The organism is Marinococcus sp. LNHM3E3-2.2 (genome assembly GCF_056034385.1).
In genome coordinates this window covers 170,529-227,255 of sequence record NZ_JBQLIC010000003.1, presented here as the reverse complement: position 1 = coordinate 227,255, position 56,727 = coordinate 170,529, and the positions used below count along the sequence as shown (strand labels likewise).

59 protein-coding genes and 1 riboswitch (2 of these 60 running past the window's edge) are annotated in these 56,727 nt (G+C 48.3%); of the genes, 13 read left to right on the top strand and 46 right to left on the bottom strand.

What is annotated here, in order from left to right; genetic code table 11:
* Nucleotides 1-441: the 5' portion of an N-acetyltransferase family protein gene (locus ACTRXF_RS06095; protein WP_474261052.1), read on the bottom strand. The gene continues 87 nt to the left of window position 1, outside the view; only the first 441 of its 528 coding nucleotides appear in the window; its start codon is at nt 439-441; its stop codon lies beyond the left edge, outside the window.
* Nucleotides 442-446: 5 nt separating this feature from the next.
* Nucleotides 447-1,220: an NAD-dependent epimerase/dehydratase family protein gene (locus ACTRXF_RS06090; protein ID WP_474261051.1), complete on the bottom strand. Its 774-nt coding sequence runs from the start codon at nt 1,218-1,220 to the stop codon at nt 447-449.
* Nucleotides 1,221-1,360: 140 nt separating this feature from the next.
* Between ACTRXF_RS06090 and ACTRXF_RS06085 the strand changes: the two genes are divergently transcribed.
* A complete protein-coding gene (locus ACTRXF_RS06085) occupies nt 1,361-1,822 on the top strand; it encodes an OsmC family protein (protein WP_474261050.1) in 462 nt (153 codons plus the stop codon).
* 28 nt (nt 1,823-1,850) lie between these two features.
* On the opposite strand, the gene ACTRXF_RS06080 is transcribed toward ACTRXF_RS06085, so the two are convergent.
* From ACTRXF_RS06080 to ACTRXF_RS05980, 21 genes are all read right to left on the bottom strand, one after another.
* On the bottom strand, nt 1,851-2,423 hold the full coding sequence (locus ACTRXF_RS06080) for a thioredoxin family protein (protein WP_474261049.1): 573 nt from the start codon (nt 2,421-2,423) through the stop codon (nt 1,851-1,853).
* Nucleotides 2,424-2,468: 45 nt separating this feature from the next.
* Nucleotides 2,469-3,218: a sugar phosphate isomerase/epimerase family protein gene (locus ACTRXF_RS06075; RefSeq protein WP_474261048.1), complete on the bottom strand. Its 750-nt coding sequence runs from the start codon at nt 3,216-3,218 to the stop codon at nt 2,469-2,471.
* A 98-nt stretch (nt 3,219-3,316) separates the two neighbouring features.
* Entirely contained in the window at nt 3,317-4,807 is a 1,491-nt protein-coding gene (locus tag ACTRXF_RS06070; RefSeq protein ID WP_474261047.1) for a rhamnulokinase, read from the bottom strand.
* On the bottom strand, nt 4,804-6,024 hold the full coding sequence (rhaI, locus tag ACTRXF_RS06065) for an L-rhamnose isomerase (protein ID WP_474261046.1): 1,221 nt from the start codon (nt 6,022-6,024) through the stop codon (nt 4,804-4,806). Before rhaI ends, ACTRXF_RS06070 begins: the two co-directional genes overlap by 4 nt.
* 119 nt (nt 6,025-6,143) lie before the next feature.
* Nucleotides 6,144-8,231 carry a bifunctional aldolase/short-chain dehydrogenase gene (locus ACTRXF_RS06060; RefSeq protein WP_474261045.1) on the bottom strand — a complete coding sequence of 696 codons (2,088 nt, stop codon included), beginning with the start codon at nt 8,229-8,231 and terminating at the stop codon, nt 6,144-6,146.
* Between the two features lie 192 nt (nt 8,232-8,423).
* Nucleotides 8,424-9,731: a TRAP transporter large permease gene (locus ACTRXF_RS06055; protein WP_474261044.1), complete on the bottom strand. Its 1,308-nt coding sequence runs from the start codon at nt 9,729-9,731 to the stop codon at nt 8,424-8,426.
* Entirely contained in the window at nt 9,722-10,228 is a 507-nt protein-coding gene (locus tag ACTRXF_RS06050) for a TRAP transporter small permease (protein WP_474261043.1), read from the bottom strand. The genes ACTRXF_RS06055 and ACTRXF_RS06050 overlap by 10 nt, the downstream gene beginning before the upstream one ends.
* Before the next feature lie 24 nt (nt 10,229-10,252).
* Nucleotides 10,253-11,293, bottom strand: a complete 1,041-nt coding sequence (locus ACTRXF_RS06045; protein WP_474261042.1) for a TRAP transporter substrate-binding protein — start codon at nt 11,291-11,293, stop codon at nt 10,253-10,255.
* A gap of 190 nt (nt 11,294-11,483) precedes the next feature.
* Nucleotides 11,484-12,512, bottom strand: coding sequence for an aldose epimerase family protein (locus tag ACTRXF_RS06040; RefSeq protein ID WP_474261041.1), 1,029 nt, complete (start codon nt 12,510-12,512; stop codon nt 11,484-11,486).
* Between the two features lie 28 nt (nt 12,513-12,540).
* On the bottom strand, nt 12,541-13,731 hold the full coding sequence (locus tag ACTRXF_RS06035; RefSeq protein WP_474261040.1) for a Gfo/Idh/MocA family protein: 1,191 nt from the start codon (nt 13,729-13,731) through the stop codon (nt 12,541-12,543).
* A gap of 16 nt (nt 13,732-13,747) precedes the next feature.
* Nucleotides 13,748-14,827 carry a Gfo/Idh/MocA family protein gene (locus tag ACTRXF_RS06030; protein ID WP_474261039.1) on the bottom strand — a complete coding sequence of 360 codons (1,080 nt, stop codon included), beginning with the start codon at nt 14,825-14,827 and terminating at the stop codon, nt 13,748-13,750.
* Nucleotides 14,828-14,898: 71 nt separating this feature from the next.
* Nucleotides 14,899-15,717 (bottom strand): sugar phosphate isomerase/epimerase family protein, encoded by an 819-nt coding sequence (locus tag ACTRXF_RS06025; protein ID WP_474261038.1) that lies wholly within the window; start codon nt 15,715-15,717, stop codon nt 14,899-14,901.
* Nucleotides 15,717-16,901, bottom strand: coding sequence for a dihydrodipicolinate synthase family protein (locus tag ACTRXF_RS06020; protein ID WP_474261037.1), 1,185 nt, complete (start codon nt 16,899-16,901; stop codon nt 15,717-15,719). The genes ACTRXF_RS06025 and ACTRXF_RS06020 overlap by 1 nt, the downstream gene beginning before the upstream one ends.
* A gap of 13 nt (nt 16,902-16,914) precedes the next feature.
* Nucleotides 16,915-18,066: a Gfo/Idh/MocA family protein gene (locus ACTRXF_RS06015; protein ID WP_474261036.1), complete on the bottom strand. Its 1,152-nt coding sequence runs from the start codon at nt 18,064-18,066 to the stop codon at nt 16,915-16,917.
* A 109-nt stretch (nt 18,067-18,175) separates the two neighbouring features.
* On the bottom strand, nt 18,176-19,009 hold the full coding sequence (locus ACTRXF_RS06010) for a helix-turn-helix domain-containing protein (protein WP_474278272.1): 834 nt from the start codon (nt 19,007-19,009) through the stop codon (nt 18,176-18,178).
* 329 nt (nt 19,010-19,338) lie between these two features.
* A complete protein-coding gene (locus ACTRXF_RS06005) occupies nt 19,339-20,607 on the bottom strand; it encodes a TRAP transporter large permease (protein ID WP_474261034.1) in 1,269 nt (422 codons plus the stop codon).
* Nucleotides 20,604-21,119: a TRAP transporter small permease gene (locus tag ACTRXF_RS06000; protein ID WP_474261033.1), complete on the bottom strand. Its 516-nt coding sequence runs from the start codon at nt 21,117-21,119 to the stop codon at nt 20,604-20,606. Before ACTRXF_RS06000 ends, ACTRXF_RS06005 begins: the two co-directional genes overlap by 4 nt.
* Nucleotides 21,120-21,189: 70 nt before the next feature.
* Nucleotides 21,190-22,248: a TRAP transporter substrate-binding protein gene (locus ACTRXF_RS05995; RefSeq protein ID WP_474261032.1), complete on the bottom strand. Its 1,059-nt coding sequence runs from the start codon at nt 22,246-22,248 to the stop codon at nt 21,190-21,192.
* Between the two features lie 197 nt (nt 22,249-22,445).
* Nucleotides 22,446-22,820, bottom strand: coding sequence for a PH domain-containing protein (locus ACTRXF_RS05990; protein WP_474261031.1), 375 nt, complete (start codon nt 22,818-22,820; stop codon nt 22,446-22,448).
* Nucleotides 22,821-22,880: 60 nt separating this feature from the next.
* Nucleotides 22,881-24,107, bottom strand: a complete 1,227-nt coding sequence (locus ACTRXF_RS05985; protein WP_474261143.1) for an ABC transporter permease — start codon at nt 24,105-24,107, stop codon at nt 22,881-22,883.
* The gene (locus tag ACTRXF_RS05980) at nt 24,100-24,996 is read right to left on the bottom strand and encodes an ABC transporter ATP-binding protein (protein ID WP_474278270.1); all 897 of its coding nucleotides are present in this window, start codon (nt 24,994-24,996) and stop codon (nt 24,100-24,102) included. Before ACTRXF_RS05980 ends, ACTRXF_RS05985 begins: the two co-directional genes overlap by 8 nt.
* 256 nt (nt 24,997-25,252) lie before the next feature.
* Between ACTRXF_RS05980 and ACTRXF_RS05975 the strand changes: the two genes are divergently transcribed.
* Nucleotides 25,253-26,440, top strand: coding sequence for an MFS transporter (locus ACTRXF_RS05975; RefSeq protein WP_474261029.1), 1,188 nt, complete (start codon nt 25,253-25,255; stop codon nt 26,438-26,440).
* Between the two features lie 36 nt (nt 26,441-26,476).
* On the opposite strand, the gene ACTRXF_RS05970 is transcribed toward ACTRXF_RS05975, so the two are convergent.
* Complete coding sequence (locus ACTRXF_RS05970) at nt 26,477-26,827, bottom strand: fluoride efflux transporter FluC (RefSeq protein WP_474261028.1); 351 nt, start codon at nt 26,825-26,827, stop codon at nt 26,477-26,479.
* Nucleotides 26,827-27,201, bottom strand: a complete 375-nt coding sequence (crcB, locus tag ACTRXF_RS05965) for a fluoride efflux transporter CrcB (protein ID WP_474261027.1) — start codon at nt 27,199-27,201, stop codon at nt 26,827-26,829. The genes ACTRXF_RS05970 and crcB overlap by 1 nt, the downstream gene beginning before the upstream one ends.
* Before the next feature lie 51 nt (nt 27,202-27,252).
* A riboswitch (Fluoride riboswitch) is annotated at nt 27,253-27,316 on the bottom strand.
* A gap of 80 nt (nt 27,317-27,396) precedes the next feature.
* Between crcB and ACTRXF_RS05960 the strand changes: the two genes are divergently transcribed.
* Both ACTRXF_RS05960 and ACTRXF_RS05955 read left to right on the top strand, forming a co-directional pair.
* A complete protein-coding gene (locus ACTRXF_RS05960; RefSeq protein WP_474261026.1) occupies nt 27,397-27,678 on the top strand; it encodes a hypothetical protein in 282 nt (93 codons plus the stop codon).
* A gap of 19 nt (nt 27,679-27,697) precedes the next feature.
* The gene (locus ACTRXF_RS05955; protein WP_474261025.1) at nt 27,698-28,060 is read left to right on the top strand and encodes a DoxX family protein; all 363 of its coding nucleotides are present in this window, start codon (nt 27,698-27,700) and stop codon (nt 28,058-28,060) included.
* A 49-nt stretch (nt 28,061-28,109) separates the two neighbouring features.
* Here ACTRXF_RS05955 and ACTRXF_RS05950 read toward each other — a convergent pair whose 3' ends face one another.
* From ACTRXF_RS05950 to ACTRXF_RS05935, 4 genes are all read right to left on the bottom strand, one after another.
* The gene (locus ACTRXF_RS05950; RefSeq protein WP_474261023.1) at nt 28,110-28,718 is read right to left on the bottom strand and encodes a VanZ family protein; all 609 of its coding nucleotides are present in this window, start codon (nt 28,716-28,718) and stop codon (nt 28,110-28,112) included.
* 123 nt (nt 28,719-28,841) lie between these two features.
* A complete protein-coding gene (locus ACTRXF_RS05945) occupies nt 28,842-30,830 on the bottom strand; it encodes a penicillin-binding transpeptidase domain-containing protein (RefSeq protein WP_474261022.1) in 1,989 nt (662 codons plus the stop codon).
* Between the two features lie 68 nt (nt 30,831-30,898).
* A complete protein-coding gene (locus ACTRXF_RS05940) occupies nt 30,899-31,219 on the bottom strand; it encodes a YrhK family protein (protein ID WP_474261021.1) in 321 nt (106 codons plus the stop codon).
* Nucleotides 31,220-31,552: 333 nt separating this feature from the next.
* Nucleotides 31,553-32,293 (bottom strand): alpha/beta hydrolase, encoded by a 741-nt coding sequence (locus tag ACTRXF_RS05935; protein WP_474261020.1) that lies wholly within the window; start codon nt 32,291-32,293, stop codon nt 31,553-31,555.
* Nucleotides 32,294-32,481: 188 nt separating this feature from the next.
* On the opposite strand from ACTRXF_RS05935, the gene ACTRXF_RS05930 reads away from it, so the two are divergent.
* Nucleotides 32,482-33,291, top strand: coding sequence for an alpha/beta fold hydrolase (locus tag ACTRXF_RS05930; RefSeq protein ID WP_474261019.1), 810 nt, complete (start codon nt 32,482-32,484; stop codon nt 33,289-33,291).
* A 39-nt stretch (nt 33,292-33,330) separates the two neighbouring features.
* On the opposite strand, the gene ACTRXF_RS05925 is transcribed toward ACTRXF_RS05930, so the two are convergent.
* Together ACTRXF_RS05925 and ACTRXF_RS05920 are read right to left on the bottom strand one after the other, a co-directional pair.
* Entirely contained in the window at nt 33,331-34,185 is an 855-nt protein-coding gene (locus tag ACTRXF_RS05925) for an NmrA family NAD(P)-binding protein (RefSeq protein WP_474261018.1), read from the bottom strand.
* A 12-nt stretch (nt 34,186-34,197) separates the two neighbouring features.
* Nucleotides 34,198-34,527: a tRNA-binding protein gene (locus ACTRXF_RS05920; RefSeq protein ID WP_474261017.1), complete on the bottom strand. Its 330-nt coding sequence runs from the start codon at nt 34,525-34,527 to the stop codon at nt 34,198-34,200.
* A 115-nt stretch (nt 34,528-34,642) separates the two neighbouring features.
* On the opposite strand from ACTRXF_RS05920, the gene ACTRXF_RS05915 reads away from it, so the two are divergent.
* Nucleotides 34,643-35,026, top strand: coding sequence for a hypothetical protein (locus tag ACTRXF_RS05915; RefSeq protein WP_091613831.1), 384 nt, complete (start codon nt 34,643-34,645; stop codon nt 35,024-35,026).
* Between the two features lie 239 nt (nt 35,027-35,265).
* The gene (locus ACTRXF_RS05910; RefSeq protein WP_022793291.1) at nt 35,266-36,006 is read left to right on the top strand and encodes an SDR family oxidoreductase; all 741 of its coding nucleotides are present in this window, start codon (nt 35,266-35,268) and stop codon (nt 36,004-36,006) included.
* A gap of 47 nt (nt 36,007-36,053) precedes the next feature.
* Here the strand turns inward: ACTRXF_RS05910 and ACTRXF_RS05905 are convergent, their stop codons facing one another.
* The gene (locus ACTRXF_RS05905; RefSeq protein WP_474261016.1) at nt 36,054-36,740 is read right to left on the bottom strand and encodes a YqjF family protein; all 687 of its coding nucleotides are present in this window, start codon (nt 36,738-36,740) and stop codon (nt 36,054-36,056) included.
* A gap of 171 nt (nt 36,741-36,911) precedes the next feature.
* Between ACTRXF_RS05905 and ACTRXF_RS05900 the strand changes: the two genes are divergently transcribed.
* Nucleotides 36,912-37,202 (top strand): hypothetical protein, encoded by a 291-nt coding sequence (locus ACTRXF_RS05900; protein WP_474261015.1) that lies wholly within the window; start codon nt 36,912-36,914, stop codon nt 37,200-37,202.
* A 46-nt stretch (nt 37,203-37,248) separates the two neighbouring features.
* Here ACTRXF_RS05900 and ACTRXF_RS05895 read toward each other — a convergent pair whose 3' ends face one another.
* The 4 genes from ACTRXF_RS05895 to ACTRXF_RS05880 all read right to left on the bottom strand — a co-directional run bounded on the left by ACTRXF_RS05895 (nt 37,249) and on the right by ACTRXF_RS05880 (nt 41,946).
* A complete protein-coding gene (locus tag ACTRXF_RS05895; protein ID WP_474278268.1) occupies nt 37,249-39,837 on the bottom strand; it encodes a YfhO family protein in 2,589 nt (862 codons plus the stop codon).
* A gap of 15 nt (nt 39,838-39,852) precedes the next feature.
* The gene (locus ACTRXF_RS05890) at nt 39,853-40,227 is read right to left on the bottom strand and encodes a GtrA family protein (RefSeq protein WP_474261013.1); all 375 of its coding nucleotides are present in this window, start codon (nt 40,225-40,227) and stop codon (nt 39,853-39,855) included.
* A complete protein-coding gene (locus tag ACTRXF_RS05885; RefSeq protein WP_474261012.1) occupies nt 40,224-41,159 on the bottom strand; it encodes a glycosyltransferase family 2 protein in 936 nt (311 codons plus the stop codon). Before ACTRXF_RS05885 ends, ACTRXF_RS05890 begins: the two co-directional genes overlap by 4 nt.
* A 103-nt stretch (nt 41,160-41,262) precedes the next feature.
* Nucleotides 41,263-41,946 carry a spermidine synthase gene (locus ACTRXF_RS05880; RefSeq protein WP_474261011.1) on the bottom strand — a complete coding sequence of 228 codons (684 nt, stop codon included), beginning with the start codon at nt 41,944-41,946 and terminating at the stop codon, nt 41,263-41,265.
* 163 nt (nt 41,947-42,109) lie between these two features.
* Here ACTRXF_RS05880 and ACTRXF_RS05875 point away from each other — a divergent pair, with 163 nt between their 5' ends.
* From ACTRXF_RS05875 to ACTRXF_RS05865, 3 genes are all read left to right on the top strand, one after another.
* Nucleotides 42,110-42,991 (top strand): ROK family protein, encoded by an 882-nt coding sequence (locus ACTRXF_RS05875; RefSeq protein WP_474261010.1) that lies wholly within the window; start codon nt 42,110-42,112, stop codon nt 42,989-42,991.
* Nucleotides 42,992-43,067: 76 nt separating this feature from the next.
* Nucleotides 43,068-43,610 carry a M15 family metallopeptidase gene (locus ACTRXF_RS05870; RefSeq protein WP_474261009.1) on the top strand — a complete coding sequence of 181 codons (543 nt, stop codon included), beginning with the start codon at nt 43,068-43,070 and terminating at the stop codon, nt 43,608-43,610.
* 253 nt (nt 43,611-43,863) lie between these two features.
* The gene (locus ACTRXF_RS05865) at nt 43,864-44,790 is read left to right on the top strand and encodes an SDR family oxidoreductase (RefSeq protein ID WP_474261008.1); all 927 of its coding nucleotides are present in this window, start codon (nt 43,864-43,866) and stop codon (nt 44,788-44,790) included.
* Between the two features lie 51 nt (nt 44,791-44,841).
* Here the strand turns inward: ACTRXF_RS05865 and ACTRXF_RS05860 are convergent, their stop codons facing one another.
* Nucleotides 44,842-45,780: an alpha/beta hydrolase gene (locus tag ACTRXF_RS05860; protein WP_474261007.1), complete on the bottom strand. Its 939-nt coding sequence runs from the start codon at nt 45,778-45,780 to the stop codon at nt 44,842-44,844.
* A 146-nt stretch (nt 45,781-45,926) separates the two neighbouring features.
* Here ACTRXF_RS05860 and ACTRXF_RS05855 point away from each other — a divergent pair, with 146 nt between their 5' ends.
* Complete coding sequence (locus tag ACTRXF_RS05855; RefSeq protein ID WP_474261006.1) at nt 45,927-46,859, top strand: ATP-binding cassette domain-containing protein; 933 nt, start codon at nt 45,927-45,929, stop codon at nt 46,857-46,859.
* Nucleotides 46,860-46,876: 17 nt separating this feature from the next.
* A complete protein-coding gene (locus ACTRXF_RS05850) occupies nt 46,877-47,701 on the top strand; it encodes an ABC transporter permease (RefSeq protein WP_474261005.1) in 825 nt (274 codons plus the stop codon).
* Between the two features lie 9 nt (nt 47,702-47,710).
* On the opposite strand, the gene ACTRXF_RS05845 is transcribed toward ACTRXF_RS05850, so the two are convergent.
* From ACTRXF_RS05845 to ACTRXF_RS05805, 9 genes are all read right to left on the bottom strand, one after another.
* Nucleotides 47,711-48,574, bottom strand: a complete 864-nt coding sequence (locus tag ACTRXF_RS05845) for an alpha/beta fold hydrolase (RefSeq protein WP_474278266.1) — start codon at nt 48,572-48,574, stop codon at nt 47,711-47,713.
* Nucleotides 48,555-49,454, bottom strand: coding sequence for an alpha/beta fold hydrolase (locus tag ACTRXF_RS05840; protein WP_474261003.1), 900 nt, complete (start codon nt 49,452-49,454; stop codon nt 48,555-48,557). The genes ACTRXF_RS05845 and ACTRXF_RS05840 overlap by 20 nt, the downstream gene beginning before the upstream one ends.
* A 120-nt stretch (nt 49,455-49,574) precedes the next feature.
* On the bottom strand, nt 49,575-50,315 hold the full coding sequence (locus tag ACTRXF_RS05835) for an SDR family oxidoreductase (protein WP_474261002.1): 741 nt from the start codon (nt 50,313-50,315) through the stop codon (nt 49,575-49,577).
* A gap of 170 nt (nt 50,316-50,485) precedes the next feature.
* Entirely contained in the window at nt 50,486-51,472 is a 987-nt protein-coding gene (locus ACTRXF_RS05830) for a beta-ketoacyl-ACP synthase 3 (protein ID WP_474261001.1), read from the bottom strand.
* Between the two features lie 175 nt (nt 51,473-51,647).
* Nucleotides 51,648-53,150: a phytoene desaturase family protein gene (locus ACTRXF_RS05825; RefSeq protein ID WP_474261000.1), complete on the bottom strand. Its 1,503-nt coding sequence runs from the start codon at nt 53,148-53,150 to the stop codon at nt 51,648-51,650.
* 18 nt (nt 53,151-53,168) lie between these two features.
* Nucleotides 53,169-53,729, bottom strand: a complete 561-nt coding sequence (locus ACTRXF_RS05820; protein WP_474260999.1) for a methyltransferase family protein — start codon at nt 53,727-53,729, stop codon at nt 53,169-53,171.
* Nucleotides 53,730-53,836: 107 nt separating this feature from the next.
* Nucleotides 53,837-55,144: a (Fe-S)-binding protein gene (locus ACTRXF_RS05815; RefSeq protein ID WP_474278264.1), complete on the bottom strand. Its 1,308-nt coding sequence runs from the start codon at nt 55,142-55,144 to the stop codon at nt 53,837-53,839.
* Nucleotides 55,137-56,540, bottom strand: coding sequence for an FAD-binding oxidoreductase (locus ACTRXF_RS05810; RefSeq protein WP_474260997.1), 1,404 nt, complete (start codon nt 56,538-56,540; stop codon nt 55,137-55,139). Before ACTRXF_RS05810 ends, ACTRXF_RS05815 begins: the two co-directional genes overlap by 8 nt.
* 120 nt (nt 56,541-56,660) lie before the next feature.
* A protein-coding gene (locus ACTRXF_RS05805) for a tautomerase family protein (RefSeq protein ID WP_474260996.1) crosses the window boundary here: on the bottom strand, nt 56,661-56,727 show its 3' portion. 323 nt of this gene lie beyond the right edge of the window; the window shows 67 of its 390 coding nt (coding positions 324-390); the start codon falls outside the window, past its right edge; its stop codon occupies nt 56,661-56,663.

The window sequence follows — 56,727 nt, the reverse complement described above, 5'->3', positions numbered from 1 at the left end:
CGAAAAAACAGAAAATCCGCAGGCTTCGTACAGGCGGACCGCATGCTTATTTTTACTCACTACGGTTAACTGCACCTGTTCCACCCCGTCTTTATCTGCCTGCTTCAAAGCAGCCTCTACGAGCCTGCCTCCAAACCCGTATCCCCTGAACACTGGCTTTACATACATAGCGAGAATCGTCGCTTTATGCTGAAGCTTCTGCATTTGCATCGGGAGCAGAGTGATGACACCCGCAAGCTCGCTTCCGACTTCTATGCCCCATGTAAAAGACCGGCTTCCTTCCAGCCTTTCTTTATATTTTCTGACCAGGTCCGGGTTCTGTTTTTCCTCTTCCAGGGTGGAAGCAAAGGCCTCCGGGCTCTCCTCCAGGGCCTTCATCCGAAGCTCTGCGTATGCTTCAGCGTCTCCGCCTCCTAAGGCCTTCAATTCTGCTTCCTGCACTCCTCTCACCTCCCGTTCTCTTTTCCGAAGTCCTTCGCCGTAAAGTCTCCTCCTTTTTTCGGATGACTCCCTGCCTCTACTCCACCAGCGTAGTCTTCTGCATTCTCCCGTGGCTCGTAGCCAATCTCTTTTGCCCGTTTGTTTTCAAACCTTGCCCGGGTGTTATTTGAAATGCCGTAAACAATCAGATACTCAGGCACTGAGCACGTGAGCGCTGCTTCAAATAATCGCTCTGCATCACGGGGGCTGAACCAGTTTTCCAAATCGTGTTCGGATGCCGGCCGGTCCTGAAAATTACAGATGCGCACTCCAATGCCTTTTAAACCAAATTTGTCGTGATAATAACGACCGAGCGCTTCCCCGTAAGCCTTACTAACCCCGTAAAGTGTGTCAGGGCGCACTGGTGAGACTTCGTCCACCCATTCATCCGCCGGATAAAAGCCGACCGCATGGATGCTGCTTGCAAAAATCAACCGTTCCACGCCGGCCTCCGCCGCCGCCTCCATCACATGAAACGTACCTTTTATATTCGCCTGCTCAATGGATTCAAAGTCCACCTCAACCGGTATTCCTCCCAGATGTATGACCGCATCCACCCCTTGCATCAGATCGCGGACCTCTGCTTTATTCGTAATGTCCGCTTCCTTGAATGTTTCTTCGCTTGTTAAATCCTCCGGAGTTTTCGTGTCTGTCAGTACAAGATCAAAACGCTTTGACAGGTAGTTTCTCAGCACAGTGCCGATTGTACCCGCAGCTCCCGTAAGCAATACCTTCTTCATATGTAAGTCTCCCCTTTCATGTCATATTCTTTTATAAACCTTTTCCTTTTATTTGAAACCTATGGCAGGCACTTTTTTTGCTTTTCCTTTGTTTATTTTTTATCCTCAAGGAAAGACTTTATATAAAGAAGGGATACGTTATGGCTATCGAACACTTCCATTTAACGGCGGAGTGGCCCGGCGGCCGCAATGCCGTCGGCTCTATTGATGCCGGCCAATTGAAAACGAATATTTCCATTCCCGAAGAAATGGACGGCCCGGGCGTTGGCACTAATCCAGATGAAATGCTCTTGGGCGCCGCAGCTACATGCTACATCATCACACTCGGTGCCATGCTTGAACGGGCAGAGCTTCCGGTCGACTCCATGGCGCATACGAGCGAAGGCCGCGTAGATGTCACGAACGGCGTGTTTACGTATAAAGAAATTATCCATCGCCCGGTGATCACCCTCGAAGCCGGCGCTTCCGACAAACAGATGGAAAAAGCGCAGAAGCTGATTGAAAAAGCAGAAGCAGGCTGTATGATTTCCCGGGCCATCCAGGGGAACGTGGAGCTTACGCTCGAACCAACGCTCCGCCGCACAGATAAAGCCCGTACCTGAAAAGGCACGGGCTTTTTTATGCAAGCTCTCAGCACTGCTCGAGCAGATTGGTGAGTTCGTATACGACCAGCCGCTGATAGTCTGCGTCATCGCCGTATCTGGAAAAAATACTTTCGTATGCTGCCGAGCGTTCATCTGCGTACGTTTCATCATTTTCTGTCAGTCCGAGACTTTTGAAATGCTTCATCGGCTCCTGAATAAAAGCGGGCCTCGGTCCCCAGCTGAAATAAACCTTTCCGTGTTCATCAGAAACTACCACTTTTGGCACTGACGTGCCGCCAAGCGTCCGGAATTGATCGATAAAATCCGGGTGTTCCTCCTGAATAAACACTTCCACCGGAATACCTGCTTTCCGCATCACTTCCACGATTACCGGAAAGTTCCGGTGCACATCCCCGCACCAGTCGGATACAAGAATAGCACAGTGCAGATCATCCCGTGACTGCAGGGCGAGCAGCTTATCCTCCGGGTGATGCTTCCAGGAAAAAGCAGCCTGCCACGGCTCCATTTTCTCCCGGTACGTGGGGCGCATGTGTTCAACAAAATCATCTACGGCCAAACCACGGCCTGTTTTATCTGAAATATCAAATGCGGATGGCATAATTATCGTCCTCCTTGATAGTTCTCTACCTCAGCCGCCGTTTCTTTAAACAAATGTATTCTGGATGTAATTCATGCTTATCTGCACACTTTCAAGCGGCTTACGCCTCGAAGCGTCCTGCTCCACGATCTGCCAGGAAGCCCCGGCTTCCTCTGCTTTTTTCATAATCGCCTCAATATCCATTTTGCCTTCGCCCAGCTCAGCAAAAAACTCCTCGCCGTCGGCGGTCATATCTTTAATATGCACAAGCGAAAGCCGCTCCCTCAGCTGTTCCATCCAGGCAAAAGGGTCTTCCCCCGCCTTCTGCACCCAGTATGTATCAAGCTCTACCTGCACGTGCTCCGGTTTCATTTCCTCCAGCATCACTTCAAACGGCAGTCGCCCTTCGAGCGGAAGCAGTTCAAAATCATGGTTATGATACGAAAATGTGATCCCTTCCTTCCGGCATGCTTTTCCGATCCTGTTCAGCTCCTTTGCCGTCTGCTTATAAGCTTTCAGATTCGAACGTTTTTCTTCTTCGAGATATGGACACACAATGTGGCGGCACCCAAGCGCCAGATGCTTTTGTATTACGCTGTCCAGCTCATCCTGCAGCTGTTCGAGCGGTACATGGCTCGAGACTATCTGAAGGCCAATATTCTTCATTGTTCCCGCGAGCTCCTCCGTACCGAAGCCTCCGCTTTGACCGGCCAGCTCCACCGCTTTGTATCCCATGGTCCTCACCTGCTGAAGCGTTCCGATAAAATCCTCTTCAAGCTCATTTCGAAGCGTGTAAAGCTGCAGTGCGATGTTCATAGATTCATCTCCTTTTGGTAAACGTTTACATATAGTATATACGGTTTTGCCGCTCTATACAAAAAAGCCTCCGGAACAGAGTCCGGAGACCTTTCTCATTACGCTTTTTTTGCTTTGGATAAACCGTTTCTAAGGCCTGTCTTTTCACAGAACGACTCGTATTCCGTATTCCAGGCAGTATGCTCATTCGGGGAAAAAGCGTTTACCTTCACTGCTTCACGGATATACTTCCGCGCTTCGTGGCGGTCCTTGATTTTTCCGGCAGCGGTCAGCTGCACGGTAACATTACCGAGGGCACTCGCTTCCTTCGGCCCGACCCACACGTTACGCCCAAGCGCATTTGCTGTAAACTGGGAAAGATGTGTATTTTTTATCCCGCCACCGACCATATACAGCCCGGAAAATGACTGGCCGGAAAGCTGTTCCGTACGTTCGAGCACGTAACGGTATTTCATGGCCAGACTCTCCATAATGCACCGAACAATTTCCCCCTTCGTTTCAGGGATTTCTTGGCCGGTCTCCCGGCAGTAATGCTGGATTTGAGAAGGCATGTCTGCCGGATGCAAAAACTGGAGATCATCCGGATCGATAAATGACTGAAAGGCCGGGGCTTCTTCCATTTGGGCAAGCAGTGCTTCATGGGAAACATCCTCGCCGCGCCAGACACGCCGGCATTCTTCGAAAATCCACAGCCCCATAATGTTTTTCAGCAGCCGGAAGGTCCGCTCCACACCGCCTTCGTTGGTGAAATTCCATTCAAACGCTTCCGGAGTCGTAGCAGGCTCTTCAATCTCGGTGCCCATCAGCGACCATGTGCCGCAGCTCAAATAGGCAAAGGAGGAGGATTCAGCCGGAACTCCGGCTACCGCTGCCCCTGTATCATGTTCGGCGCTTGTGAAGACAGGTATTGCCGGCACCTGCAGCTCCTGCTGCAGATCCTCACGCAGCTCTCCCACCCGGGTACCCGGCATCACTACATCAGGCATCCACTCCCGCGGCACGCCGATAGCTTTTAACAGCTCCTCGTCCCAGTCCATTTTCCGGGGGTTAAACAGCTGGGTCGTGGTCGCATTTGTAAATTCACTTTTCATTTCTCCCGTTAAAAAGTAGCGAAGCAGGTCAGGGATCATTAAGAGCGTCCGCGTTTCCTTTAAAACTGGGGAATCGGCCTTCACCATCGCTTCAAGCTGATAAATAGTGTTAAATGGCAGAAACTGAATGCCGGTGCGTTCAAAAATAAATTTTTTGCCGAGACGCTCCGTTACCTGCTCCATTACTCCGTCTGTATGAGGATCGCGGTAATGATACGGGTGGCGCAAAAGTTCCCCGTCCTTCCCTACACAACCGAAGTCGACCGCCCAGCTGTCGATGGCGATGCTTTCAATGTCCTGGCGCTCCTCGTAAGCAGCACGAATGCCTTCTTTTAATTCATGAAAAATGCGGTAAATATCCCAGTGAAAACGGCCATTCACCCGCACCGGTTCATTTTTAAAGCGGTGCACATCCATGGTTTCAAGCCGTCCGGCTTCGATCCAGCCAAGCACAGCTCTTCCGCTGCCTGCCCCTAAATCGAACGCGAGTACACTCACCAGCTGGCACCACCTTTGCCGCGGGAGAGAATTTTTTCCCCATAGCCGCTGGCGTGATAAGCGTCCATCGGCTTCACCGAAGCTCCCGCTTCTTCGCGAAACGCTTCGAGCAGCGGTGTAACGTCGGCTTCAAAGGCAGACCGGATCGCGCGTTCAGCACCGAGAACGTCCTGCTTCTCCTGAGCGTTTCTCAGCTCCTCCAAATTCACCAGGCACGCCTTGGCATACATCGTCTGAACGTTTTCAATCGAACGGATCATGGCCGGGATTTTTGGTTCCAGGTTATGGCACTGGTCGAGCATATACGCGATGTTCTCTGCGTTTTGACGAACCGCTGGATCCGGGTCCTCTTCAGCCTGCACAATCTGCTGCAGAATTAAAAATACTTCATACGGGTCATGCGCGCCGACAATAAGATCATCATCTGCATACTTGCGGCTGTTAAAGTGAAAGCCGCCCAACTTCTGTTCGTCGAGCAGGTACGCCACAATGTGCTCGATATTAGTCGCCTGCGGATGGTGTCCGGTGTCCACCAGCACTTCCGCTTTGCTGCCAAGCTTGTTGGCTGCGTTAAATGCCATGCCCCAGTCTGCAAAATCAGTATGATAAAATCCCGGTTCGAAAAACTTGTATTCAATCAGCATGCGCATCGAATCGTCCAGTGCATCATACGTGCTTTTCAGTCCTTCAAGCATCCAGTTTTTCCGCTTTCGAAAGTCCGCCTGCCCCGGGTAGTTGGTACCATCGGCAAACCAGAGGCTTAACACATTGGAATCTACTTCCCGGGCAATGTCAATGCATTCAAGCAGATGATCGAGCGCCTTCCGGCGGATCGCCGGGTCCGTATTGGTTAAGCTGCCGAATTTATAATCGTCATCCTGAAACAGATTAGGATTCACAGCTCCAATACTCACGCCAAGACCTTCTGCGTGCGCTTTCAATTCCTTGTAATTATCTACTTTATCCCACGGAATATGAATCGCAACTGAAGGGCTTGACCCGGTGTGCTTATGCACCTGAGCGGCGTCCTCTAATTTTTCAAAAGGATCTCGCGGTATGCCTTCCTGCTGAAATACTTTAAAACGGGTGCCGGAATCTCCAAAACCCCAGGAAGGGGTTTCGACCTGCAGCTTCTGCAGCTTCTTTTTCACCGCTTCGAGGTCAATGCCCCTTGCCTGCTGCTGTTCTTCGAATAATGTATAATGACGATCACTCATGTGTTATCCTCCTATCTCTATTTCAAAAGCGGGACGCACCGAAGCCGTACCGCCGTCTGTCTTCTTTATTCAGGAGGGGCACGCCCGCCGGAGAGCGGCAGGCAGCTCCTTGTTTTCGTTTAGCGTGTAAAGGCCGCTGGTACACCGCCGTCTACGGTCAGCATGCATCCGGTCGTTTTTTCTGATTTTGATGAAGCAAAGAAAGCAATCGCTTCTGCAATATCCTCCGGATAAATATTAACCAGCAGCGTTGTACGTTTACGGTAATGTTCATCCAGTTCGTCAGCTTCAATACCGTAGGCCGCCGCCCGTTCTTCCTTCCACGAAGAGGTCCAGATTTTCGATCCCTGCAGCACTGCGTCCGGCAGAACAGAGTTCACACGGATACCGTACTCGCCGCCTTCTGCTGCGATGCAGCGTGCAAGGTGGGTTTCAAGCGCCTTTGCCGAGCTGTAGGCTGCCGCATTTTTTCCGGCATATACAGAGTTTTTAGACCCAACAAAGACCATATTCCCTCCGGCCCCCTGGGCTTTCATCTGAGTAAATGCTTCACGGGCCACCAGGAAGTAGCCGGTACCAAGCACGTCCATATTCAACTGCCACTGCTTCAGCGTCGTTTCGTCGAATGGGCTTGAAGAAGCCAGACCAGCGTTGTTCACGATGATATCCACGCCCCCGTACTGCAGAGCCGCTTCTTTAAAGGAAGCCGCGACAGCTTCTTCAGAGGTAACATCCATTGCTACAGCATAGGCTCTTTCTTCTCCGTATGCCTGCGTATATTCCTCCGCTTTTTCCTGCGCGCCCTCGGCATTTAAGTCGGCAATCACGACATGAGCACCGTCGCCTAGTAGTTCTCTGCAGGCTGCCGATCCGATACCGCCGGCTCCTCCGGTAATAAATGCCACCTGTCTCGAGAATTCTGCTTCCGGCGGAGCGAGAGAAAGCTTATACAGCTCAAGCGGCCAGTACTCCACGTTATAGGATTCATTTTCCGACAGGGAAACGAAAGAACCGAGAGCGGTGCTTCCTTTCATTACAGCAATCGCCCGGTGGTAGAGTGCTCCACTTACGTTAGCCATCCGCTTATCCTTGCCGGTATTGACCATACCTACGCCCGGAATTAAAATGACGCGCGGCGCCGGCTCAAACATCGTGTCGCCCTCATTTTTGTTTCTTTCAAAGTACTTGGTGTATTCCTGCTTGTATGTCTCGATGCCTGCTTTTACTTTTTCAACCAGAGCGTCTTCTCCCTCGGATGGCTTCCAGTCAACAAACAGAGGCGTTCGTTTCGTGTGCACGAGGTGATCCGGGCAGGCAGCTCCGACCTGGGAAAGCTCAGGTGCGTCTTTACTGTTCACAAATTCAAGCACTGCTTCGTCGTCCGAATAAGAAAGGATCATTTTTTTATGATCGCTCACTGCTCCGCGGATAACCGGCATTACTCCGGCAAGCAGTTCTTTGCGTTCTTCCTCCGGCAGCGCCTTTGTATGTTCGCCTCCAAACACCGTTTGCTGATTTTCCTGAGTTTTTACAATGTAGTCCTCTGCTTTCTGAATTACTTCGATGGTCTGATCGTAGCTTTCTTTCGATGTTTCTCCCCATGTGACCAAACCGTGTTTTTCCATCAGTACCATTTCTGCCTTCGGATTATTTTGTACGCCTTCGGCGATCATTTTGGATAGTGTAAAGCCCGGACGTACATACGGCACCCAGACAAACCGGTCCCCGAATATTTCCCGGGCAATATCCTTGCCATTGTCTGCGCAGCAGATACTGATAATGGCATCCGGATGCGTATGATCCACATGCTTAAAAGGCAGAAAAGCGTGGAGAAGCGTTTCAATGGATGAACGCGGATGGCCCGGGTCGATCATGCAGTGACGCAGGTAGGCTACCATTTCCTCGTCAGGCATTTCTTCGCGCTCCATTAACGGACGGATATCTTCCATACTCAAAGCGGTAAAGTGTTTTTCTTCCATGGTCGCAAGGTCCGAGCCGCTTCCCTTTACCCACATTACTTCAATGTCCCGGCCCCGGAAATCTTTTTCCGTGGTCTTCAAAGACGTATTTCCTCCGCCCCAGTTACATACCGAACGGTCCTGCCCCAACAGGTTGGAACGATAGCGAAGCTGTTCTACGCCGGTCTTGAACCTGGATGCTTCATTTTCATTCCAGAGGTTTTTCACCTTTTTAACGTTTGTAATCATTCTTCACCCTCCATTAATCTTCTTTAAGCGTTTTCATACACCTATCCTATCACAAACTACGGCAAAAACAAACATAAAACAAAATAAAACAAATAAAATCCACTATAATTTTCGTCGTTTTCACTTTCAATTTTTAAAACTTATTTTATTAGTAAAGCAGCCCTGCTTTACGCAGAACTGCTTTGCAAGCTGTCACTCCACCAGGCCGAACAGCCTTGGCAGGAACAAACTGATTTCTGGAATAAATGCCACTAAGACCAGTGCTGCCACAAGCGGCACATAGAACATCATCAGCTTTGGTATAATCTTTTCAATTGATACTTTGCTGACACTGCTGCCGATAAATAGTACAGTTCCGATTGGAGGCGTCGTAACCCCGATCGCAAGTGCCATTGCCATAATCATTCCAAAGTGTACCGGATGAATCCCCATCTCTGTGGCCACCGGGAACATAATTGGGGTGAAAATCAGCAGGGCTGGAGCGACGTCCATAAACGTGCCGACAACTAACAAAATTAAAAGCATAATAAGTAATAAAATAATGGTGTTATTGGTAACCGACAGCATCGCATTAGTGATCGACTGTGGAATTTCCGCATACGCAAGCACCCAGCTCATCGCCGTCGATGCACCGATCAAAAGCAGAATAATGCCCGAATAGGAAACAGTCTCTTTCAAAATCTTTGGAAAATCAGAAAGTGAAAGACTTCGGTAAATCAGGCAAAGCAGAAGTGCATAAAATACTGCTACCGCCGCACCTTCCGTTGCTGTGAATATTCCGCCGGCAATACCGCCGATGACGACTACAATCAAAAACAAACTAGGCACAGCCTGCCATACGATTTTTACTGCTTCACTGGCTCCCGTTTTATCAGCAACTGGATATTTCGCCCGCTTGGCAAGAATGTAAGCAACAATTATTAACAGTCCGACCATCAGGAGCCCCGGCAGATACCCGGCGATAAACAAAGCTCCGATCGACGTTCCGCCAGTTAACAGCGAATAAATAATCGGCATACCGCTTGGCGGGATAATCAGCCCGGTCGGTGCCGAAGCAATGTTAACCGCCGCAGAATAAGAAGAAGAATAGCCTTCTTTTTCCTGCTGAGGATGCATGATTCTTCCCATCGAGGCAGCCGCAGCGATCGCTGAGCCCGAAATAGCGCCAAACAGTGTGTTACCGATAATGTTCGTATGCGCAAGCGATCCGGACATCCTCCCGCCGATCAGCTTTGCCAGGTTAATCAGCCTAAGAGCAATACCACCATTGTTCATAATGCTTCCCGCAAGCATAAAGAATACAAGCGCGAGAAGCACGGTGCTGTCCACCCCGGTAATTAACTGCTGGGACACCGCAAGAAGCGACGCGTCCACGGATAAAATCAGCAGAGCCGCTGCGAATGTTGCGGCTGCGATACTTACCGCGATCGGTACGCCAATAAATAAGAATAGGAAAAACAATCCAAATAATATAACGCCAGTCCAAACAGCTACATCCATTTATGATCCCCCTTTTCTTCAATACGGGGCGTGTCCACTTCCCGGCGGTTCATCATGTTGTAAATTTGATAGAAAATAACGATGACCCCGCTTACCGGAAGTATGCCGTAAATCAATCCCATTGGAATTCTTAAAATAGGAGAAAGCTCCGCCATTGTTGCATTTGCAATCGTATAGCCGCCAATCACCAGAACAAACAATGCAAAACCGATGACAATCAGATCAATCAGCCACCGGAGCCCCAGGTGGGCTTTTCCGGTGATTTTGTCTCTTAAAAAGGAGATGGCCAAATGCTCGTCCTGACCAAATGCATACGCTCCTCCTAAAAAAGCGATCCAGATTAATGAAAAACGCAGTACTTCTTCTGTAATAATACTCGGATCTCCAAGTACAAATCTCGTAAATACCTGCCATATCGCTGCTACAGTCAGAAATATAACCAGGGCGCTTGTAATAACTAAAAGCACCATGTCGATACTCTTTTTTACTGCCTGCATGTTCCCCACCCCTTACCTGTCCACTTATTCTTCCATTGCTTCAATTTCACTGATCACGTTATCAACGTCCGGATTTTCCGATCGTCGTTCCTCAATAAGAGGCTCCACCTTTTCCCGGAATGGTTCCTGATCAGGATAAGAGAACTCCACGCCCATTTCCTCTTCCGCCTGCTGCATGCTTTCTTCAATCATGTCATCCCAGCGTTCGTTGTGCGTTTCCGTCGTTTCCTCCCCGGCTTCCTGAATGGCCGTACGTTCTTCCTCGCTTAACTCCTGCCATGTCTCATCACTCATAATGAGAAAGTCTGGTATACGTGTATGCTCATCAAACGAAAACTGTTTTGCCACTTCACCGTGATTGGCGTCGGTCAGGGCAATCGGACTGCTTTCTGCTCCGTCGATGACCCCTTGCTGCAGGGAAGTGTAAACTTCAGTTGCTGCTAATGGTGTCGGTGACGCACCGAGCATTTCCATCGTTTCAATCGAAGTAACGTTCGTCATCGTCCGGATTTTCAGCCCCTGGAGGTCCTCCGGGCTTTCTACTTTCGTATTCCGCGTATAAAAGCTCCGTGCCCCTGCATCGTAATAAGTGATGCCGCGAAGCTGGGCTTCCGATAAATCATTGTACATTTCATCAATTGTATCCGTTTCCATAAATGAGCGGAATTGTTCGTTACTCGAAAATATATACGGCAGACTGAAAACAGAGAACTGCTGATCAAAGCTTTCGACGACCCCACCGTTCACCTTGGCGAAATCAATCACTCCGTTCTGCACCAGCTCCATTACCTTCGTTTCCCCGCCAAGAACGCCCTCTGCGTAAATATCCACCTGTACGCTTCCGTCAGTCTTTTCTTCCACTTTATCGGCAAAGTCTTCAAGGCTTTGGTATACAGGACTTGCATCGTTGTGAATGTGTGCAAGTGTTAATGTTTGTGTTTCTTCTGCATTCGCTTCTGTTGCTTCTGAGGAATTACTTCCACTTCCACCGCAGCCCGCGAGTGTCAGCAGTGCCGAAGAAGTTAATGCTATCGTTCCGGCCCGTGCCCATTTCCACTTTTTCATATAAGAAACCCCTTTCTATTTTGTCAGCAAGGAAACATCTGATCTCTACTGCTTTGTTATTATTTTAAGCGCTTTCAAACTATAAGTCTTATTAAATTAAGAAATTCACTCCCGATTTCAGAACAAAACAAAGTAAGTATGCTTAAATTCATTAAAAAACAACTCTATTAGAGTTGTTTTTTCTTGGCTATTATATGTGCAATCGAAAGGTCGTAGAACTTTGAAATTGTTTTTCTGCCTTCAGATATGCAGTCGGTTTTACTAAATGAGCAAAATCCACCGGCAGCTGCTGGGTCTCGATGCAAATCCCGCGGTGCTTTTCTTTAGGTCCCGCTTCAAAATCCTGTTCAGGCACGTTGTTTGATGTATACACGACAGCTCCAGGGGCGCTTGTAATAATATCAAGCCGCCGTCCTGAAGCCTCATCCCATAGGCTTGCCTGCGGTTCTTTTTCTTCTTTGAGAATGAAGAAATGGTCAATGCCACCAGCTACATCACGCACCTGCTCATGGGAGCTGTCGATATGTTCGCCAAGCGGCTTACTTCCGTTTAGTTCAAAGGGCGTTCCTGCCGTTGGCAGCAGTTCCCCTGTAGGAATCAGCTCACTGTCAAGCTCCAGCACATCCGATGCGTGAACCTCAGCATACTGTTCTGTGACCGGAAGCTTGTTATTTCCACTCAGATTTATGTACATATGCTGGGTCGGACTGAACCAGGTATCGGTATCTGACTCTCCCTCGTATTCGACGGTAAAATCGCCGCCGGCCTCCACAGTATATGTGACAGATGCTTTCACGTTCCCGGGGTAGCCATCGGTGCCGTCTGTTCTGCTAATCGAAAGACGCACCCATGCCTGCTGTTCATTTTCGCCGGTGTCTGCTTCCCAGTAAACATTGCCAAAGCCGCCGTCTCCTCCGTGCAGATGATGCCTGCCTTCATTTCTAGTCAGGGCGTGCTTTCTGTCCGCTGCAGTCATCTGCCCTTCCTTGACGCGTCCGGCAACCGGACCGACGACTGCGCCAAGAAAAATACTGTCCCGCTCGTACTGTTCCGGTCCTGCATAGCTGAGCAGAATATTTTCTTCGATGCCGTTACGGTCCTTCGCCCATATCCGTTGAATTCTTGCTCCGAAGTTCAGCAATTCGACCCGTGGGCTTTTTCCTTTTTGGATTATCCATTTCCGCATTTTCTGGTGCTCTAGCTCTTCTTCCTGAATCATGCTTTTGTCCCCCTTATATAATGCATATTCAATACGGATAGCGGATGGGGTTAATGCTCATCATTTTCTTTCCCCGTGCCCAGGAGGCTGGAGTTTCCCCTGGAAGCTTCCGCTCAGCGTAGCAGGTTTCAAGCACCTCTGCGAGTCCCGGAACATACGTTAAACCGAGGGAGACGTCTACCTGTTTATCCTCCTCCGCAAATGCATAGCTTTCCGGAAATGCCTGATGCACGCTTTCGATGGTCAGCAGATGAGAGTAAGAGGCTTCCAGACCGCAGCGGATATCCTGGGAATCCCCAAGCACCGCATCGATACACACATCAAGTTTATGCATATGCTCACTCTCAGGATCATTATAGCTTTTTTCTGCCCCGCTGTGCCACAATGCTTTCATCGGGCTGCCCCATTCATAGGAAACTACCGCCTCCTCAAACTCCATATAAAAAGAGGGGTTCACTTCTTTTTCAACCGCATGTGAAGCGAAGAATGTCAGATCTACATCTTCATCAGTTACCGCCCGTAGTGCACAAGTATCAAATGTCTCAATCGGGTTGGCACGGTACACTTCCATCTCCAGCGTGTTTATTTTTGCGCTTTCGTTTTTCGTAATCCCAAGCACGTAAAATAAATTGTGCATAAAGTGAGCTGTCGCGTTATTTGCCACGCTGTCAAAAATCGGGGCGCCGCCTCCGCCAAGCTTTTTCCCCGCCCAGCTGGAGCGGCCGTAATAGGCATCGTTCCGCGGCCAGAGCACCAGGGCGCTTCCGTGCAGCGGCCGGCCGAATTTACCCGTCTGAATATCTTCCTTGAACTCGAGCACAGCGTCACTAAACGACCAGTTAAAGCCGACTGCTAAAAATTTTCCGGTTTCGTCGCGCACCCGGCGCATTTCTTCCGCTTCCTCCCAAGACGCCGACGCCGGTTTTTCGCAGAGCACGTGACTTCCCGCCCTCATTGCTGTCACTGCCTGGCCGGCATGAAGATGAATAGGTGTCGCAATTACTGCCAGTTCAGCTTCCTTTTCGGCGTAAAAAGCCTCAAGTGATTCATACACCGGGATGCCTGCTGCCTGAATATCCGGATAAAAGGAGCTGTTTTCCGGAAAAATGTCGACCACGCCTACGAGCCAGGAAAGGCGGTTTTGTTCTTTTAATGTCTGCAAATATAATTCCCCGTATCCTGCTGTTCCTGCCAGGACAATCCGGCATGACTGTTTCATTTTTACCACTCTCCTGCTACCGCTTAATCTGTACTGCCTGCTTTTGTGCCTTCAGGCTTAGCTCCGCCGCTTTAAACGCATGTTCCTGCGGCATGGCTGTAGCTGTTCCGCGCACAACGTCCTTTGCCAGCCGGAAAAAGTAAGGAAATCCCACTTTTCCTTCTACATCGTATTTTCTTTCACCGCCCTGATTAACCAGGTACAGCCGCTCGCCACGCGAGCTGTCTGTAAGGTCCACGTATTTTCTGAGCTCTATATACCCTTCTGTGCCCAGAATAATTGTCCGTCCATCCCCCCAGTTGCTCAGGCCGTCCGGGGTAAACCAGTCCACTCGAAAATAGTGTACCGCTCCGTTATCTCCCCGGAAATGGGCGTCGCCGTAATCCTCAAATTCCGGATGCTCCGGGTGCGCCATATTCGCTGCTGTACTGCTGAGCACCTCTGCGTCACGGGCACCGCTAAACCAGAGAAACTGTTCAATTTGGTGGCTCCCAATGTCGCATACAATGCCTCCGGTCGGCTCTTTCTGAAAAAACCATTCCGGGCGTGAATTTATATTCAGCCGGTGCGGCCCAGTGCCAAGTACCTGAATGACTTTCCCGATCGCCCCACTTTCAATCAGCTGTTCGGCAAAGCCGGCGCATTCCACCTGCAGCCGTTCGCTGTAAAAAACGGCCCAGTTTAGCCCTGTGGCTTTCGTTTTCTCCTCCGCCTGCTGCAGCTGTTCGAGGGTCGTAAACGGGGCCTTAGCGGAAAAGTAATGTTTGCCGTGATCCATCACCTTGAGGCCAAACGGTCCTCTTTCTGCAGGAATGGCGGCGCTTGCCACCAGATGCACCTCCCCGTCCTCCAGAATCTGTGAAAGTGATTCTGCAATTTTGACTTCCGGAAAACTCTGTTGAAATACACGTACCTTTTCCGGGTCATTGTCCCAGACCCATTTGATTTCCGCACCAGCGCTTTTCATTCCATGGCACATGGCATAAATATGACCGTGCTCAAGACCAGCAGCGGCCATCGTCAACGCTCCTTCTTCCACAGCACTCTCTTCGTGGTGCATCGGCTCAAAATTCGTGTGTTCAGACGGCTTCGACATTAAAATATCTCTCCTTCTACGCTGTAACATACGACAATAGCGGCAAGCCTTACGGCCCCGCTATTATCGGTTTAAACATAGATATGATAAGCTTCTTTCATCTGCTTTAAGGTTTGCTCCCCGGGCTGGTCCCAGATGGCCTGATTAATAATTTCCACTTCTATCGGTCCATTGTAGCCCTGTTTTTCAACCGCCTTGCGGATGCGTGGAATATCAATGACGCCTTCCCCCATCATACTGCGGCCCTTGAACATATCCGGCAGTGGCACACTCCAGTCCGACACGTGAAAGCCCAAAATAGTTTCACCGGCGCGTTCAATTTCACCGTACAAAAATGGATCCCACCAGACGTGGAATACGTCTACGACGACGCCAAGATGGCTGCTGCCCACCTGCCGTTGCAGCTGATTGGCCTCGCCAAGGGTAGTAATTACCGAACGGTCTGCCGCATACATAGGATGGAGCGGTTCAATACCAAGCTTTACCCCGTACTGCTCTGCAACTGGAAGGACTGCTTCAATTCCTTCGCGCACCCATTCCCTGCTCTGGATAAGATCTTTATCCGGAGAGGGCCCGCATACGAGAACCAATACGTCAGTTCCGAGTTCGGCAGCCTCTTCCACCGCCCGTTTATTGTCATCGATGCGCCGACTGCGTTCTTCCTTATCAGCGGCTGGAAACATTCCACCCCGGCAAACGCTTGAGACCTGCAGGCCATTGGCGTCGATAATTTTTTTACTTTCCTTTAAGCCTATTTCCTGTATTTTGTGCCGCCATACGGAAATCCAGGGGATGTCCTGGCTGGCGCATCCTTCGGCGGCCTCCTTCAGCGACCAGTTTTCCGTAGTGATCTGATTCAGGCTTAGACGATTCATATCAGGAGATGCCATTATTTATAAACCTCCTTTGCCTGAAGCCCGGCAAGCTCAAGTACCGGCTTCATGCGTGCTGCAGCAAGCTCCGGATCCCGGAAGACCCTGGCTTCGTCGGCCAGGCGGAATAATTCGCTGAAATGAAACACGGAGCGGGCACTTTCAGCACCGGCAATCATACGGAAGTGCGGCTGATGGCCATTCAAATAAGCCAGGAACACCACGCCGGTTTTATACGCAAATGTCGGGTGCTGAAAAATGTGACGGGCAAGCGGAACAGTCGGATCCATAATTTCGTGATATTTCTTCATATTACCTGCATCGAGTTCCTTCAGTGCAGACGCTGCTGCCGGGGCGATCGCATCAAAAATACCAAGCAGCGCATGGCTGTATCCCTGCTCGTCTCCTTCAATCAGACTCGGATAATTAAAGTCATCACCAGTATACATTCTAACGCTTTCCGGCAGCCTCCGACGCATCTCGATTTCTTTTTGATCATCCAGAAGCGAAATTTTGATGCCTTCGATTTTGTCTGCATGCGTATGAAGCACACGCAAGCACACTTCCATTGCTTCATCGACATTGTCTGAGCCCCAGTAGCCAGCAAGATTCGGATCAAACATATCTCCGAGCCAGTGCAATATTACCGGTTCCTTTACCTGCCCCAGAATTTTACCGTAGACGTATTCATAATCCTCTGCTGACGAGGCCGCTCTGGCAAGAGCCCGGCTGGCCATCATAATAATTTTGCTTCCGGCCTGCTCCACAAAGGAGCACTGCTCTTCGTATGCTTTCACCACGTCGTCAATGGTAACATCCGGCCCGGGCTCCAGATGATCGGTTCCGGCTCCGCTGGCCATGTTCCCGCCCACACTCTTAGCTTCCCGGACCGAGCGGGTGATCAGTTCTTTAGCGTCTTCCCAGACCAGACCCATGCCCCTTTGAGCGGTGTCCATCGCTTCTGCCACCGATAGACCGAGAGACCAAAGGTAATGGCGGTATTCCATCGTTTTATCCCAGTCAATTGCAGGATGGCGGACCGGATCGCTGCTTCCAAACGGATCCGCTGTTACGTGCACGGCGGAGTAAGCTACTCTGGAAGTGAATTCGTTTTTCGAAGGAGCCGACAGCGCTTCTGTCTGCCTCAATTCATACCGATACGTACTACCGTCTGCCTTCGGTAAATAAATATAGTTAGTCATCAGCTGCGCCTCCTTATATATTCAGCTCCGGTACATCCAGCCAGCGTCGCTCTTGAGATGACTGCAGGCCAAGATCGGCCAGCTGCATCCCTTTCGCTCCTTCAAGAAGATCCCACGGGAAAGCTTCGTCCTGATGAACGTGCTTTAAAAACATTTCCCACTGGATTTTAAACGCATTTTCAAACAGCTGGTTGTCCGGTACTTCTTCCCACTGATTCTGAAAATCGATCGTGTTTTCAAGGTCAGGATTCCATACAGGCTTTGGTGTATTCACCCGGTGCTGGGTCTTACAGTTTCTAAGACCGGCTACAGCGCTGCCTTCGGTCCCATCCACCTGAATTGTCAGCAGGTCATCACGGTCGACCCGCACTGCCCACGAGGAGTTGATTTGAGCTGTGATGCCGCCTTCAAGCTCCATCGTTGCATAGGCAGCGTCATCCGCCGTTGCTTTATACGTATTACCTTCCTCATCCACACGCTCCGGAATATGCGTTTTAACCGAAGCAGAAACCGATTGTACCGAGCCGAATAATTCATCAAGCACGTAGCGCCAGTGCGGGAACATGTCTACTACGATACCGCCGTCTTCTTCTTTTTTATAGTTCCAGGACGGGCGCTGGGACTCCTGCCAGCCGCCTTCAAATACCCAGTAGCCGAACTCCATGCGGACCGAGAGTATTTCCCCGAAAAATCCGGAATCGATCAGCCTTTTCAGCTTCAATACGCCCGGCAGAAAGAGCTTGTCCTGCACGACCCCGTTTTTAACTCCTGCTTCTTTAGCCAGACGAGCCAATTCAAGTGCACCTTCCATCGAAGTGGCTGTCGGTTTTTCACAGTAAATGTGTTTGCCGGCCTCAATCGCCCGTTTAATGCCTTCAGCACGTCTGGAAGTCGTCTGCGAATCAAAGTAAATAACATTATGTTCGTCTGCAAGTGCTTCATCCAGGCTGGTCGTCCATCGTGCAATACCATGCTCTTCCGCAAGCGCTTTCAATTTTTCTTCGTTTCTGCCTACTAAAATAGGGTCCGGCATGATGTATTCACCCTTATCAATCTCGACGCCTCCCTGTGCGCGGATAGCTGCAATCGAGCGGATAAGGTGCTGCCTCGTCCCCATTCTTCCGGTTACCCCGTTCATAATAATCCCAATAGTATGTTCTGCCATCTTGATCCTGCTCCTCTCTTAACTGATTACTACCCAGTCTAGAGAGAAATGTATGCGCTGTCTTATTAGTTGCAGACGTTCATTCTCAGATTCGGAAATGATTTAATCTTTATGAAGAAGTGTTTTTGCGATTTTTTTGTGTCGCCCTATACATATTCGGCGGGACGCCAACATGTTTTTTGAATAAACGATAGAACGTGGATAACGATTCGAACCCTACTTCAAAGCAGATTGATACTATGTCTTTATCGCTTTCCACAAGCAGCTGTTTGACCAGTCCGAGGCGGACCTCGGTCAAATACTGCATTGGTGTCCGTTCGTAGTATTCTTTGAAAATTGTCTGCATATACCGCTTACTCATTCCCATACGTAAAGCTATATCTTCCGCGCTTTCAATATCATAATAACGAGTCTCAATATATTGTCGAAGACGATCAACCCTCAGTTTATTCGTATCCCCCGGCCCATCTTCCTGATTGGAGCGGGCAAGCGTGCATAGGAGTTCAGCAATATGGATTTTAAGCGCCATCTGCCATAGCTGATCGCCGTGCGACTGCTCGTAAAGCATTTTTCGCATAATCTGCCGGAGCTCACTGCTGTCAATAGCGCTGAAGGACTGCACGCGGGCCTTCCCAAAAACGCTTGGAATCAGCTGCATACGCACGTCCTGGCTGAGTCCCCCGGCATCGAATTCGAGCACTAGCACTGTCATATGTGAATCCGCCCGGATAGAATGTTTTATACGCGGAGGAATAATAAGAAAGGAATCTGCTGTAATATCATATACCTCTCCATCCAGTTCACAAGCGCCATCACCATCGAGTACGTATAAAAGTTGATATGTTTCATGAGCATGAGTAGCGACCGTGTCTTTTTCTTTGTGCTTACTTTCATATAATGAAATTACTGCGTCTTTGTTTCCATTTTGCACACTTATCCCCATCCTATAAATTAATTAAGGAATAACATTTTACCTATATACTTTTTATCATATCACAACGATTCCAAGCTTGACCCTTTCATTCTTTCACAGTTTAAGCTTTAACTATTTAATTTACTTATTTTACACTAATAATTGAATTATGCATTTTCAAAACAAAAAACTTACTTGTATTAAAATTTTATAAAATCCGATTTTAATTATTTTAGAAAGAATTCACAAAGTTTTATCGTTTAAATAGCGCTCAATTTTAAGCATAAAAATACACCCTCACTGCTATAGTCAATCTAGCAGCCAGGGTGTAAAGATTACTTTTATTTTAGACTTTATACTCAATCGTATATAAGTGAAGGTAAATATGTCGACATTCCTGGCGTGAAGGTAATTACAAGCAACGCTATTATCATTACTATAATAAAAGGAAAAGTTCCATTTATAACAGTAGTAAGCGGCGTTTTTCCTACTCCAGCTGCCACGAATAAATTTAACCCAAAAGGTGGCGTAAGCATGCCGATCGCCAAATTAACGATCATTATGATACCAAAGTGAACGGGGTCTACTCCCAATTCCATTACTATCGGAAGGAAAAGTGGAGCCATTATAAGCACAGCTGCACTTGGGTCCATAAACATACCTACAATTAACAACACAGCAATAATAATTAACATAAGCATGATAGGATTTGAAGCAAAATTAAGTGCTTGGCTTGCAATTTGGTTAGGAATTTGTTCTATTGTCAGATACCAGCTGAAAACTTGGGCGCTTGCTATTACCAGCATTACCATTGAAGCAGTAATAACCGAACGTCTTGTAACCTGAAACAAAACGCGGATATTAAGTTCTCTGTATACAAAAAATCCTATAGCCATACTGTATACAATTGCCACTGCAGCTGCTTCGGTGGGGGTGAAAACTCCAAAGTATATGCCCCCGAGTACAATGATAGGCATGATTAGTCCCCAGAAAGCATCTATCGAAGCTTTTGCCACTTCTTTAAATGGAGCACGAGCATCTGGCACATGACCTTGATATTTAGCTATGATAAAGCTTACAATAATTAACACAAATCCAATGAATATCCCGGGTATAACCCCAGCAATAAATAATTCACTAATCGATACTTCTGCTATCACTCCATATACAAGAAGCGTAATACTTGGAGGTATGATAATACCAAGTGAGCCTGCTGCACAAATCAATCCAACTGCAAATTTAGTAGAATAATTTGCTTCTTTTAGAGAAGGAATCATAATCCCGCCTACCGCAGCCACCGTAGCTGGACTGGAGCCGGAAAGAGCAGCAAAAAACATCGAAGAAATCACGCCCGCAATAGGCAGTCCCCCAGTGGTCCAACCTACAATCTTTCTGGCCATATTGATGAGCCGTTTCGAGGTTCCTCCAGAGAGCATTAAATCGCCGGCAAAGATAAAGAAAGGAATCGCCATTAGAGTAAATGAATCTAGACCAGCAAACATATTACGGGCCACATTATCAAGGGATCCCCCAGAATCAATAATGGCATAAATGCTTGTTAAACCCAGCGCAGCTGCAATCGGCGTGCTGAGAAGCAGAAGAACTACAAAGAGAATAATCCCGATCATTTCGCGTCCTCCTGCCTCTGTTCGACATTTGTCCATCCCTTATGCAAGCGCTTGCCATCCCACCATATGTTTTGAGAGAATCTAATAATCATCAAAGAAGCTCCGACCGGGATTGCTAAGTAAGGAATGTACATGGGAATCTGCAGTGCCGGAGTGTAATTCGAAAATTGTATTACATTTTGTATTGTTTGCACACCTGAAATTAAAATTAATACACAAAAAACTATAGCCATTAGTGAAGCTGCGATTTCTAAAATTTTTTTAGCACGGAAAGGGACATAAGAAGTCAATACATCTACTTTAGCATGCGCTCTTTCACGAACAGCCATGCTGCTTCCCACAAAAATAAACCAAATGATTAAATACCTGGCCATTTCCTCCGACCACATAATTGAATAATTAAACACATAACGCATTACTACTTGAATAAAAATAAGAGCAGTTGCTATTAAAAGTGAGAAGAAACCAAAATATTCTTCTAAATGGTTAAGAGCCTTGTTAATTTTATTCATGAATCGCCCACCCTCACACATGACTTCAATACGATTATGAAGGAGAGACAGATCTCTCCTTCACTTTTTATTATTCTTCGACAGCATCCAATATTTCTTCGCCGCCTTCTACGGTTTCTACGTATTCATCATAAACGCCTTCGCTGGCTTCAATGAATTCTTCTTTTTCTGATTCTGTTAATTCTGAAATTTCAATGTTTGCTTCTTCCAGCGTTTGGCTATATTCTTCCTCCAGCTTTTCTGACTGTTCCCACTGCCATTCGGTAGTTTCTTGAGCTACTTCTTCTACTGTCTTCTGTAAATCTTCAGGTAATTCCTGAAAATATTGCTCGCTGATTACAAGTGGATAACTCATGTAACCATGCGAACTATAAGTCATGTAATCCTGCACTTCATAAAATTTTTGCGAAACGATATTTGATAACGGATTTTCCTGTCCATCCACTGTGCCCTGCTGTAAAGCTGGGTATAATTCAGAAAAGTCTACCGAAGTACCACCGGCTCCCCAGGCTTCAAACTGCGATTCTAAGAGGGGACTCTGAGAAACCCTCATAGACAGCCCGTCCATATCATCCAAACTTTCAATTGGACGCCTTGAATTCGTGAAGTGTTTGAATCCACCATCCCAGTATCCAAGAGCCCTTAAATCTGCTTCCTTCAGAGATTCGTTTAGTTTGTCTGCTAACTCTCCGTTCACTTGAGCTTTCGCATCATCCCTATCTGAAAATAAGTACGGTAAATCAAATACTTGAAATTCTGGAGCAAAGGAAGGCAAAACTCCTGTGAATGGTGCGTTCATCTGTAAAGTACCTGATTGCATCTGCTCAATTATTTCCCGGTCGCTTCCGAGCTGGGAATCTGGATGAATTTCTACTGCCATCCGTCCATCAGTTTCTTCTTCAAGCAATTCGCCGAAATGCTCAGCAGCCTCGCCCTTCGCCGTAGATGGACTAACCACGTGTGCAAATTCAATTACATATTCTGCATCTTCACTGGAAGAATTCTCATTTTCATTTCCCTCACTTCCACTATTACCGTTGTCACCATTGCTTTCTTCACTGCTTAAGCCACAACCTCCTGCCACCAGCACTGTACTTAACACAATTGAACTCATCCACCACTTTTTCATTTTGTTGCCCCCCTATTTATATCCCGATTCAATTTAAACTTTATTTCTTGTATTCACCATAATCGAAGCGCTTACATTTTTCTTCTCAATTCAAGTTTTTTATTCTCATTTTCAGAATAAGAAAGATTAGAATAACTCTTCACAATTATATTTAAAATAAAAGTTCCAGAGAGCTTTATCCACTCCCTGGAACTTTTCTACAGCACGTACTTACTCAGTGCACGCTGGACATCGAAAATATTATCATCGTTTCGAAAGGTCTTGGCTACGGGCTCTGCAGTGCTGCCCACCCATATTTTTAATTCACTGTCCAAATCAAACGTGCCGGCAGTTTCTACGCTGTAGTGGGTGATGCTCCGGTAAGGAATCGTGTGGTATTCCACCTTTTTCCCGGTGACTCCCTGCTTGTCGATCATAATCAGACGTTTGTTTGTAAATACCATTAAATCCCGATACAGTTTAAAAGCACTTTCTACCTGTTCGCCTGCCGTTAACCATTCCCGAAGTTCTTCCTCCACCTTTTTTGAATCCGCTTCAGAGGCGTTTCCCATCAGTGCATCAAACAATCCCATAGTACGATCGTCTCCTTTTCCAGTATGCATAAGATGAATAGATGCTGCACCTTTAGTGTATCACTTTCTGCGGGCAAGTTCCCGTGCCTGCCTGACCCTTCTGCTAAATGAATCGCCGCTGTAAACGAGGACACTTCCACGGTAAAGACGAACGCTGAACCAGGCCGCCGCTGCCACCAGAGCAAGAGTGAGGCCGATGCTCAGGCCCATCTGCCACCACGGAACGTCTAACGCATTCGTTCTCACAAACATTGTAAACGGAGTGAAAAAAGGAATGAAGGAACTCGCAGTCACGAAAATATTCCCCGGAGCAGCGAGTCCGAAGTTTGACAGAACAAACGCCCCTACGAGCAGGAATGTCAGCGGCTGACTGAAGTTCTGGACTTCTTCCGTTTTGGCTTCCATCGACCCGACCATTGCGTACAGCGTTCCGTAAAGGACGATGCCAAGAAGCAGGAACACGGCGGCATATATCCATGTGGAAACAGCGGCTCCGCCAGCCGAGCTGATAAGCGAAGTGATATCATCGAGCCCGGCCGCGTTCACATAAATTACGGCTGTTACCGCCACGAGGGCCATTTGGAAAAGCCAGATGGCTGATACTCCGAATGCCCGGCCGAACAAATGCTGAACCGGCGACGCACTCGAAATAAGAATTTCCATCACGCGCTGCTCTTTATCCTTGGCAATCTGCATCGCAATCATAATTCCGCACATCAACGAATAAATGTAAATCACAAAAACGACTGCGTAGGAAAGAAGATTGAACCCTTCTTCGGAGGAGGGTTCCCCGCTTCCTCCGGCCCCATCTGTACTTTCTGCAATTTGCACAGGCGAGGTAATATTTTGGACCTCTTCCCCTGTAATACCGAGTTCATGTGCGTATTGAGAGACATGCGCCTGCTGGATGCCAGCGGAAAGGGCGTCAGTCGTTTCTCCCGTCTCTTCATCGGTATACAAATTTCCATTATATCTGTTTCCGCTGTTTTCAAAGATCAGGTAGCCGTCTGTTTCCCCGTTTTCCCATGCATTTTCTGCCTGTGCTTCCTGTTCATAAGGCAGAAGCTCTATACCAGCCGCTTCCCCCGGAACCTGAAGAGAGTCACTGTCATTGACGACAGCCAGGCTGCTGATATCAGCTTCCCCGTCTCCAAAAAAGTCGATAATTCTGGGCAGACTCAGGGCAATAAGCACAACAAAGAGCATAACCGCCGTTGATACAATAAATGATTTTGCCCCTGCCCGTACCCGGAATGTATGAGCAAAGATTCTCCACGTATTACGCATCGCTTTCACCTATTTTCTCTTTGAAAATCTCTTCGAGCGACGGGGGCTCCATCCGGAAGATGCGTACGTCTCCATATGTAAAAAGCTGCTGTAGAATATCCTGGGATCTTGCTTTTGTGTCCGTATAGATGTGCATTTTTTCCCCGGCGGCACGCACCTCTCGGACCCCTTCCCACATCCTGACCTCTTCCGGCGGGCAGGAAGCTTCAGCGACAATCCGGTTATGATCCATGCGTTCCTTGATTTCCCCGAGGCGTCCGCTCAAAACATCTCTGCCTTTTTTAAGCATAACGAGCTTGTCGCAGATCTCTTCCACGTGCTCCATGCGATGACTCGAAAAAATGATAGTTACTCCGTCCCGGCGCAGGTTCTGAATGGCTTCCTTTAAGATATCTGTATTCACCGGATCGAGCCCGCTGAACGGTTCATCAAGGATAAGAAAATCTGGGCGGTGGACGAGTGCAGCGATCAGTTGAATTTTTTGCTGATTGCCCTTCGAGAGCGTGTTTAATTTCTGTTTCTTTTCCTTTTCAAGCTCAAACACTTCGAGCCAGTATGCCATCGAAGTCTTTGCTTCCTTCTTATTCATGTTTTTCAGGCCAGCCAGAAACTGCAGCTGCTGCTCCACCTGTTCTTCCGCAAACAACCCCCGCTCTTCCGGCAGGTAGCCGACCTGCTCAAGCGGCAGATGATGGACTTTTTTGCCATTCCATTCCATTGTTCCGTCTGTACGCTCCATCAGACCGAGCAGCATACGGAAAGTAGTCGTTTTTCCAGCTCCGTTCTGACCAATCAAACCGAGACTTTCTCCGGGCTGAATGGAAAAAGAAAGCTCATCAACAGCCTGCTTTTCTAAAAACCGCTTCGATAAATGATTTACTTCAAGCATATACGACCTCCTCCGGGGTATGAAAACTTCTCTTCCATGATAAACAATATAACATCCATTTTATACCACAAATTCCCAAATAATCTTTTTCGAAGACAGACCCTGGCATTAAAAGGTTCGACAAAAAAAGCTTGTTCCCTTTGTGCTTGTTTATTGAAATTAAAGGTAAGCGCTTATCTTTCAGATGGAATTGGTTTATGATGGAAGCAGCTGTTTTTTACGCAAATGATTGATTTTTTACATAAGGATGATAGCTATGACCATTACAAAGCGTGATCACGCGCTGTTTTTAACTGCGGTTTTTTGTTTCTGGTTCGCGACCTATGTATACGTACCGGTATTTAGCCTGTATTTGGAAAACAGCAATTTCACCTACACCGCTATCGGTATTATTCTCGGTGCCTACGGGGCAACGCAGGTGCTATTGCGCTATCCACTCGGCATTCTTTCTGATGCTCTAAAGGGGCTGTTGAAAAAACTGCTGATTGTTGGATTTGTCAGCGGATTCGTCAGCGGCGTGCTGCTCGTCTTATCTGATTCTTTTGCAGCAGTTTTTACCGCCCGGCTGCTTGCCGGGGTGACCGCCTCGATGTGGGTAATGGCGACAATTATGTATTCCCGTTACTTTTCTCCTGACCAATCTTCGAGAGCGATGGGCATCCTGCAGCTTTTAACGGTTTTCACCCAGTTTATCAGCATGATGTTCAGCGGCTACCTGGCTGATTTATTCGGGTTTACAGCGCTGTTCTGGATTGCTGCAGTTTTTTCTCTTATCGGCATTGGATTTACGCTGTTCACAAAAGAAATTCCGGTACAAAGCAAAACCGGGCCGTTGAAAATTCGTTCTTTAATCAGCCGTACTCTTCGTCTGCATGACCTGCGCTGGATTACGTGCGCGAGCTTTATCGGTCATTCTATTATTTTCATGACCATTTTCGGCTTCACCCCGCTGTATGCTTCTTCGATAGGCGCTACCGAGCGGACGCTGGTTATTATTTTTATCGCCTTTTTTGTTCCACACCTTTTAGCTTCTCTGTTTTTATCTTTTTACACCGTGTCGGTCCGTATGCACAAGCCGCTCCTTTATGGCTCCTTTCTCACAGGGGCAGCAGCGCTTGTGTGGATGCCGTCGACCGCGTCTTTATGGGAGCTTAGCATGAACCAAGCAGTGCTTGGACTCGCCCTTGGAATTGTGCTTCCTCTGCTTTTGGGAATGGTTGTCCAGGTGAGCCCCGGTCCGCTGAAAGCGAGCGCGATGGGATTCTACCAGTCGTTTTACGCTGCCGGAATTCTGCTCGGTCCGGTTGTCGCAGGCTCTGTCGCCGAACAGCTCTCCCTTTCGAGTGTTTTTTATTTCGGTGCACTGCTTGCACTCGCTGGGCTTTTCATTACCCGATTGATCCGTTTTCATGTTCAGACAGACGGGGAAGGTTCCCCGGAATGAATAAAAAGCCGTTTCCTGCCCGGGAAACGGCTTTTTTCACCCTAAGAAGTACCCGGCCACCGCCGCCAAAATCCCCAGCGCATAGCTCCCAACTCCGTACAATAAAGCATTTATTCCTTCGCCCGCTTCTATTTTTTGAATGATTTCCATATTAAAGGTGGAAAACGTCGTAAAGGCGCCTAAAAAACCGATGCCAATGCCCGCTGTTTCTGTAATCCCCGCTTCACGGGCAACGATCAGGCCGAGAACAAACGACCCCGATACGTTCACAAACATCGTGCCAAATGGGACTACCCGGTGCCACCCGTTTTCTTTGGACCATGAAACTAGAGCGGCGCGGGCAGCAGCTCCAAAAGCTCCTCCAAGAGCGACAAGCAGCCATGTCATCAGCTTTTCCTCCTTCCTGCGCGGTAACCAATACCTGCAGTTACAAGTCCGCCTGCGGCACTGACCAAAACGTAAATTCCTGCTGCAAGCAACGCATCGTTTTCGATTAACTGAATGGTTTCCACACTGAACGTCGAAAAGGTGGTAAAAGCACCAATAACCCCCGTACCTACTACAGCCTCCCACATAGACGGCCATGCTTTCCGCTGTATAATTCTTGAGGTAAACCATCCAAGTAAAAAGCAGCCGGTAATGTTTGCAGCCATTGTTCCCCACGGAAATACACCGGGAGCCGCTGCAAATAACCGGTCTACAAGGTAACGCAACAGGCTGCCAACAGCCCCGCCAACGGCCATCCATACGTACAGTCTCATCTCTTTTCCCCCTTATTAACGCAAAAAATCCTGTCTGCGCACGTATCCCGTGGACAGACAGGAGTCATCAGCCCTTTTCAGAGCGGTTTCGGCGAACTCCATCGCCATCATTTCTGCACCAGTATACCATAATCTTACACTCAGGATTGATATTTTTATGAACAGGGAAAACAAAAATCAGGGGGCGTGGTCGCTATGTTTATTGTTTTTCAGTTTATTTTAGTTTTTCCTTTTCTGCTGCTGCTGTTCGTTGCTCTGATGATCGGTTTGAAAGAAGACATCCGTACCTTAACCTTTACCAGGCAGCAGGTAGAAGAAGACACCTCCGGCATCATGTTCGTCTTCCATGCATTCGAAAAAAGGGTATACGAATGGACAAACTCCCTATCCCCTCTCTGGCAGAACATTGTCCGCCGCCTCGTTTTTCTCGTCCTCGCTCTTCTTTGTGCAGGGTGCATCTATCTCATTTTATTTTAATACAGAAAGGATACTTATCATGAAACGATGGCTTCTTGCAGCAATTCTTCTTCCTGCCGGCATTCTGCATTTTACCTCACCGGAAAAATTCGAACGTATTCTGCCGCCAAAAGCCCCCTGGAGAAGGGCCGTAGTATATGGATCCGGAGCAGCAGAACTAGTTTTAGGCACAGCTTTTACAGTGCGGAAATGGAGTAAATACGCCGGCAGACCAGCAGCCATCTTTTTTATACTTATTTTTCCGGCTAATGTGTATATGGCTGTCAACAAGATTCCTCTGCGTCCAAACGGCAGAGCCTATCCGCTTTTATACTGGCTGCGTCTTCCTTTGCAGTTGCCGTTGGTCCAATGGACACTTGCATGCAGCAGAAATGAACGCTGATATAAAGAAGAAGCCGCCGTCTCCCAAAAGAAGAACGGCGGCTTTTCATTTACAGTTTTTTAGCCGTCGCCGAGCGGTCCCTCGGAGCAATGGCAGGTGGGAGTATCGGTTTGTTCTGCTTTCTTCGCATACGCCGGTAATACTTAAATATGGCGTAGCCTATCATCGCACCGATCGTATTCAAGATGATCGAATCAATATCAGCCACTCTCGTCGGGTAACCGATAATTAAGTTAATGCCAAACTCCATCAGCTGTATGGAAAAGGATAAAAGCGTACCAATGGCAAAAGCCCAGATAAAGTGAATGTCATCACTGATCAGTATGCCAAAAAAGATTGGCAGCAGCAGGTACAGCAAAATCTGCCCTCCTATTACCCCTAACCATGTGCCTTCCTGAAACGACTCTACAATCGTATAGAATGGTAGAAACTGATAATATTCCCCCAGCTGAAGGCCGGGGCCGAGCGTTCCTTCATAAGGTGCCGGAATCAATGTAAAACGAACAATCGTTGCCAGGTAGATCATAAATACCGCAGCCAGAATTTTTCTTCCTATCGGGTCATGGCTGCGCCGGAACCAGAAAAACAAAAATGTTATTACAATCAAAATCAAACCAATGGTGATCCATAAAAACGGATCAATAAACAGTCCTGTCATTCTTTCACTCCCCTCGTCTGACGTACAAAGAAATCCTTTTTATCCAATACCCGTAATTCGTCTGATATATGAGAAAACAACTAAATTTTTTCTTTGCATATCCATGACAATTCGGTGAACCGATTATTCTTCAAACAGCGGCTTGGTCTGCTCTACCACATATTCACTGCCGCCACGGTCCTCAACGTTTTGAATCATCGAAGTAATTAATAAGTCCTCCTCTTCATTATCGTACGCCACAAACCAGCCGTTTTCCGTACCTTCCTCTTCACCGGCCTGCTTCAGCTCCGCCGTGCCGGTTTTGCCTGAAATCGAAATATTTTCATTCACAGGCTCATACGCAGAGCCACGATCATCCTCCACGACGCCTTCAAGCCCTTCCTGAATCGTTGAAATGCCGCTTTCAGGTACAACGTTTTCCTCCCAGACTTCCCGCTCAGAAGAAGCGAGCAGCTGCGGGGCAAGCATGTCTCCCTCGTTCGTAAAGGCTGTAAATGCCGAAGCCAGATGAACCGGAGACATCTGCATCTGCCCCTGGCCGTAGCCGGTGTCAGCAAGCAGCACTTCAGAATCGAGACCGTCCGAAGCAATCGTCGACTCCCCTATTGGAAAATCATATGGAATCTCCTGATTAAAACCGAACCCTTCCAAACCAGTGGTGAAATCTTCTGCTCCAGTATTCAGCGCTGTGCGCGCAAAATAAATATTATCCGACGTAATTAACGCCTCGCGCAGGTTCACCTCACTCAATGCATCGTCCACCCGGGTCACTGAATAGCCGCCCCAGGAGCTGTCAGGCTGCCATTCAAGGCCTTCGATTGTCATTTCTTCATCCGGGGTAATGGCTTCATTACTCAGACCAATCGAAGCGGTAATAGGCTTCACCGTTGAACCAGGAGCGTACGTGCTGTTGAATTTAGCAGCACGCGGACGGTTCTCGCTGTCATTGAAATCATTCAGCTCATCTTCCGGCCAGCCGTAAATGTAATTGTTTGGGTTGTAGGAAGGGGCACTGACCAGTGCCAGCGTATCGCCGTTCCGCGGATTTAGTGCTGCCGTAGCTCCCACATCCTCCTCTATCTGCTCGTAGGCACGCTCCTGCAGCGACGTATCGATGGTCGTCTCCACATCTTCCCCGGCGACCGCTTCTTCCTCTGCAATCACGTCGTCCTCCGAAGTAGAGATCAGCATGCCCGGCTCACCGCGCAGCCGGTCTTCATACACATATTCAAGCCCGGCCTTGCCAATTTCGGACGACTGTGTATACGTGCCGCCCCGTTCTTCAAGCTCTTCTCCTGAGATATTTCCAGTATAGCCTGTTAAATGAGCAGCGGCCTCCTGTTCCGGATAATACCGCTGGTTTCCGACTTCAGAAAGCTGGACCCCTGGAAGATCCTCCACTGCTGACGCTGCTTCTTCATCATCAGGAGAGAGGGTCTTTACCGGCACCGAGCTCTCGTCTGAAACCCAGTCCTGCTCGAGCGCCCCGGTAATATCCTCTTCCGGCATATCCAGTTCTTCTGCAATAGTGGAAATGGTATCATCCTGCTCTTCTCCCATACTGCCAGGCACCAGACTTACTCTGGTCGTTTCCACATTCGTTGCAAGCGGATCACCGCCTTCCGCCAGAATTTCTCCGCGTTCCGGCTCCGTCCGTTCTACATTTACCGTTTCTTCCCATCCCAGTTCTTCAAATATGTACGAAGGAGACCAGTCCAGCTGCCATTCCTCTCCGTCGTCCTCTGTTTCTTCAAGCACCCAGGAAGCTTCCTTTTCAAAGGCAACATCGCCTGCACTCGTCGTCATGCTTACGGAGAAAGGGAGCGTTGTTTCTTCTTCCCCCTCAGCGTCTTCACCGGCCTCGCCGTTCTGAATATTCAGTTCTTCAGCATTTGTATCCTCGTAAATTGTTTCGTGCCGGTTAATAAACGTTTCCTCGTCAATCTGCTCGCGAGCCTCTGAGCTTAAATACCCGTACATTTCTTCGAAATTTTGGTTGTTCCATGCGTCTGTAAATTCCTGCATTTTGTCCTCCGCACTCTCGCGGTTATTGCAGGCACTGAGCCCTCCAAGGAGGACTATAGCGCCCGCTGCTACAGCCGTCTTTTTCATCTTTCCCCTCCGTTCTCCGTTTCTACAGCCATATTTTAACATAAGTCAGTTTCAGGCGCCGGGTTCGGCTACAGCTTATAGGAACGACTCCCCTTCCGAACACGGACAGCCCGTGCACCCTGCTTTCCGGCATACTCTTTTCTCTGTTTTCTCACTCTGGTTACATGAACCTGGTGAGCTAGAGCTATGACCGGACGAATAAACATCTGAAGGCTCCCGATCACAAACAGCCAGGTACCGTAAAATGTGGTCGTCTCTGAGAAAAATAAAAAGCTGCCGACTAAAAAAACGAGGGCAAGCAACAGGTCATTGATATGATAAATCAGCTGATATACTTTCGTCACACGCAGCTCATAGCCGCCAAATACAAGATCAATATTTTTTCCCAACGTTTTTCACTCCTTTTTTACTCCTTCTGATTCCCTCCCTCCCGCCTTCATAACATAAAAATCACCCGCCACAGCGCAGGTGATTAAATATAGAGCGAGAAAAACCATATAAAAGCAAGAAAACCTGTCAGTATAAATCCGTTACGAATAATTTTTGCCTGGCGTGCATTTTTATTTTCACTTCTGCTGAACCTTCCTCGTCGATGCACCCAGAAAAGCGTCAGATAAAAGATCAGACAGAAAATAACAACCGCTGGCATTAGTATGGACCGAAAGAAAAACTCTGCTTCCATTCCCAGTTCCTCCATGTGTGCCTTTTCTCTTACTATACTGCTAATACAGGGGCGGAAACAACCATGTACAGGCTGCAGGAAACTGGGAAATGAAATACTTTCTGTCATGCATAGCCTTCGGTTTTATATGGAGCGCCACCTGATTTTCGAGCTGCTTTCGGAGAAGTTCATACATCATCTGCGTTCTCGGCACCATGTAGGGTTCAATAAGCGGCTGCCCGCTCCCTTCCCACTCTCCCACATACAGATATACGTAATGGCGCAGGGTAAGAGAGAGTCTATCTTTAATAAAAGACCCCATCCCTTCATACCAGAGCGAAGCAGAAATCAGGCCAACCTTGTGGAAGACGTGGGGATACAGATCGGCAATATAAATTGACACAAGCCCTCCAAGTGAAGCTCCAATCAACCCGGTATGTGAAGCCTCTGTTCTCACCCGGTATTTTTCGTTAATATACGGACGGATGCCATTAGTCAGTATGTATGCGTATTCTGTACCGAGACCCTTAAAATCCGGATGGTGCAGAGAGAGCGCCTTTGAAGGCCACGGTGTGTATTCATGAATACGGCTTTTCGGTTCCACACCGACCATTACTACTGGCTGCATATATCCCGCTTCCATCAGAGCTTCCCACACACTGCCCGACTCCCGGAATAAATATGCCCCGTCCTGAACATAAATAACAGGATAACGCTTCTGTTTATTCCGGTGGTAATCCGGAGGCAGGTATACATATACATCGCGGTCCATAATCTGATGATGAGTGATTGTTCCTCTCATGACCTGCCCCCTTTCTGCTGCATTTTTCCAATTACTTCTTTTTTACCGGTGTCTTTTATCTCATTAGCAACAGGTTAATTGAAAAAGATTATCATTGTCAAATAAAGCGCACAAAGTTTACCACGCAGGCAAAAAGGGTATTTTATTTTATCTTGTATATTTAGCCAGTGAAGGAGGATTTGCTTAGAATGGGACATTATGTAGCTGTAGAAGAAGATGTGCATATCTATGTGGAGGATATCGGTGAAGGAACGCCGGTTGTTTTTATACACGGCTGGCCGGTCAATCACAAAATGTACGAATACCAGATCAATGAGCTGCCGAAGCACGGATACCGGTTTATCGGCATCGACCTCCGGGGATACGGCCAGTCCGACAAGCCGTGGAACGGGTATGATTACAATCAGATGGCTGATGATGTTAAGGGAGTCATTGACGCCATGGGGCTCGATAGCTTTGTCCTGGCCGGTTTTTCCATGGGAGGCCCGATAGCCCTTCGCTACATGGCCCGGCATCAGCAGCAGGGAGTTTCTAAACTGCTTCTGCTTGCGCCGGCGGCTCCAAGCTTCACGCAGCGGGAAAACTTTCCGTACGGCATGGAGAAAAAAGACGTGGATGGCATTATTGATAACCTGAACACCGACCGGCCGAAAATGCTCGAGGATTTCGGAGGTATGTTCTTTGGCAGTGACGATGTTTCTGATGTATTTAAAACCTGGTTCCACGGCCTGGGGATGGAAGCCGGCAGTTATTCGACGATCCATTCAGCAGAAGCCCTGCGGGATGAAGATTCCTTTGAGGATCTTTCTTCCATCACGGTCCCTGCCGAAAGCTTTCACGGAAAAAACGACCAGATCTGCCCGTATGAATTTTCCAGCGAGCTTCAGAAAGGAATCAAAGACCTGAAGGTCGTTCCTTTCGAAAACAGCGGCCATGGCCTTTTCGTAGATGAAAAAGAAAAGTTCAACCAGGAGCTGCTCCGTTTTCTCAAAGAGTAGTACAACGATCAAAGGACACGCAGGCAGCGTGTCCTTTTTCTATAATAAGTGACGCTCGAGGTATGACCGCAGCATTTCCGGAGGCTTTCCGGTGAGTCTCTCCACATCCGAAGTAACCTCTCCCATTAATCCCATCGAAGCCGCTTCATACAGAGAAGCGTTCACACTTCCAAAGCCGGAGCCGTCATCGTATGTCCGGGCAAATTCCTGAACCTCCATTGGTTCATAACGAATGCGTTCTCCTGTAATGTTAGAAAGCAGCTCACACAACTCTTCCATCGTATACGCCTGTATCCCGGTCAGCGTATAAACACCTTCGTGTCTTTCAGGTGCTGCAGCTGCAGCAGCTATAGCCTTAGCCAGATCCCTTCTCGAAATAAAGGAAATAGCTCCTCTTCCTGCAGGATAAGGAAGCCTTTTGGTCCGAACCAGTTCCTCCGTGTAAGAAATCAGCGGGTCGGCATACACTCCATTGCGAATAATCGTTCCGGCCATTCGGCTCATCGCAATACGCCGCACAGCATAGCCGAAAAATGGGCTCATATGGAAGGGGTTGTTCCAATGGTCTGCCGTGAATCCGATAAACACAAACTGCTTTACTCCAGCCTGTTCCGCCGCTTCAACAGAAGTCTTAAATTCTTTGATCCGCTGTTCGGATGGGTGCGTAATGCTCGGGATATAAAGCACAACATCCGCATTGTGAAAAGCCGCCGCCTGTTCGTCAAACGAATAGTAATCCATTTTTTCTATGTTAATATTCTGCTCTCTGAACACCCCTGCTTTTTCGGGACTCCGCACTCCCAGAGTCACCTGTTCCTTTGGGACAAGTTCAAGCAGTTCTTCCGTTACTTTTTCCCCGAGGTGTCCCGTGGCTCCCGTAATAACGTATTTCATACCTTCACCCTCTCAGCCGATTTTTTCTCCGGTCTTCGTTTCGTGATCTGTTTGCAGAAGAGTCACCCCTTCGTCCGTATAAACGCCCAAAATTAAGCATTCTGAAGTGAATGAAGCAATTTTCATTGGAGGAAGATTCACAATACCAATCACTTTTTTCCCTTCCAGGTCATTTATTTCATATAAATCTGTAATTTGAGCACTGGACTGCTTCACTCCCACTTCTTCTCCAAAGTCCACCCATGCCTTATACGCCGGCTTTTTCGCCTCTGGAAATTCTTTTATCTGTACAATCTTTCCTACTCTGATATCCAGGTCGTGAAAATTTTCAATAGAAGCCATCGAAATACCCTTCCTTTCTTTACTTTGATTATGTATCATCGTATCATAAGCGGTTATATTATTTGTAATATCCTGGTACATTTTCGGCTGGGAAACTCATTCGAGGTGAATTGACGTGCGGCGTTTTCTAACATTTTTGCTCGGAATTATTTTAGGTGCCGCCATGAATATACCTATTATCAGCATTGCCCGTTTTTCTGCTGAGTTATTTATCGGGCAGGGGTACTGGCTGATCGGCATCGGGGCATCGATTGTCCTGTGGCTTGTATTTAATCTTCCATTCATTCAATGGTTCGCTGCTTTTGCTGTGCGCTGGAGGTGGATGAACCGTATCGGCATTGGCCTGCTGATGATCGGTGTAGTCACTATGTTCCAGCTGAATAGCGGTGAACTGTTCTGGTATTACATAGAAATTGGAGTCATCATGGCCGCTTCCCTCTGTCTTTTGGTACAGATTATTTTCACTCCGAAGAAAAGACCCCCACATGTGAAGTCGTAAGCTTCCGGCAGATAGCCGGGAGTTTTTTAATGCTCGAACAGAGAACCAAAAATTGTCCGGAAGAGCCCCCGGGATTTCCCTGTCATGAACGTCTCACAATATATTTTTGCCTTCTTAGAAAAAATTGGATGATTGAATCCACACACAACGGGTATCATATATTCCGATGCCACTTATCATTTTAAAGTAACTAACGTTATGGCAGAAACAGCTTATAGAAAAAAGGAGCGATACACGTCATGACAGAACTTCAAGGTAAAACGTTTATTATTACAGGAGCAAGCAGCGGCATCGGCAGAGCAACTGCTAAAAAGCTCGTCGAAAACGGCGCTAACGTAGCACTTGCCGCCCGCCGTCTCGAACGCTTAAACGAAATTAAAGAAGAGCTTTCCGATCAGCCTGGCGAAATCATCGTCAAAGAGACTGATGTTACTTCCCGTGAACAGATGGAAGAGCTCGGACGTGAAGCAGTAAATCACTTTGGCAAAGTATACGGCCTCTTTAACAACGCCGGCCTAATGCCGCTTTCTTTATTGAAAAACCAAAAAGTGGATGAGTGGGACCAGATGGTGGATGTAAACATTAAAGGTGTCCTTTACGGCATCAATGCTATCCTTCCACACATGATTGAAAATAATGACGGCCACATTATTTCCACATCCTCTGTAGCTGCCCACCAAATCTTCCCTGGCAGTTCCGTCTACAGTGGTACGAAGTTTGCCGTGAAGGCTATCATGATGGGCTTAGAACAGGAAGTAGCCCAAACTAACATTCGTACGACTGCCATCTCTCCAGGCGTGGTTAATACAGAGCTGACTGAAACTATTACGGATAAAGAAGTAATGGAACAGTTCGATTCAGTACTGAACGTGCAGCAGCTGAATTCAGAAGATATTGCAGAAGCAGTATACTATGCACTTACCCAGCCGGCTCACGTGGACGTCAATGAAATTGTCGTTCGCCCGGTCGATCAGCCGTAAAATCATGAACGTATTTAAGCCTCTGCTCCGTATTCGGAAGCAGAGGCTTATTTTTTTCGCAGTCTTGCAGCCCCCACGCTCACGCCGGGGCTGACCATCACATGAGCGGGACGGCCGTCTGACTTCCCGAACCCACCGGCTGTAAGCAGTCCGTTTTCTTCTTCCATATACTCCCCGCGATACAGCTCCCACGGCTCGTGTAAGACGTCCCCGTACCATACCTGTCTGTTTTTGGCCGTGTAAAAACGGTACCTCTCAGCAAGCCAATTTTCGAGCGAGCCAGCTGCAGCCGGCAGCTGTTCTCCTGTCGCCCGGTACCTGGCACGAAAGCGGACGTTTCCCGATCTCCGGTGGTGATTCCAGTACGTCCAGCTTTGATGACGGCGGATTGAAAAGCGTGCCTGGTAGTACGGTATAGCAAAATTCCGTCGTGCTATCCAAACACCGAGCGGAGAGGCAGCATCTAAATTATAAAAGTAAATGCCCGGCACCCCGTCTACACGTACATACGTACGCAGGTTTAATTCCGGGAAGTTCAGGCCAGTCCAGACTGGCAGAAAAAACGGGCGGATATCGTGCATCGAAAACGAAACCACCCCTACATACGCCTTCCCCCGAAACGTATCTACGTCCATACGATCCGGCAGAGTGCGGGCCACTTCACCGGGGTCTTTTTCCCAATGTGCAAACAGGGCGTCTCTCCATTTCATCCGTATCAGCTGCGGCTCTTTCATCTCTTCCCCTCTCTCTTCCTTTTCGTTTTATTCCACCCAATATACTACGGTTTGTCGCTGCTTTAAACATAAGTGGCTTCAGCTGTACTATTTTTTCTGCTTCTTATTTTCCTCTCCAACAGGGTTTATGATACATTGAAGGAAGTTTATTCTTCGTAAAGGAGCTTATATATGGAAGACGCCAGAATGAAAATGTTCAGCAGCATGCTTTTAGCCATTTCTGCATTACTTGTTATCACCACTGATATTCTTCTGATTGTTACAGCCATAGTAGTGAGCGGCGGTATTTCGTTATACGTTTATGCCGGCCTTGTTATTACCGCTCTATGGGGCGTTGGCCTGGCGGCTCATTTTAAAGCCCAGAGCCGGATAAGCTTTCTTATCTTTTTTATTTTAACGGTGCTTCTGCTGATTAATCTGTTCAGTGGCATTTTAACGGGGCCGGCAGTAGAATTTTCATAATAAAAAAAGGCCGTTCGCGCGGCCTTTTTTTATTTCCCGGGAAATATTATTTTCTTCTTTTTTTAATGCCCCATAATGCTGCTAATATAAGCGAGACCACCGATACCGCGGTCATCCACCAGAAATAAGGCGGGTAGTACGTGAGAGAAAGGTTGTTTTCCCCTTCTTCAAGCGGAACGGCAGTAAACGCCCCGTTTGCTTTTTCAATTGGCACGCCTTCTCCGTTTACTTTAGCTCTCCAACCTTTTTCATAAGGAATTGGCATCACAGCGTACGCATCTCCTGTATCGTTTTCAATAACTGCGTCAACTTCATTACCGTTCACGTCTACATCCCTGGCGTTCTCCTCTGCTTGGGCGTTGGCCTCATTTAATTGTTCATACGTTTCTCCGTAAACGGCGAGGTCTTCAAGATGATATTCTCCTTCAGGCATCCGGATCTCTATGACGTTGTCCTCAGGATTTTCCACGCGGATTGTTAAATCATTTTCATCGGTGCGGTACAGCGAATCTCTTGCCTTGCGGGAGGTTTCAAATTCGTTTACGTTCATCCGGAAAAAACCAAAGCCGGGCTCCTGGCGGAGGAGAAAATCCACGTAGTAATCCTCCACGTTTTCATTCTCCGGCACTGTAATATTGAGTCCGCCCTCTTCCCCATTTACCTTAAGCATTTCGTTCTCGTAGGTGCCATTTACAGCTTCAACATTTTCACTGGCAATGACAGACTCTTCCCTCGGAAATTCGGCCGCTTCGTCCGGATCCTCGAGGATTACGCCATTCAGCATGGCATGCTCTTTTTCAAGCGGTGCTGCTTCTTCCGCGTCTTCATAGGCGTATACCTGTCCTGTGGTCCGCACAAACGGCAGCACATTTTCATTCTGGTAAATAATATAGTCATCATTTCCTACAAACGGAGTAAACCCGTACGGTACATTTTCGTCCCCGTCCTTTTCAAACATCGCGTATTCCCCGCGCAGCAGGCTGTAAATGTTGGCCCTTCGCCCGAAGTCCGAATAACGGCTGATGCTCTCCCTGCCAAGATCGATCTGAAGGTCATTGTAATAAAACATAAGTATTTCTTCATTTAAAATACTTGAGTATGCCCCCGCCCCGTAAAAATCCAAATAAAGCGGCGTATTCGTGCGCTGTGGGTCCTTGATCCATGTAGTTCGGGACAGAGCGTCCGGGTCCTCCTGCGAGGCTTCATCCAGCAGTTCGATTTGATCTGCGTCCATGTACTCCTCACTCATGAGAAATTCCTGCGTCGTGCCGCTCATGCTTCCGCGTTCAAACAGTTTTTCGTACTGGTACTGGTTCGCGACCACCACGCTCGTAATAATGGCAAAAACGGCAGTAATGATTCTTTTGCCGCGTACATCCGTAACTGTTGTTACGATAAATGCCACCAGGGAAATGATGATCATACCAGGCGTCAGCCATCCGCTCCAGTGATCGATGGAAAAATCGGCATCCAATAAATAAAACAACACGTACATGCCTGTCGCAAAAATAAGCGAAGGCAAGAGCTCCCGCCAGTCGAGCTTGCGGATATGCTGAATACCTGCTGCCACTGCCCCGGCAAGTAAAAACGCAGCGATATACTCAAACCGGTTCCGCGGCGCGGAAAAACCGTTAAATACGCTCCCTATCAGCGGACTGTAATGAAATACGATAAATACAAGCGAAAGAACCGTAAACAGCACAAACCGCGGATCCTTATACAGCTGTTTCCAGACTGCAAACACTAAAAAGATGGTCGGCACAATGAGAAAACGGCTGTCAAGCAGAATATTGCTTGTATTATCAAACAATACGATCTCCTGTTCAAAGTCCGGCCGGTAATTGTTAAAGTAGCCGTAAATGCCGGCGAAAAAGCCGGTCAGGCCGATGCCGAATCCAAGCAGAGAGCTGCCCCCGAAATAAAGTATCTGTTTACCTATTTTTGTTTCTCCAGGTGTAAGTCTGATCAGCCACCTGGCCAATATATAAATACCGATAAAAATGAGTACGATATAGGAGAAGTAGAAGTTCGAAAAGACGGTAGCTGCGAGGGCAAAAATAAACAGCAGCGGTTTTTTCTCCCGAATAATTTTTTCCACGCCAAATACGAGCAGCGGGAGCCAGATAAAAGCATCCGCAAAAAATTCCCAAAATGCCGTGTGACGGAAATACATTACACACGTGGCATACAACAGGGCTCCTGTCATGGCAGGTACACGGTCGAGCTTCATGTAGCGAAAGCAGGCGTATGCTAAAAAGGAAACGAGTGTCATCCGGGCCATGCTGATAAAAATGACGGCCTCCGTCCAAAAAGCGGCGTCCGGCTCACGAATCAGCCCGACCAGCTCCAGCATATACACCACGGCCATCTGAAAATAAAAGAACAGGTTCGTTGAATAATAGTAACCCAGCTGGGTAAACATACTGCCGCCAAGTCCAAGCTGAAAGGAATAAAAAAATTCACCGCTCGTGAAATGGTCATACAGCAGCTGCTTAAACGGGCCCATCTGGTTCAGGCCGTCATTCGGCCCGGCCATGTACGTATCGTTGGTCCATTGGTATAAGAAAAATGCATGCGCCGCGATGACTGCCAGAATCACCGCTGCTATAACCCCCCATATATGCTTGTGCTTCAACATTCTCTCCCCACGCTATCTTTTTAGTATTTTCCCCGTGACAATGAAAGTGATTGGTATAGTAAAAATCACCGCTCCCAACGGGGCGATAGTACTGTTAATACTCAGCCATTCCACAAATATATATGCAAAAACGGATGAAGCCCCTACGTTTACTATCTGGGTCAGCGGAAATTGAAAAAACTTCTTCCATGTCGGCCTGACTTTGTAAGTAAAGTATGTATTTAAAAAGAAAGAAATGACAAAGCTGATAAAAAACCCGGTAATATGGGCGATCATATATGGTACCGAAAGCACCACGTGAAGCAGTAAGTAGGCGGCGTAATAGTTTAACGTATTCATACCGCCCACTAAAACAAATCTGGTAAACTCATTATTCAACTGTTTCATGCATCTCGCCTTTTCGTATTAGATTCCTGCACCAAATAGTGCGGGCGCCTTTTCGTTTCATAGTAAATGCGTCCGATATACTCCCCGAGCACGCCAAGGCTCATTAGCTGCACGCCCCCTAAAAACAGTATAGCGGAAATAGTCGTAAAATAACCCGGCACTTCTATTCCCATCCTCAGAATCTGCACAAACGTAATACCGATATAAACCAGCGCAAGCAGCATCACGACCAGGCCGGTATACAAACAGACACGCAGCGGACGGTTATTAAAGGAAATCATGCCGTCAACGCCGTAATTCAGCAGGCTCGAAAACGACCATTTGGTTTCGCCCTCCTGACGCTGAACATTTTCGTAGTAAACCGTTTTGGACGGAAAGCCGATCCATGAAAAAAGCCCCTTCGAAAAACGGTTGGCTTCACTCAGGGATAGCAGGGCGTCCAACGCCCGCCGGCTTAAGAGGCGGAAATCACCGACGCCGTCTTCAAGCTTCACATCCACCATTCTGTTAATAAATTTATAATACATCGATGCCATACCGGAACGGAACTTGGAATCTCCTTCCCGGTTCCGTTTTGCAATCACCTGATCATAGCCTTCTTCGTATCCTTCAATCAGTTCGAGAATCACCTCGGACGGATGCTGCAGGTCAGCGTCAATGATTACTACAGCGTCCCCGTCCGCATGATGCAGTCCGGCAATCAGTGCTGCTTCTTTTCCAAAATTACGGGTAAAAGAAACGTAGCTTACATTTTCATGCATCCCGGCAAGCTCTCTCATCTTTGTCAGTGTCCGGTCCGAGCTTCCATCATCTACATAAAGTGCCTCTATTTCATAGGGCAGATGCCCTAAATGGTTCTGCAGTGATTCATATACAGATACAATGTTGTCCTCTTCATTAAACGAAGGAATTACAATTGATATCTTTTTCATTCCATTTCCTCCCTGGCCCCTTCATCTCCCACTGTTTACACAGTACTTTCATATCGTACCCTTCTCTGTATCTTTTGTATCACTGTAGAGGGCTAAAAAAATCTCAAAAATTATGTGATGGACGCATATATTCTGCTTTCCGGGCGTAAAAAATAACATCCGGCCCGCCGCGTCCGGCATCCACCTCCTCTATCCATACATTATCAAAAACGGGTTTCAGACTGTTTTCAAAAGCCCTGGAATAAGAAGCACTCCAAAAAGCAGCAACTCCCCCGCGCCGGAGCGCGGCGTAAACCGTTTGAAGTCCTCCCGCCTCGTACATGTGATGGTTGTCTTCCCGGACAAGCCAGTCAGGGCCGTTATCTGTATCCATGCAAACAGCGTCCCAAAGGTTGTTTGTGCTTTTTTCCAGAAACACCTGAAGGTCTTCCTCTACGATTTGTGCTTTACTGTTTTCAAGAGCCCCTCCGTTCCATTCCAGAAAATACAGGCGGTTCCACTCAATAATGTTTTTCTCCAGTTCCACAACGGTTACATGAACCGTTTCTGCATGCTGCACCGCTTCGTGGAGTGAAAAACCGACACCAAGGCCTCCAATCAGCACCGACTCTGCTGAATAAGCATGATTCAGCGCTCCTTGCACCATCCGCCGCTCCGACTCTCCGTTGTGTGTCGCCATCAAAAATGTGCCGTTACTTATGACTTCATAATGCCGGCCGCGGCGCTGCAGCTGCAATTCTCCGCTTTGGCCCTGAACGTTTGCTATTATTTCTCTATTACTGTTCATTCAAGCTTACTCCTTTCCCGCCCGGCAAGTATATTTCATATTTGCAAAACCAGAAAAAAAAGGTACGATTAAAAAGTGTGCAGAATTTTATCACCTATGAAATTTTCATTTATTTTTGAATGATCTGTTTACTATTTCAGCAAAAGACCAGGAGGTTGTTTGTATGCTCGGCGCCATTGAAGCAGGAGGAACAAAATTTGTCTGTGCGGTCAGTGAAAACGGCCGTGACATAAAAGAACGCATTTCCATCCCGACTACGACACCTGATGAAACTATGCAGCAGGTGTACGATTTTTTCCGTGTTTTTTCTATCGAAGCTGTTGGTATTGGTTCTTTTGGTCCGATTGATATTAATACAAAAAATGATACATACGGCTATATCACCACAACGCCAAAAACAGCATGGCAAAACTTTAACATTCTCGGAGACGTACAAAAACACCTTGCTGTGCCGGCAGGCTTCACCACCGATGTTAATGCGGCGGCGCTCGGTGAATGGAAGCACGGTGCCGGCGCTGGAAAGACGAGCTGTCTGTATATGACAGTCGGCACCGGCATCGGTGTTGGTGCGGTTATTAACAACAATATTCTTGAAGGCCTGAACCATCCGGAAGCCGGGCACATTATGGTCCGCCGGCATCCTGAGGACCATTTCACCGGCACGTGCCCTTACCACAGTGACTGCCTTGAGGGACTTGCTTCAGGGCCCGCCGTGGAACAGCGCTGGGGAGAAAAGGGCAGCGCACTCACCTCCCGCCCGGAAGTATGGGACCTTGAAGCTTATTATCTTGCTCAGGCAATGATGAATTACATTCTGATTCTCACCCCCGAGCGGATTATTATCGGCGGCGGCGTGAGCAAACAGCCTTCCCTGCTCACAAAAGTACAGGAACAGACGCAGCAGCTTCTGCAGGGATACGTTCAGGACCCAATGATTACTCATAATATCGATCAATATATTGTTACTCCGGGGCTCCAGGACGGTGCGGGCATCACCGGCGGATTTGTGCTTGCTGCTCAGGCGCTCGAAGACGCCCCCAGCTAAAGGCAGACAGTTCCAGGACACAAATACTCGTTTATACTTCCTGTACGCAGGTTGAAAAAGAAAGGAAATCAACTGAGTGAAAAGACATGTCTTGCTACTGATTACCGGTTTACTCCTTATTCTGGTTGTACTCGGATGGAACAGCAGGCAAAATTCTCTTCCCGAGGTGGAAGCAAGCGAAGTCGTCGAACAGAACAGCCTTCACCCTGTTGTGGAGGAGCGAAAAAATGAATGGATCCAGCGTGCAGAACAGCAGGGAATCGAAGTTGTCGTAACGGACGAATACCGTTCGGTGGAAGAGCAGGATGCTTTATATGCCCAGGGCCGGACTTCACAGGGAGAAATTGTCACGCAGGCCCGAGGCGGAGAATCATATCATAATTACGGCCTTGCCGTTGATTTTGCTTTGCGTACACCGGACGGAGAGCTTGCCTGGGATATGGAACGCGATGACAACGGTAACGGAGAGGCAGACTGGACGGAAGCTGTGGAGATCGCTAAGGAGCTCGGCTTTAGCTGGGGCGGGGACTGGCTTGGTTTTAAAGACTACCCCCACCTTGAAATGACCTTCGGCCTGAGTCTAGAGGAGCTTCGTGCCGCTGAACAGCAGAATACGTAATTACCATCGTCCGGCTCGTTGGCCGGACGATTTTTCTGGTTGGACAGGTTAAGTTTCTGCCAATTTGTGGTATACAGCTGTATTACCCTATATCCTGAAAGGAGCCCTCTGTAATGACTAAAACCGCCCTGATCGTAGGAGCGACCGGCATCATAGGCACAGTATTTTAAAACATATTTCATCGCTCGAAGACTGGACCGCTGTAGGCATTTCCCGGCACCAGCCTGAAGACATCCACGGGGCCGATTATTACGTGGAGGCTGATCTCTTAAAGGAAGAAGAAATAATGCAGGCACTTCAGGATGTGCCTGCCGTCACTCATATTTTTTACGCAGCCTATCAGGATTATGATCCACTCTCCAAAGAACAGATCACAGTTAATACCAATATGCTCCAAAGCGCCGTCCAGGCCGTGGAAGCGACTTCCGACCGGCTCCAGCGTGTCGTATTGATGCAGGGAGCCAAAGTGTACGGTGCGCACATCAGCGCTTTTAAAACCCCGGCACGGGAAAACGACCCGCGCCATATGCCGCCGAACTTTTATTACAATCAGGAGGATTACCTGCGAAACCGCCAGAAAGGAAAAAGCTGGTCGTGGACAATTTTGCGTCCCGACGTGGTATGTGGCTATTCGGTAGGCACTCCCATGAATTTAAGCATGGTTATTGCTGTTTATGCCTCTATTTCTAAAGAACTCGGCCTCCCCCTTCGTTTTCCGGGAAAGGATGTTACCTACCGATCACTTGCCCAGGTGACCGACGCCGGCCTGCTCGCCCGCTGTTCCGTATGGGCTGCGCTGCATGAACCGTGTGCATTTGAGACGTTCAATATTACCAATGGTGACTTCTTTCGGTGGGAGCACATGTGGCCGGTCATCGCCGAGGAATTCCAAATGAACACCGGGCCCGTGCAAACAATTACACTTTCTGATTTCATGCCGCTGCAGCAGGATCTATGGGAGGAAATGCAGGAAAAATACAGTCTGCAGAATATTCCATTTGAGAAACTGGCCGCCTGGCCATTCGGTGATTTCATTTTCAATGTAGAGTATGATGTGATGTCTGATACTAATAAAGTAAAACAGTTTGGTTTTACTGAAGTCGTGAACAGTGATGACATGCTCCGGCAGCTGCTTCGTGAATTTCAGGAGCAGCGGCTGATCCCGGACTTCTCAGACTAAACTGCCGCTTGCCTGAAACCCCCATCCGGCAGAAGCTGGATGGGGGTTTCATCATTTGCCAATATGCTTGTGTACAAACGCCCTCATGTAATGCATCGCTTCCTGCCCGTCTTCCTCGAGCGGAAACTGATTGATAAATCCGTGAATGGTACCATCCACCCTGTGGTGATGCACCTCTGCATTTGCCTCTTTCAGCTGACGCGCCAGTTCCTCGCCTTCATCCCGAAGCACATCATATTCTGCCGTTATAATAAGAGTAGGAGGGTTTTCCCGCTTATCTTCATCCCGCATCGGTACAGCGAGCGGATCTCTGCGTTCATCCCAGGCCGCTAAGTAATGCGCCCAAAAGTCGCCTATATTTTTGGCCGTCAGGCCGTATCCCTCACTAAAACGATGATACGATACGTACGCCGGATCCTCCTCCCGGTTGTAAAAATCAGCGACAGGATACAGAAGCATCTGTCCTTCAAGGTATGTCTGCTCTCTTCGGAGCAGCGTAGAGGCTGCATAGACAATATTTCCTCCAGCGCTGTCACCGCACAGGTAAAACCGGTCCTCTGTATTCGGCCATTCCCGGTACTCGGAAAGCACCCAGCGAACAGCGTCCAGGCAGTCGTATACTCCTGACGGAAACGGGTGCTTCGGCGCAAGCCTGTAGTCCACCGCTACAACATACGCCTCCAGTTCGTTGGCAAGCACCCGGCAGAAGGTGTCATGAGTTTCAAGGCTCCCTACGGCAAATCCGCCGCCATGAAAAAAAATCACTACAGGAAGCGGCTCTTCAGATGCTGGTTTATATCTGCGCACGGTCAGGGTCCGTCCTTCTAAATCAATATCTTTATCCAAGACTTCAGCTACAGCAGGCCGTTCCGACGGAGCTAAGGTCATTTCGTTTCTTCGTCTGCGTTCATCGACTACTTCCTCCACCGTTTCCACCTCGAAAGAATTGTTCTGCTCCAAATATTTCTTTACATGGTCTCGAAGTTCCATGATTTCTGCCCCCTTCTTTCTATACAACCAATACCCTGAATTTTGATTACCTACCCCTTCTTCATTTTCGTATCCATTGACGATAACTGCCTGAAGTTATATAGTTACGCTAACATAATGACTATGGCTAAAGTAGGGGTAAATGTATGGAGCCTATTATTCAAGTGCACGATCTGCGAAAATCATTCAAAGACATGGAAGCAGTCAAAGGCATTCATTTTGATGTCGCGCAGGGCGAGATATTCGGCTTTCTCGGCCCGAACGGTGCAGGAAAAAGCACGACTATCAACATGATCTGCACGATGCTCGCTCCCACTTCCGGAAGCGTTACCATTAATGGATATGACGCATTTAAACAAAAAGCAAAAGTCCGTGAAAGCATTGGCATCATTTTTCAGGAAAATACACTCGACGAAAAATTAAGTGCTCTTGAAAACTTAAAGCTTCACTGCCGGTTTTACCGTGTGCCTAAAAATAAACGGGCAGAACGTATTCAGGAAGTGCTTGAAATTGTAGATCTGGTCGACAATCAAAAGAAAAAAGTAGAAGAATTCTCCGGCGGGATGAAACGAAGGCTTGAAATTGCCCGCGGCCTGCTGCACTATCCGAAGGTTCTTTTTTTGGACGAACCCACTGTCGGTCTTGACCCCCAGACGCGGGCCCATATTTGGGAGTATATTCTCCGCCTGAAGGAAAAGGAAAATATTACGATATTTCTTACCACCCATTACCTCGATGAGGCAGAAATCAGTCACCGTATCGCTATTATGGATAAAGGAACTATCATCGCCCTTGATACGCCGGAGCGCTTAAAGAAGCAGGTTGGCGGAGACGTCATTGAACTCGGCACCGAGGATAATGACACTGTCGCTAAGCAGCTGCAGGCAGCTATGCCGGAAGCCGAAATAAAACAGGAAGCAGGCATTCTGCGTATCCAGGTACCAAGCAGCGACCAGTTTATATCCACTTTTCTGCAGCAGATCCCCGTCCCTATTACGAGCCTGAACATACGCCGGCCCACGCTTAACGACGTATTTTTGTCTTATACAGGGCGAGATATTAAAGCCGGCCCCGCCTAAGAAAGGAGAACATACATATGGAAGGTATTTTTGCCATCTGGCAGCGGGATTTAATGAAATTCATCCGGGATCGCCCCCGTCTGCTTGGATCTTTTGCGATGCCTATTTTATTTTTAATTATTTTTGGCGGGGGCTTCAGCGGAACGATGGAAAATCTGGTGATGAATCAAACCTCTGAAATCGAAGATTTTAATTACCTTACGTTTATTTTTCCCGGGATTGTCGCCATGACCCTTTTAATGACTTCAATTTTCTCTTCTTTATCAGTTATCCAGGATAAAGAATTCGGCTATATGAAAGAAATTCTCGTGTCCCCGGTCTCCCGGGTGAACATTGCCATCGGTAAAATGCTCGGGGCCTCTACGGTTGCGTTTATGCAGGGCGTGCTGATGTTTATTTTAATCCCTGTTCTAGGCGTAACCTACGAATGGAGCAACGTACTGGCTGTGCTGCCAATTATGTTTCTGCTTTCCTGCACGCTCGCTTCCCTTGGCCTGCTGATAGCAAGCCTGCTTCGCTCAACGCAGGGGTTCCAGCTGATTGTGCAGGTACTCGTGTTTCCAATGGTGTTTCTTTCCGGAGCATTGTTTCCAGTAACGAATATGCCAGCCTGGATGGATATCCTTGTTAAGGTTAATCCTGTCACCTACGGCGTAGACGCTATGAAAAAAGTAATGACCGGCGCCGGAGATCTCCCGGTCGCCGCCCAGGATGCACTCGGACTGAGCCTGCAGCTGTTCGGGCGTACAGTAACAGTGGCAGAGGAACTGCTCTTTTTAATTATTTTCACTTCTATTCTGATCGCGCTTGCCACCATCAGCTTCCGCAGAGCCAATGCCTGAGCGGCGGCTTCACGTCTGTTCTATAAATTCCGTCACCAGCCGCTCTACAATATCCGGCTGCTCATGAACTACCCAATGCGTGGCATCGGATACAAAAATCAGCTCTCCGGCACGGCAGTATTCAAGACTTGTCCGGGCAGAGGCCTTCGATAAAAAGGCGTCTCCCACACCCCAGATAATCCGTACTGGCGGAGTCACGTGACTTGATTCCAAAATATCCTTTGGCCCTTTTCTCATCCCTCTGTACCAGTTGATCATGGTTGTGGCCGCATTCGGCTGCGACCATGCTTCTTTATATTTTTCCAGATCCTCCCCGGTAAAAGCTCCGGGCCTGCTCGTTTTTACGAGTCCGTTGGCAAACTCCTCAAAGTCATTATAGGCAAGCAGCTTTTCCGGCAGTCTCGGAAGCTGAAAAAAAAGCATATACGAGCTTCTCAAAAGCTGCGTGGGATCTTTTTTCATGCTCGCCGGCATAGCAGGCAGGTGTGGAATATTGATAGCAATAAATTTCTCCACGTATTCCGGCCTTGAGGCTGCCGTGTACCACCCGACCGCTCCGCCCCAGTCGTGGCCGACGATCACTGCTTTTTCCCGTCCCAGTGCTTTGATGAGCTCTGTCACGTCATCACGCAGCTCGTCCAGGGCATAAGCTTCAATTTCAAGCGGCTTGCTGCTTTGATTGTATCCGCGCTGATCCGGCGCCGCCACCCGGTATCCACGTGCTGCAAGCGGTCCGATTAAATGTCTCCACTCATACCAAAACTCCGGAAAGCCATGCAGAAGCACCACAAGCGGTCCCTCCTCCGGCCCAGCCAGTGCCGTGTGTAAAGAAACGCCGTTTACCGTTATTGTCTCAAAGCTGATATTCTGCATACGTACTGCCCCCTAGTTGTTTTTCCTGAATAAAGCTTTTGATGAACTGCGTAACGAGCTCCGGTTGTTCATGATGTACCCAGTGCGTCGCTTCTTCAATAAAAACCCCGTTTCCATCGCTGCAGTATTTCAGGCTCTCTTTAGCAGCAGCGGTGCCCAAAAACCAATCATGCATACCCCAGATCATACGCACGGGCACATTGATAGTTTCTGTACTCATCGCTTCTGCCGGCCCGAATGGGATTGCCCGAAACCAATTGAACATGGCCGTTACGCTGCCGGGCTGAGACCAGGCAAATTGGTATGCGTCCAGGCCCCGCTCTGAAAACGCTCCGGGACAGCTCGTCACAGTCAGGTGAGCTTTCAATGCAGCGTATTGGAACATGGCAGCCGCTTTGTCAGGGAGGGCGGGAAGCTGGAAGGCCGCCATGTAATACCCTTTGAGCAAGTCCATTGGACGGGTGAGCATTGTCCTTGGCATAGCTGTTAAATGCGGCATATTAACAGGGATAAACAACGAAATGTATTCCGGACGGGTAAGTGCCATATACCAGCCTATTGCCCCGCCCCAGTCATGCCCGGCTATTACGGCTTTTTCTCTTTTGAAGTGAAAAATGAGGCCGATGATATCATCCCGGAGAGCGTCCATTGTATAGGATGCTGTTCCGGAGGGCTTGGCGCTCAGGTGATAGCCCCGCTGATCAGGTACCACAACAAAATAGCCCTCCTCCGCCAGGGCGAGCATCTGCTTTTCCCAGGCTCTCCAAAATTCCGGGAAGCCGTGCAGAAGGATAACCATTTCTCCGTCCTTTGGGCCCGCAGCAGCGACATGAAGACGAATGCCGTTCACATGTACATATTTAAATGATAGTTCTGCCATCAAAAACCTCCTTCACTCTATGAGTTTCTTTACCCGTAAACGCTTTGTTTCAATGGTGAAATTCTATATGCCGCTATAAATGACAACAGCACCTGTCCGTGTAGACAGGTGCCGTTGTTTTTACATTTGGGCAGTTGGACGTACGACAATTTCATTAACCGATACTTCCGCCGGTTCTTCAATCGCATACCGAATGGTGCGGGCAATGCTTTCTGAAGAGATCGCGTTTTTATACAGCTCATCTACGCGTTCTTTCACCTGATTATCCGATATCGTTTCAGTAAGCTCCGATTCCACAGCCCCAGGTGAAATAATGGTAGAGCGGATGTTGTTTTCCGGCGATTCTTCTTTACGAAGCCCCTCCGAAATAGCGCGCACAGCGTATTTCGTTCCGCTATAGACGGCACCACCCGGAGATACCTGATGGCCAGCTACTGAGGAAACATTAATAATGTGGCCTTCTTTTCTTTCTCTCATGTAGGGCAGCACGGCACCAATACCGTAAAGTACGCCTTTAATATTCACATCGATCATCTGATTCCAGTCTTCAAACTGCCGGTTCCGGAGCATCGAAAGCGGCATCAGCCCCGCATTGTTTACTATAACGTCAATTTGGCCGTACGTTTCATTGGCAAACCGGGCAAGTTCGTCCATCTGCTCCTGGGAGGTGACATCCACTACTTTATAGGCTGCAGTACCGCCGTTCTGTTCGATATCTTTCTGAAGCTGCTGGAGACGTTCCTCGCGGCGGGCAGCCAGCACTACTTTAGCTCCCTTAGCGGCTAATTCCTTAGCCGCTGCTTCACCGATACCGCTTGAAGCACCTGTCAGTATAACTACTTTTCCTTCAACCTCTGCCATGTTATTTCCTCCAATGCTTTTCTGAATTGATCACCTACTCTATATACCCGCCGCACTATAATCGTAACCTTTACCGTTACCTCTTAACTGCAGACATTATATGCGAGACGATTTCTCTTCATTTGGTCCATCAAAAAAAGCCCCCGTTTCCGGGAGCTTTTTCAGTTCCATTATTCTGCATGCCAGCGGACTAATAAAGCTGATTGTGCCAGACCGCCGCCAAATCCATAGATAAGCACGAGGTCACCTTTCTTCAGTCGGCCGTCCTTCTGTGCTTCCCGGAGAGACAACGGAATCGTAGCAGATGAGGTATTGCCGTAATATTCGAGGCTCGTCAGCGTCTTTTCCACTGGAATACCGGTACGTTCGCAAATCGACTCGATCATTCTCATGTTCGCGCTGTGCGGGGCAAACCAGTCGATGTCCTCAATCGTCACTCCTGCATCACTAAGAAGCTTGTCGATACCTTGAGGCACTGTCTTAACCGCCCATTTGTAAACTTCCCGTCCGTTCTGGACCACATAACCATCCGGATCCACTTCGTGGCCGCCAATCTGGTTGGACAAATCGGTGCAGTACAGGTACTCTCCTTTTTTTCCGTCCGAATCCGTGAGGGCCGCAAGAAAGGAGGGGCTGCTTTCGTCCGCTTCCACAAGAGCGGCACCGGCGCCGTCCCCGAACAAAATACATGTGGCACGGTCCGTGTAGTCTGTAATTTTGGAAAGTGTTTCAGCGCCGATCACCAGCACTTTACGGTGAAGACCGGAGGTAATCATACCATCTGCCACGTGCAGTCCGTAGGAAAAGCCCGCACAAGCAGCGTTTAAATCAAAAGCGCCTGCGCCGGAAATGCCAAGGCCGGCCTGCACGAGAGAGGCAACACTCGGCGTTTTATGGTCCGGCGTCAACGTGCACACAATAATCAAATCCACGTCGTCAATCGTCTTGCCGCTCACCTGCTGCAGCTCTTCCGCTGCTTTCAAACAGATCGTGCTGGTGAATTCGTCCTCTTCCGTGATTCTGCGTTCTTTGATGCCGGTGCGGGACGTAATCCACTCGTCGTTTGTTTCCACCATTTTTTCCAGATCATCATTCGTCAGTCGTTTTTCCGGAACAAAAGATCCTAATGCTGTAATTGAAGCTTTTGATTGTACCATCGGTATGTAACCCCCGTTTTATGTATAATTATCGCCAATTCGCTTTGATTTTCGTTGAATCCCATACTTAATTTATATTATCACAAAACCAAGGCTTATGCCTCCTTTCCTTTGTTCGCATCATGAGCCCATAACAGGAAAAACCCCTCCTTTTTTATAAGGAAGGGTTATCAGGCTATTTTTTCACTTCTGCCTGCTCGTGTTTTTGAATCAGATCTGCTGTCAGCTGTCCGGACAGTGTCACCATTGGTACACCACCGCCGGGATGCGTGGACCCTCCGGCAAAATACAAATTGTCATATATTCTGCTTTTCGCCGGCACTTTGAACCCGCCGTTCACTTTTTGATCAGAGGCTACGCCGTAAATCGAGCCTCCGTTAGCGCCGTAGAGTTCTTCAAGGCCTTCCGGAGTGAAACGGTATTCAAACTCGATCGACTCCCGCAGGCCGTCCAGTCCGTTTCGCTCTAATTTATTCAAAATTGTCTCCTGGTACTTATCCCAGTCAAAGGATTTTTTCTGCTTGGCATCCATCGGAGGTACATGCGTCAGGACGAACAGATTGTCTTTTCCTTCCGGCGCCTGGGTCTCATCCGACCGGGCGGAGATACCAATATACACTGTCGGGTCATCAGCTGGAACCTTTTCTTCGAATACCTGCTTGAATTCAAGCTCAGGATCCTCTGAAAAAAAGAAATTGTGATGGTGCAGACCGTCGAATTTTTTATTCACCCCGAGAAGCAGCACGACACCGGAAACAGTAGGAATAAACGTTTTGCTTAGCTTTTTGGATTCTTTTTTTGCCTTCGTTTCCGAAGGAGCAATCGTATTGTAGGCCGGAATTGCTTCAAGGTTCGAAACGACAACATCCGCCTCATACTTGTCTCCATCCTCTGTTTCCACACCAGTCACCCGGTCGTTTTCCACCAGCAGCTGGCTGACCGGGCTGTTCAGATGAATATCAACCCGGAGCTCCTGCATCAGGCGTTCCATACCCTCGGCAATTTTGTACATGCCGCCCTTCACATAATGGATGCCGAGCCCAAGCTGAACATAGACAAGCTGGTTTAAAATAGCTGGCGCTGCGTATGGATTGGATCCGACATACATAATGAAGAAGTTGAACATCTGCTCGAGGTATTTGTTGTCAAACTGTTTATGCGTCGCTTTGGCCACCGTATTCAACGGATCCATCTTCATTAAGTCACCCAGCGTGTGGTGACTTTTCAAATCCTTTAAATCTTCGATGCTGTATTTATAAAAGCTTTTCATGCATAATTCATACATTTCTTCTGTATAGGATAAAAATTCTGTTATTTTACGGCTAGGCTGATCCGTTACTTTCGCTGCCTCTTCAATCATGCCGGGCAGATCGCTCGTAACATTCAGTGATGTTCCGTCCTCGAAAAATGTTTTCCACTGCGGTTCAACCCGTTCTACCTGTATGTAGTCATCAAGGTAGCGGTTCGCGCTGTGGAACAGCTGTTCAAGCACCCATGGCATCGTCAGGATGGACGGTCCGGTGTCAAAGGTGAATCCTTTGCCGCTGCGGCGGTTTAATTTGCCGCCAAGATTTTCATTTTTCTCCAGTAACGTTACCTCATATCCATCCGTCTGCAGCCGGATAGCTGCGGACATGCCTCCAAGGCCTCCGCCAATGACAATTGCTTTTTTCTTCAAATAGCACACCTCCGTGAATTAGTACAAAAATGGAATTAGCCGGTTTCTCTGCCGGCACCATAAACGATACGTATCGCCGTGCGTTTGACGCAGCATTTCTTCTTCAATACGGATTCGGTAAAGAAGTGCCGGCACCATGACTCCTGTACTTATGACTGCTGCTCCGGGGCTATTCATGAATAAGCAAAAGCCAAGTACAATGAAAAATAAAGCGGTATAAAGCGGATGGCACAAACGACGGTACGGACCGCTGCTTACCAGGCGGTCCCCGTTTCTGACAGAAACGTCTCTGCTGAACTGGTCCCGCAAATGAAGAATTCCCCAATACCGAAGGCCAATACCGGCTCCGTACAGACAAAGCCCGGCAGCCTGCAGCCAAACTGAGGAGAGGCTGAGAAAACCAGTCTCGCCAAATACCACTGCTGTCCCCATCGACAAAATAATAGCCGCAAGTATCCAGCGGAACGAGCGTCGTTCAGTAAGCTCCGGCTCTTTTGAGGGAGCCTTCTGCCTGAATAAAAAAAATTCGGCGATCCAGAAGAAGGTGGCAACCACAAATATTGTATCAATCAGCACCATGGTTTTACCTTCTCCCTTCACGCCTCAGTTTCTTTTTACACTCGTTACCATTTCCCCCTTCTGCGCTGCCGCTAAACCAAAAGGCCCTTCCAGTTGTTCATTTACTTTTACGCCTGCACCGCCTTTTTAGTTACAGGCTTAGCTTTCATCAGCAGATCGACAATATGCACCGTATCAATTTCTTCTTCGAGACCTTCACGCTGTACCCCCAATTTCATCTGGAGCATACAGCCCGGGTTGGTCGTGACAATTCCCTCTGGGCGCTGCCGCTTAACGTCTTCCATTTTCACATCCAGAATATTCATTGCATCTTCGTGCTGCGTAATGTTATAGATGCCTGCCGAACCACAACAGAAGTCAGGCTGATCGAGCTCTCTAAGCGTTACCCCCGGCACTGAGCGGAGCAGCTGCAGCGGTGGTTCTTTTACCTTCTGCACATTCGTCATATGACAGGAAGGCTGATACGTATAGGTTTCCTCGACCTTTCCGGTAAACTCCAGGCCGTCAAGCTCCACCAGTACTTCTGTAATGTCTCTCACCTTCTCGGAGAAAGCTTTCGCCCGCTGCTCCCACTCCGGGTCGCCGGCGAACAGCTCCCCGTATTTATGGAGCTGGGCTCCGCAGCCCCCGGCGTTGTTTACGATATAATCAACTGGCTTTTCTTCAAAGGCCTGTATATTTTCCCTGGCAAGCGTGACAGCTTCAGGCTCTTTACCTGCATGGGCGTGCAGCGCTCCGCAGCAGGTCTGCGCCTCCGGAAGCTGCACTTCCGCTCCAGAAAGCCGGAGCAGCTCCATCGTTTTTTCATTTTGCTTAAAAAATACGCTGTCCATTACACACCCGGTGAAAAATGCGACCACTGCCTTCGCCGGGCCATCCGGGTGCAGACGATTTTTCCTTGCATGCCTCTCTTTAGGCGAGGGGGCCGATGGCAGCACCCGCTCAAATTTACCGAGATGAAGCGGTGCCGCAGACATTAAATTCAGCCCCCGGGCCGCTTTTTGCAGACCACTCACCTGGTACAGCCATGTTGCATTTCCAAGCTGATCCATCCATGCTCCAGAAGGAAAGAAGGAGTGAAATAAAAAGTTTTCGGTCTTTTGCTGTATGAACGTTTTTTCTTCATATTCATCGATCACATGCTTCGCACTTTCAAACAGCTGGCCGTACTGTACATCAGTCGGGCAGACGGTCGTACACGCCATGCATCCCAGGCATTTGTCGATTGGCTGTTTTAAATCCTCCACTGACGCTTTTCCTTCTGCAACCATTTTGATTAAATTAATACGGCCGCGCGGGGAATGCGTCTCGCGCTCCATTGTTTCGTATGTCGGGCAGACAGGAAGACAGTAGCCGCACTGCACACAGTCAAAGGTCAAATCGTAGCGCAGCATGTCTTTTAGTGTATCAGCCATCACGCAGCACCAGCTTCTGCCCTTTTTCTGCGAATATTTTCCCCGGGTTCATAATGTTGTTTGGATCCCAGGCTTCTTTGATCCGTTTTAGCATTGATACTCCCACCTCTCCCATTTCCTGTTCCATAAAGGGGGCTTTCATCGTGCCAATACCGTGTTCTCCGGAAAGCGTGCCTCCAAGCTCCAGGGCTGCCCGGAAGATTTCCGCCACCGCTTTTTCAGCGCGTATCATTTCTTCTTCATCACGCTGGTCGCACATAATATCCGGATGCAGGTTGCCGTCCCCGATATGTCCAAACACGACGAGCTCCACCTGATAATCCTCTTTGATTTGCTTCAGCCGTTCCATCATTTCCGGAATCCGGCTTCTTGGCACTGTGGCATCTTCGGAAATTTTTGTCGGTTTGATCGTCGCAATTGCCGGCGACACAAGCTTTCTTGCACTCCACAGCTTCTGTGCTTCTTCGTCGCTTTCGGCTGTAATAATTGGATCTGCTTTTAACTCCTCGAGAATGTGCTTCACCTGTTTGGCTTCTAATTTAATTGTCTCAGGATGGCCGTCGAGTTCGATCAAAAGCAGTGCTTCCGAGGCAGTGGGCAGGCCTGACGGGCGGTACCGCTCAACGGCTTCAATACAGGCCCGGTCCATAAATTCCATTTTTGCCGGAAGCACTCCTGAGGTGAGCGTTTTGGAGATAGCCTTCCCGGCTGTTGCCATGTCTGTAAAGGCAGCCATCATCGTTTGTACGGCCGGAGGCTTTGGCACCAGCTTGAGCGTCGCTTTTGTAATTACTCCAAGCGTCCCTTCGGAGCCGACGAGCAGCTTGGTTAAATCGTAACCGGTTACATTTTTAATGGTACGACCGCCTGTGTGCATCACCTCGCCCTCCGGGGTAACGATTTCAAGACCAATTACAAAATCCTTGGTTACTCCATACTTCAGCCCTCTCGGCCCCCCGGAATTCTCAGCCAGATTCCCACCAATTGTTGATACGTGGGCACTGCTTGGATCAGGCGGGTACATTAAACCGTAATTTTCGGCAGCCGTATGAATATCAGCCGTCAGCACACTCGGGGTGACGACCGCAATCAAGTCATCAGCGAAAACGTCAATTTCCCGGGGCCATTGCGCCATATCCAGCAGGATTCCCCCCTTAACCGGCAGCGGGCCACCGCTCAGACAGGTGCCCTGCCCCCTGGGCGTTACAGCCAGTCCGAACCGGTTGGCAATTTTCATGATCGTCTGTACTTCTTCGATCGTTTTAGGCTGTACAACCACCTCCGGCAGATGCTCGCCAAAAGAGGCATCAAAGCTGTAGCTGTAACGGTCGGCAAGCTCTGTAAATACCCGTTTATCACTTAAAAGAGCACGCAGCTGTTCTTCCCATTCATGCAATACAAGCAGCTCCTTTCTCCCTTCTCTTTAACAACTTATCATTATCGTACTCCCCCGCCCGGGTGAATGCAATATTCTGACAAAAGAAGGCCGGGACTGCCCGCAAGCAGTCTCCAGCCTTCACAGTTTCCCATTCAAGAACTGGGCTTCTCCCAGTCCGAAGCTCCAGTCCGCTTCTGTGTTATCA

Bases quoted from the DNA above. Each gene is read 5' to 3' on its own strand.
- ACTRXF_RS06090 (WP_474261051.1), bottom strand. From the start codon at position 1,220: ATGAAGAAGGTATTGCTTACGGGAGCTGCGGGTACAATCGGCACTGTG.
- ACTRXF_RS06085 (WP_474261050.1), top strand. From the start codon at position 1,361: ATGGCTATCGAACACTTCCATTTAACGGCGGAGTGGCCCGGCGGCCGC.
- ACTRXF_RS06080 (WP_474261049.1), bottom strand. From the start codon at position 2,423: ATGCCATCCGCATTTGATATTTCAGATAAAACAGGCCGTGGTTTGGCC.
- ACTRXF_RS06075 (WP_474261048.1), bottom strand. From the start codon at position 3,218: ATGAACATCGCACTGCAGCTTTACACGCTTCGAAATGAGCTTGAAGAG.
- rhaI (WP_474261046.1), bottom strand. From the start codon at position 6,024: ATGAGTGATCGTCATTATACATTATTCGAAGAACAGCAGCAGGCAAGG.
- ACTRXF_RS06060 (WP_474261045.1), bottom strand. From the start codon at position 8,231: ATGATTACAAACGTTAAAAAGGTGAAAAACCTCTGGAATGAAAATGAA.
- ACTRXF_RS06055 (WP_474261044.1), bottom strand. From the start codon at position 9,731: ATGGATGTAGCTGTTTGGACTGGCGTTATATTATTTGGATTGTTTTTC.
- ACTRXF_RS06050 (WP_474261043.1), bottom strand. From the start codon at position 10,228: ATGCAGGCAGTAAAAAAGAGTATCGACATGGTGCTTTTAGTTATTACA.
- ACTRXF_RS06045 (WP_474261042.1), bottom strand. From the start codon at position 11,293: ATGAAAAAGTGGAAATGGGCACGGGCCGGAACGATAGCATTAACTTCT.
- ACTRXF_RS06040 (WP_474261041.1), bottom strand. From the start codon at position 12,512: ATGATTCAGGAAGAAGAGCTAGAGCACCAGAAAATGCGGAAATGGATA.
- ACTRXF_RS06035 (WP_474261040.1), bottom strand. From the start codon at position 13,731: ATGAAACAGTCATGCCGGATTGTCCTGGCAGGAACAGCAGGATACGGG.
- ACTRXF_RS06030 (WP_474261039.1), bottom strand. From the start codon at position 14,827: ATGTCGAAGCCGTCTGAACACACGAATTTTGAGCCGATGCACCACGAA.
- ACTRXF_RS06025 (WP_474261038.1), bottom strand. From the start codon at position 15,717: ATGGCATCTCCTGATATGAATCGTCTAAGCCTGAATCAGATCACTACG.
- ACTRXF_RS06020 (WP_474261037.1), bottom strand. From the start codon at position 16,901: ATGACTAACTATATTTATTTACCGAAGGCAGACGGTAGTACGTATCGG.
- ACTRXF_RS06015 (WP_474261036.1), bottom strand. From the start codon at position 18,066: ATGGCAGAACATACTATTGGGATTATTATGAACGGGGTAACCGGAAGA.
- ACTRXF_RS06010 (WP_474278272.1), bottom strand. From the start codon at position 19,009: ATGGGGATAAGTGTGCAAAATGGAAACAAAGACGCAGTAATTTCATTA.
- ACTRXF_RS06005 (WP_474261034.1), bottom strand. From the start codon at position 20,607: ATGATCGGGATTATTCTCTTTGTAGTTCTTCTGCTTCTCAGCACGCCG.
- ACTRXF_RS06000 (WP_474261033.1), bottom strand. From the start codon at position 21,119: ATGAATAAAATTAACAAGGCTCTTAACCATTTAGAAGAATATTTTGGT.
- ACTRXF_RS05995 (WP_474261032.1), bottom strand. From the start codon at position 22,248: ATGAAAAAGTGGTGGATGAGTTCAATTGTGTTAAGTACAGTGCTGGTG.
- ACTRXF_RS05990 (WP_474261031.1), bottom strand. From the start codon at position 22,820: ATGGGATTGTTTGATGCACTGATGGGAAACGCCTCTGAAGCGGATTCA.
- ACTRXF_RS05985 (WP_474261143.1), bottom strand. From the start codon at position 24,107: ATGCGTAATACGTGGAGAATCTTTGCTCATACATTCCGGGTACGGGCA.
- ACTRXF_RS05980 (WP_474278270.1), bottom strand. From the start codon at position 24,996: ATGCTTGAAGTAAATCATTTATCGAAGCGGTTTTTAGAAAAGCAGGCT.
- ACTRXF_RS05975 (WP_474261029.1), top strand. From the start codon at position 25,253: ATGACCATTACAAAGCGTGATCACGCGCTGTTTTTAACTGCGGTTTTT.
- ACTRXF_RS05970 (WP_474261028.1), bottom strand. From the start codon at position 26,827: ATGACATGGCTGCTTGTCGCTCTTGGAGGAGCTTTTGGAGCTGCTGCC.
- crcB (WP_474261027.1), bottom strand. From the start codon at position 27,201: ATGAGACTGTACGTATGGATGGCCGTTGGCGGGGCTGTTGGCAGCCTG.
- ACTRXF_RS05960 (WP_474261026.1), top strand. From the start codon at position 27,397: ATGTTTATTGTTTTTCAGTTTATTTTAGTTTTTCCTTTTCTGCTGCTG.
- ACTRXF_RS05955 (WP_474261025.1), top strand. From the start codon at position 27,698: ATGAAACGATGGCTTCTTGCAGCAATTCTTCTTCCTGCCGGCATTCTG.
- ACTRXF_RS05950 (WP_474261023.1), bottom strand. From the start codon at position 28,718: ATGACAGGACTGTTTATTGATCCGTTTTTATGGATCACCATTGGTTTG.
- ACTRXF_RS05945 (WP_474261022.1), bottom strand. From the start codon at position 30,830: ATGAAAAAGACGGCTGTAGCAGCGGGCGCTATAGTCCTCCTTGGAGGG.
- ACTRXF_RS05935 (WP_474261020.1), bottom strand. From the start codon at position 32,293: ATGAGAGGAACAATCACTCATCATCAGATTATGGACCGCGATGTATAT.
- ACTRXF_RS05930 (WP_474261019.1), top strand. From the start codon at position 32,482: ATGGGACATTATGTAGCTGTAGAAGAAGATGTGCATATCTATGTGGAG.
- ACTRXF_RS05925 (WP_474261018.1), bottom strand. From the start codon at position 34,185: ATGAAATACGTTATTACGGGAGCCACGGGACACCTCGGGGAAAAAGTA.
- ACTRXF_RS05920 (WP_474261017.1), bottom strand. From the start codon at position 34,527: ATGGCTTCTATTGAAAATTTTCACGACCTGGATATCAGAGTAGGAAAG.
- ACTRXF_RS05910 (WP_022793291.1), top strand. From the start codon at position 35,266: ATGACAGAACTTCAAGGTAAAACGTTTATTATTACAGGAGCAAGCAGC.
- ACTRXF_RS05905 (WP_474261016.1), bottom strand. From the start codon at position 36,740: ATGAAAGAGCCGCAGCTGATACGGATGAAATGGAGAGACGCCCTGTTT.
- ACTRXF_RS05900 (WP_474261015.1), top strand. From the start codon at position 36,912: ATGGAAGACGCCAGAATGAAAATGTTCAGCAGCATGCTTTTAGCCATT.
- ACTRXF_RS05890 (WP_474261013.1), bottom strand. From the start codon at position 40,227: ATGAAACAGTTGAATAATGAGTTTACCAGATTTGTTTTAGTGGGCGGT.
- ACTRXF_RS05885 (WP_474261012.1), bottom strand. From the start codon at position 41,159: ATGAAAAAGATATCAATTGTAATTCCTTCGTTTAATGAAGAGGACAAC.
- ACTRXF_RS05880 (WP_474261011.1), bottom strand. From the start codon at position 41,946: ATGAACAGTAATAGAGAAATAATAGCAAACGTTCAGGGCCAAAGCGGA.
- ACTRXF_RS05875 (WP_474261010.1), top strand. From the start codon at position 42,110: ATGCTCGGCGCCATTGAAGCAGGAGGAACAAAATTTGTCTGTGCGGTC.
- ACTRXF_RS05860 (WP_474261007.1), bottom strand. From the start codon at position 45,780: ATGGAACTTCGAGACCATGTAAAGAAATATTTGGAGCAGAACAATTCT.
- ACTRXF_RS05855 (WP_474261006.1), top strand. From the start codon at position 45,927: ATGGAGCCTATTATTCAAGTGCACGATCTGCGAAAATCATTCAAAGAC.
- ACTRXF_RS05850 (WP_474261005.1), top strand. From the start codon at position 46,877: ATGGAAGGTATTTTTGCCATCTGGCAGCGGGATTTAATGAAATTCATC.
- ACTRXF_RS05845 (WP_474278266.1), bottom strand. From the start codon at position 48,574: ATGCAGAATATCAGCTTTGAGACAATAACGGTAAACGGCGTTTCTTTA.
- ACTRXF_RS05840 (WP_474261003.1), bottom strand. From the start codon at position 49,454: ATGGCAGAACTATCATTTAAATATGTACATGTGAACGGCATTCGTCTT.
- ACTRXF_RS05835 (WP_474261002.1), bottom strand. From the start codon at position 50,315: ATGGCAGAGGTTGAAGGAAAAGTAGTTATACTGACAGGTGCTTCAAGC.
- ACTRXF_RS05830 (WP_474261001.1), bottom strand. From the start codon at position 51,472: ATGGTACAATCAAAAGCTTCAATTACAGCATTAGGATCTTTTGTTCCG.
- ACTRXF_RS05820 (WP_474260999.1), bottom strand. From the start codon at position 53,729: ATGGTGCTGATTGATACAATATTTGTGGTTGCCACCTTCTTCTGGATC.
- ACTRXF_RS05815 (WP_474278264.1), bottom strand. From the start codon at position 55,144: ATGGCTGATACACTAAAAGACATGCTGCGCTACGATTTGACCTTTGAC.